This window comes from Nonomuraea sp. NPDC049714 (assembly GCF_044465295.1).
GTDB lineage: Bacteria > Actinomycetota > Actinomycetes > Streptosporangiales > Streptosporangiaceae > Nonomuraea.
In genome coordinates this window covers 1-55356 of the sequence record NZ_JBITLM010000020.1, presented here as the reverse complement: position 1 = coordinate 55356, position 55356 = coordinate 1, and the positions used below count along the sequence as shown (strand labels likewise).

Genomic DNA, 55356 nt, shown 5'->3' with positions numbered 1-55356 from the left:
CCCGAGCGGCTCCGACACCGGCGGCATGTCCGCCTACGACTCGATCTACGCCGACGCCCGCGCCTGGATCAAGTCCGGCACCGTCGACTACGTGATGCCCCAGCTCTACTGGTCGCGCAGCCACAAGACGGCCAACTACAAGGCGCTGGCGCCCTGGTGGGCCGGTGCCGTCAAGGGGACCGACGTCCACCTCTACATCGGCCAGGCCCTCTACCGGGTCGGCGCCAAGGACGAGGCCGCCTGGACCAAGCCGGGCGAGCTGTCGGCCCACCTGACGCTCAACCGCAAGCACGAGCAGATCGACGGAGACGTCTACTTCAGCGGCAAGCAACTGCTGACCAACCCGCTGGGCGCCATCGACCGGGTCGCCAAGGCGCACTACAGCCACCCGGCCCTGCTTCCCCTGATGAAGGAGCGCGGCGGCCAGGCCCCGGCCGCGCCGTCGGACGTCAAGGCCGCCGGCACGGCCGTGACGTGGACGGCCATGCCGGGAGCGCGCTCGTACGCCGTCTACCAGGTGCCGAAGTCGGGCGACGACTGCCACACCACCGACGCCCGCAACCTCGTCGCCGTGACGAACGGCCCGTCGTTCACCGCCCCGTCCGCCGGCACCTACCTGGTGACGTCGCTGGACCGCCTGCACAACGAGAGCAAGGCGGTCAAGATCAAGGTGAAGGCGTCCTGATCGGGCCGCCCGCTCACCGCCAGGTGTCGGCGAGCAGCTGACGGGTGTCGCGCAGGAGCTCCGGCAGGACCTTGGTCCGGGCGACCACCGGCATGAAGTTGGTGTCGCCGCCCCACCTCGGCACCACATGCTGGTGCAGGTGGGCGGCGATGCCCGCGCCGGCGACGTGGCCCAGGTTCATGCCGACGTTGAAGCCCTGCGCGCCACTGGCCGTCCGCAGCGCCCGCACCGCCCGCTGGGTGAACTCCCCCAGCTCGCAGAGCTCGGCGGCGTCGAGCTCGTCGTAGTCCGACACGTGGCGATAGGGCACGACCATCAGGTGGCCGGAGTTGTAGGGGTAGAGGTTGAGCACCGCGTAGACCACCTCACCCCTGGCGACGACCAGGCCGTCCTCGTCGCTCATCTTGGGGATCGCGTCGAACGGGCAGCCGTCGTCAGGCCCCGACCCCGTCGGTTTGTTCTCACCCTTGATGTAGGCCATGCGATGCGGAGTCCACAGACGCTGGAAGTTGTCCGGCTCCCCGGCTCCTGCCTGATCGTGCATATCTAGCAGCATAGGGCCACGGGTCAGCGGACAAACGGGGTGCGCATCCGGCACAATCCAGACACGCCCGAAGGAGGCTGCCATGAGCGACGCCCTAGCCGTGCACACCGCCCCGACCGAGCCCACCGCCGACGACGACCTCCCCTCCGACAGCGCGCTCACCACCGCGCCTGACGGCTCCGCCGACCCCTCAACCCCGCCCGGCGACCACGCGCCAGGCTCCCCGCCGTACGGCGACACGTCGCCGGCCCCCCACACCCCCGTCGTCAAGGGACGGATCACGGTGGCCGACGAGGTGGTGGAGAAGGTCGCCGCGCTGGCCGCCCTGGAGGTGGCGGGCGTCGCCGACCTCGGCGGCGACCTCGCGCGCGCCATCGAGTCCGTACGCGACCGCATCGGCATCGGATCCCGGCGCGGCACCCAGGGGGTGAGCGCCCAGATCCAGGACCGCCAGGTCGGCATCGACCTGACGGTCGTGGTCGAGTACGGCCATGTCGTGATGGAGGTCGCCGCCGAGGTCAAGGCCAACGTCGCCAGGAGCGTGAGCCGGATGCTGGGCATGCGGGTCGTGGAGGTGAACGTCACGGTCGACGACGTCCGCCTCCCGGGCGAGGCCAGACCGAGCCCGGACCCCCAGGAGGAGGACCCGTTCTAGAACACGCGGCCGCACCCGCCCGCCTCACCTGATCCGGGTCATCCGGGAGTCGTAGCCGCCACCGCCCGGGTACACCCAGGCGCCGGTGGCGGTGTCGCCGTCGGGGCTGAAGGTGCCCTGGTAGTAGGCGGGTGAGCCCTTCTCGCCGCCCCAGATGGTGAGCGTGTCGCCGTCGAGTTCGTACACGTAGTCGAAAGTGTTGCCCAGGCTGTCGTAGAAGCGGGACTTGATGTCCTCACCGGGGCGGTCGGCGCCGAAGGGCCGCTCCCGGCCGATCACCTCCACTCCCTTGATCCGCTGGCCGTACTGCTCGAGGTCGACCTCCTGGATGAGGAAGAAGCCGCCGTCGAGCCAGCGGAAGGTGACGGTGCCCTCGGCGCCGCCGGCCACCCGCCAGGTGCCCACCAGCCGGTCCAGGGCCTTGAGCTGGGCGTCGGGCCCAACGGTGTCGTTGTCGGTGTCGATGTCGATGTCGATGTCGGTGTGCTCGGTCATGTCGTGAGCCCTCTGGTTCGTCGTTTCAACCGGTGTTGCCCATATGACCGGAGAGCGCGGCGAAAGGAATCGGCCCAGAGGAATTAATCTGGAAATTTCCCTTTCGGCTGGTCAGAGGGTGTCAGGGAGGCCGAATGAGCCGAGCACGTCCGGGCCGAACGTGGTGATCTCCGCGATCAGGCCGTCCTCGACCCGCAGCACGTCGAGGTTGACGGCCGTGAACGAGGCCTCGCCGTCGCGCCGGACGTAGTTGGCCACCGCGGGCCGCCGGTTGGCGAAGGTGAGGATCGAGCGCCACTCACCCCACGCCTGCGGCCCCGCCATGACCGGACGCCACATGTCCAGGATCGCCTCGCGCCCGGCGTACAGCAGGACGGCGGGCGGCATCGCCTGGCGGGCGTCCTCGCGGAGCAGTGCGGCCAGGCTCACCAGGTCGCCCTCCTCCGAGGCGCGCATGTAACGCCGCAGCACCGCCCGCTCCTCCTCGCTGGGCTCGCTCGCGGGGCCCCACCGGGAGCGCCGCTCGGGCAGGTGAAGGCGGAGGGTCGCCCTGGCTCGCTGCAGGGCGCTCTTGACCGCCGGCACGCTGATCTCCAGCGCCCCCGCGGTCTCCTCGGCCGGCCAGCCCGCCACGTCACGCAGGATGAGCACCGCCCGCTGGCGCGGCGGCAGATGCTGGATCGCGGCCAGGTAGGCGAGCTCGATCGTCTCCCTGGCCACCACGAGCGCGTCCGGCTCCCCCTCACCCGGCCCCGCCAGGTCCAGCAGCCGATCGGGGTACGGCTGCAGCCACGGCACCTCCGCCGGCGCCGACCGCTCGCCCGCCTGCATGGTCACCACGACCTCCCGCGAGCGGGCCGGGCCGGACAGCGCGTCGAGGCACACGTTCGTGGCGATCCGGTAGAGCCACGCCCTGAACGTCGAACGCCCCTCGAACGTCTCCCGCCCGCGCCACGCCTTCAGCAACGCCTCCTGCACCATGTCCTCGGCATCGGTGTAGGACCCGAGCATGCGGTAGCAGTGCACCTGCAGCTCATGCCGATAGCGCTCGGCCGATTCGGCGAACGCCGCCTGATCTCCCGCCCGGATCGCCTCGACGACCTCGCTCGCCTGCGCCGCCCGCTGTGGCCCCGTCACCGCACTCGCCCCCCGGCTCGCCCGTTCACGCGGGTCATCGTAGACCTCGGGACCGACGGTTTCTGGCCTTGAACCGGTTTAGGGTGACGATTATGGCTGAGCAGCTGAACCCCATGCCCACCGACTGGCGACGCGCCCTGGCCGTGGTGGCGCACCCCGACGATCTGGAGTACGGCTGCGCGGCGGCCGTGGCGACCTGGACCGGCGAAGGGCGGGAGGTCGCCTACCTCCTCGCCACCCGGGGAGAGGCCGGCATCGACAGCCTCGAACCGGCCAAGGCCGGTCCGGTGCGCGAGCGGGAGCAGCGCGCCAGTGCCGCGGTGGTCGGCGTGCCGAGCGTCGAGTTCCTCGACCACGCCGACGGCGTGATCGAATACAGTACGACGCTGCGCCGGGACCTCACGGCCGCCATCCGCAGGCACCGCCCCGAGCTGGTGATCACGCTCAACTTCGACGACACCTGGGGCGGCACGGTGTGGAACACCCCCGACCACAAGGCGGTCGGCAGGGCCACGCTGGACGCCGCCGCCGACGCCGGAAACAGATGGATATTTCCGGACACCGACGCTGAGCCGTGGGACGGCGTGCGCTGGGTGGCCGTCGCGGGCACCGACTCCCCCACCCACGCCGTGGACGTCACCGACGGCCTGGAGGCAGGCGTACGTTCGCTGATCGAGCACCGCGCCTACATCGAGGCCCTCACCGACGAGGACCCGGAGACCTACGCCCGCACCTTCATCGAGGACAGCGTCCGCCAGGCGGCCGAACGCTTCGCCGGGCGTCCCGCCGTGACCTTCCGCCTCTATCCCCGCTGACCGACCACCCCGCCGCCCGAACAGGCCGGCGAGCGAACAGGCCGGTGAGCGGATATCCCGGTCGCCGGACGGTCACGGCCTGGCTCGCTCGGCTCCCGAGGGAAGCCGTGCGAGCCAGGCCGGGCGGGTGCTTCGTTCAGACCTGGACGCGACGCTCCACGGCGTTGACGATCTCGGCGATCGCCTCGTCCACCGGGACGCCGTTCTTCTGCTCGCCGTTGCGGTAGCGGAAGGACACCGCGCCGTTGGCGATGTCGTCGTCGCCCGCGAGCAGCATGAACGGCACCTTGGCCTTCTGCGCGTTGCGGATCTTCTTCTGCATGCGGTCGTCGGCCACGTCCACCTCGACCCGGATGCCGCGCTCGCGCAACCGCTTGGCGATGTCCTGGAGGTAGGGGGCGTGGGCGTCGGCGATCGGGATGCCGACCGCCTGGACCGGGGACAGCCAGGGCGGGAACGCGCCCGCGTAGTGCTCGGTGAGGACGCCGAGGAAGCGCTCGATCGAGCCGAACAGCGCCCGGTGGATCATTACGGGCGTCTGGCGGCTGCCGTCGGCGGCCTGGTATTCGAGCTCGAACCGCTTGGGCTGGTTGAGGTCGAGCTGGATGGTGGACAGCTGCCAGGTGCGGCCGATCGCGTCCTTGGCCTGGACGGAGATCTTGGGGCCGTAGAAGGCGGCGCCGCCCGGGTCGTCGACCAGCTCCAGCCCCGACTCCTCGGCCGTCTGGCGCAGCGCGGCGGTGGCCTCGTCCCAGTCGGCCGGGTCGCCGATGAACTTGTCGGAGTCGTCGCGGGTGGACAACTCCAGGTAGAACTCCGCCAGGCCGAAGTCGCGCAGCACGCTCAGCACGAAGGTGAGCAGGCTCTTGATCTCGCCGACCATCTGCTCGCGGGTGCAGTAGATGTGCGAGTCGTCCTGCGTCATGCCGCGCACCCGGGTCAGGCCGTGCACGACGCCCGACTTCTCGTAGCGGTAGACCGAGCCGAACTCGCACAGCCGCAGCGGCAGCTCACGGTAGGAGCGCCCGCGCGCCCGGAAGATCAGGTTGTGCATCGGGCAGTTCATCGGCTTGACGCGGTATTCGATGCCCTCCAGCTCGAAGGGCGGGAACATGTCCTCGGCATACCACGGCAGGTGGCCGGAGGTCTCGAACAGCGTCGACTTGGTGATGTGCGGGGTGTTGACGAACTCGTAGCCCGCCTCGCCCTGCCGCCTGCGCATGTAATCTTCCATCTCCTTGCGGATGATCCCGCCCTTGGGATGGAAGATCGGCAGTCCGCTGCCCAGCTCCGGCGGGAAGCTGAACAGGTCCAGCTCCGCACCGAGCTTGCGGTGGTCGCGCTTCTCGGCCTCCTCCAGCAGCTTGAGGTATTCGTCCTGCTTGTCGCGGGACTCCCAGGCGGTGCCGTAGATGCGCTGGAGCTGTGGGTTCTTCTCGCTGCCCCGCCAGTAGGCGCCGCCGGAGCGCATGAGCTTGAAGGCGGGGATGGACCGGGTCGACGGCACGTGCGGACCGCGGCACAGGTCCTTCCAGCGCAGGTCGCCGGTCTTGGCGTCGAGGTTGTCGTAGATGGTCAGCTGCCCCGCGCCGACCTCCACCGACTCCTCGTCCGCGGCGCCGCCCTTGAGCCCGATGAGCTCCAGTTTGTACGGCTCGCCGGCGAGCTCCTGGCGGGCCTCGTCGTCGCTGACGGCCCGGCGGGAGAACAGCTGTCCCTGCTTGACGATCTCACGCATGCGCTTCTCGATGCGCTTGATGTCGTCGGGGTGGAAGGCCTGGGCGACGTCGAAGTCGTAGTAGAAGCCGTTGTCGACCGGCGGGCCGATGCCCAGCTTGGCCTCGGGGAACAGCTCCTGCACCGCCTGCGCCATGACGTGGGCGGTGGAGTGGCGGACGATCGCCCTGCCCTGCTCGCTGGAGACGTCGATGGGCTCGACCACGTCGCCCTGCTCCAGCGGCCAGGCCAGGTCCCGGGCCTCGCCGTTGACCTGGGCGGCGATGACGGTGCGGCCGTCGGCCTCCAGCGCCTCGCCGGCCGTCGTGCCGGCCGCGACCACACGCTCGGCTCCGGCGAGGGTGATGCGTAGCTCGGCTGACACGATGACTCCCTTGGGTGGCGCGAGATGGTGATCCGATGCTATCGCGGGTCGTACCCCAGCCTGGTCAGGTCCCGGCGGCTGCCGTAGAACACGTTACGGTCGACGGGGCTGTTGGCGTGCTGGTGGATCGTCCAGTCCAGCCAGGGCCGGGGCACCGTGGGCCTGCCGCGCGGGCTGTGCGGGCTGGCGATCCAGAGCGGATACTCGTCCAGGCCGGCACAGTGACCCGCGGCCGCGAAGGAGTGGTAGGTGTAGATGAACGGGCGCACGCCCGAGCGCCGTTCGACGACGCGGCACCAGCGTCGGGCGTAGCGGGCGACCTCCTCCGGCCGCTGGCCGTCGGCGGTCTCCAGGTCGAGCGCGATCAGGTCGCCCCGGCGCAGCCCGCCCGCCGTCCCGACGGTGCGCAGGAAGTGGCGCGCCTGCTCGGCGGGGTCACCCTTGGGACGGGCGAAGTGGTAGGCGCCGCAGACGATCCAGCTCTCCCGCATGCCGTCCCAGTTGCGGGCGAACCACCGGTCGGTGAAGTCGCCCCCCTCGGTGGCCTTGGCGAAGGCGAACGCCACCCCCGACCTGGCGTGCGAGCCCCAGTCGACGGAGCCCTGCCAGTTGGACACGTCTATGCCGTGCAGCAAGCCCTTCATCGTGCCGGAGTTTATGGGGACGTCTCCCGATCAGGCCTTCGACGCGCCGATCAGCGCCTCGTGAGTGCGCCGGCGGTCGCCGAAGACGGAGGCCACGAAGTCGGTCACACCGGCCTCGGCGAGCTGCTCGATCTGGGCGCGGACGGAGGACTCGTCGCCGACGATCGCCACGTCCCCGGGCCCGGCCGCGCCCTCGCGGTCCAGCATGGCCCGGTAGGAGGGGAGCTGGCCGTACACCTCGAACATCTCGTCGGCGCGCGCCCGGGCGGCGGCGGGGTCGTCGGTGACGCTGACGGGCAGCGAGCAGACGATGCGCGGGCGCTCGCGGCCGGCCTCGGCGGCGGCCGCGTTGATCGTGGGCGCGATGTGGTCGGCGACGGTCTTGGGGCCGGTCATCCAGAGCGCGGTGCCGTCGGCCACGGCGCCCGCCAGCTTCAGCATGCGCGGGCCGAGCGCGGCGACGAGCACCGGGAAGCCCGCGCCGGGCGCGCCGAGGCGGATGTTGGCCTTCACGGTCTCGCCGGTGTAATCGACCTGGTCGCCGCGGGAGGCGGGCAGCAGGACCTCCAGATACTCCTTCATCTGCCTGGCCGGCTTGTCGAAGCTGTAGCCGTACATGTCCTCGATCACGACCCGGTGGGAGAGCCCGATGCCGAGCGTCAGCCGCCCGCCCAGGGCGGCGTTGACGGTCATGGCCTGCTGGGCGAGCGCGGCCGGGTGGCGCGGGTAGATCGGCACCACGGCGGTGCCGAGCTCGATCGCGTGCCCGCGGCCCGCGACGGCCAGCGCGGTGAGCGCGTCGAGGCCGAAGATGTGCGACATCCAGGCCGAGTCGAAGCCGTCGTCGGCCGCGCTCGCGATCTTCTCGCTCAGCTCGGCGAACGGATCTTGGCCGGTGGGCTCGCTGAGGAGCAGTCCGAATCGCATGGCTCCAGAACTCCATTCTGTTGGCTGTGGCGAGTGTAACTCCGATCTTGAACGCGGAGGGGTGTCGACCCGGCGGTTTCATCGGCCCTTTGTAAAGTGGCCACATGACCGACGAACGCGCGGGACAGCCCGCTCAGCCCGCCGACCTGGTCGACGTCTCCAGGCTGGTGACCGCCTACTATGCGCTCCACCCGGACCCCGGAGAGGTGGCCCAGCGGGTGGCGTTCGGCACGTCGGGGCATCGCGGTTCGTCGCTGAAGGCCGCGTTCAACGAGGACCACATCCTGGCCACCAGCCAGGCCATCTGCGAGTACCGGCGGGACCAGGGCACCGACGGGCCGCTGTACCTGGGCATCGACACGCACGCGCTGTCGGAGCCCGCGCGGGTGTCGGCGCTGGAGGTGCTCGCGGCCAACGGGGTGCGGGTGCTGATCGACTCCCGCGACGGCTACACTCCGACGCCCGCGGTCTCGCACGCGATCCTCACCTACAACCGGGGCCGCACGTCCGGCCTGGCCGACGGTGTGGTGATCACGCCGTCGCACAACCCGCCGGCCGACGGCGGCTTCAAGTACAACCCGCCGGACGGCGGCCCGGCGGGCACCGGCATCACCTCGTGGATCCAGGACCGCGCCAACGAGCTGCTGGCGCAGGGCCTCAAGGGGGTCCGCCGCGTCTCGTACGCCAAGGCCCTGGAGGAGGCGGGCCGGCACGACTTCATCGGCGCGTACGTGGACGACCTGCCGAACGTCGTGGACCTGGACGCGATCCGGGCCTCCGGCGTGCGGATCGGCGCCGACCCGCTGGGCGGCGCGAGCGTCGCCTACTGGGGGGAGATCGCCGAGCGTCACCGGCTCGACCTGACCATGGTCAACCCGCTGGTCGATCCGACGTGGCGATTCATGACGCTCGACTGGGACGGCAAGATCCGGATGGACTGCTCGTCACCGCACGCCATGGCCTCGCTCATCGCGAATCGGGATAAATACGATATTTCCACGGGGAACGATGCCGACTCGGACCGGCACGGCATCGTCACCCCCGACGGCGGCCTGCTGAACCCCAACCACTACCTGGCCGTGGTCATCTCCTATCTGTACGAGCACCGCGACGGCTGGCCGCGCGAGGCCGGGGTGGGCAAGACGATGGTCAGCAGCGGCATCATCGACCGGGTCGCCGACTCGCTGGGGCGGCGCCTGTACGAGGTGCCGGTGGGCTTCAAGTGGTTCGTGCCCGGCCTGCTGGACGGCTCGCTCGGCTTCGGCGGCGAGGAGAGCGCGGGGGCGTCGTTCCTGCGCCGTGACGGCTCGGTGTGGACGACGGACAAGGACGGGATCATCCTGGCGCTGCTGGCGTCGGAGATCCAGGCCGTCACCGGCCGCTCGCCCAGCGAGCACTACCGGTCGCTGACGTCGCGGTACGGCGAGCCCGCGTACGCACGGGTGGACGCCCCGGCGACGCGGGAGGAGAAGGCGGTGCTGGCCAAGCTGTCGGCCGACCAGGTGACCGCCTCCAGCCTGGCCGGCGAGCCGATCACCTCGGTGCGGACCTCGGCGCCCGGCAACGAGTCGGCCCTGGGCGGGGTCAAGGTCTCGACCGCGAGCGCCTGGTTCGCCGCCCGCCCGTCCGGCACCGAGGACGTCTACAAGATCTACGCCGAGTCGTTCCAGGGCCCGGACCACCTCGCGAAAGTCCAGCAGGAGGCCCGCACACTGGTCTCCTCGGCCCTGAGCTGAGCTGAGCGGGCCGGTCCCTGGCGCTGGCTCAGGGGAGGCCGGTCCCCCGGCGCGGGCCCGGGGAGGCTGGTGCGAGGCCGGTCCTGGGTCGGTCAGGTCAGTTCGCGGGTCGATTCGCCGGGGACGCGGGTGCGGCCCAGGTCGGCCCGGCGGCCGGCCGCCACGCCGTCGCCGTAGCCACTGCCGCTGGTGCGGGGGACGCTGAGGCGGATGCGCGGGTAGGCCGCCGCCACCGCGCGCTCGACCTCGGCGTGCCGGTCCGCGAGCACGAGCGCGGTGCCCACCGAAGCCGCCTCCGCCTCGGCCCGGTTCTCGGCCTCGCGCAGCAGCCGGTAGACCTCGTCGGTGAAGCCGAGCAGCCACGACCGCCGGTAGGCCCGCACGGCCGTCACCTCGCCCGGCGGCCGGACGCGGGCCAGGCCGGAGGCCATCTGCAGCAGCAGCGACGTGGCCAGCAGATCGGCGCGCTCCAGGTCGGCGGCGAAGCCGAACACGTGCACCCGGTGCCCGCCGTCGGCGCCCCCGATGAGCAGCGGGCGGCAGCGCAGCGCCTGGGCGACCAGGCTGACCAGCCGGGCCTTCTCCTTGGCCCAGGGGCCGGGCACGGTGACGATCCGGTCGCCGGGAGCCTGGCGGGGCCGCTCCGGATCGAGGGAGTCGATGCCGTACTTGGCCATGAGCGCGGACGCCGCCGCCATGAAGGCGGCCCGCTCGTGCTCGTTGTCCGTACGCTCGGCCTTGGCCAGCAGTTTCCTGACCCGCTCCAGCGTGCGTCCGCGCACCCCGCTCCCTCGTTCCTCTGACCTTTTACGACTTGGTCAGCACCCGCCCGTCGGCGGCGATGACCGGGAAGGCGCCGGTGTCGACGATGCCGTGCTGGTGGTAGAGCGCCTCGATGAGGGCGTGCGCCTGCGGCTCCAGCTTCCACAGGGAACGATACTCGCGCGCCGTGGTCAGCGAGATGCCGATCTCCTGGGCGATGTCGACCGTGCGGGGCACGATGCCCTTGGCGATCTGCCGGTCCCAGAACTCCCTGGCCGCCCTCATCAGCGCCGCCCGCTGGGCGGTGTCGACGATCTGCGGGGTGGAGTCGAGCATCGCGATGTCCTCGTCCTCCTCGTCGACGAGCTCGGCCAGCGCCGGTGGCAGCGCGGGGCGGGCGGGCACCGGGTGGTGGTCGGCGTGCGGCTCCCACGGCACGCGCGGGTCGGCGTCGATGAGGGCGGAGGTGTTGTACAGGGCGGCGATCTGGGCGAGCAGCGCCTCCTGGCGGGTGGCGTCGACGGCCAGGCCGGTGTGCTCGACGGCCTGGTCCATGGCCTTGTCCAGCTTGGCCAGCGCGGCGCGGACCTTGCGCTCGGAGGCGCCGCCCTCGCGCAGCGCCTTGGCCCGCTTGGCGGCCAGCGCGACGCGGGTCAGCCTGCGGTGCGCGTCGACCTCGCTGGCCGTGCGGTCGCTGACCTCGGCGATGCCCATCCTGACCAGCAGCCGCTCGGGGGTGAGGCGCCAGTTGATCCGCCCGGTGCCGCGGATGCGGTGGCGTTCGATGGCCATGCCACGCTCCCACAGCCAGGCGGCCACCAGCGGCGCGGCGAGCCTGAAGACCGCCTCGGGCAGGCTGCGCGCGTCCATGCTGGACAGCACCGCGGTCAGGCAGGTCAGCGCCCAGACGGCGATGCCGTCGATGCCGGCGGAGAAGTTCTCGCGCATGTTGCGGCGGGCCCGCACGGCGGAGGTGATGATGGCCACTTCGATGAAGGCGAACAGCAGCAGCCGGAGGGGGCCGTCCAGGCCCAGCACGTCACCGGAGAAGCGCCACATGCCCTGCGCGGAGACGCCGGTCGCGATGGACGCGGCGACGACGGTCAGCACGTCCTCGATGGGGCGGGGGGCGACGTAACGGGCGACCAGCCAGGTCAGGGCGCGCCAGGCGACTCTGAGCACCAGATAGGCCAGCACCAGGCCGACCAGGCTCAGTAGGGTGATGACAGCGGTCGCGAGCGGCTTGTCTGTGATGAAGGCAGTGATTTCCTCGAATGTGGGCATCAGTCACTATCCGTGAGGCTCAGTCTCGGGCTCTAAACGACGAGATCATCGCAGAATGTCGCCATCTTGTACGCCAAACGCCGCCTGCTGCCCCACTTTGCCCGTCTTTCCCCATACGTCCCACCTGCATGATCTGCGCGCGGGAACGTACCAAAATCACATCATGAGGACCGTCGCGCTCCCGGGGTTCGAGACTCACAATGGAGAGGCCGAATCGGCCTTAGGAGGGCTTGTGAGCAAGCGATCCCGTAAGCGCCGCGCATTCCCCAGTGGCGCGCTCGGCCCGCGGCCCGGCTTCGGGCCGGGCGAGGCGCACGATCCCGGCGCGGACGACCCGCCGCTCGACGACCCCTCCGACGGTGGCGGCGTACGCGAGCCGCGCAGGCCCAAGCCGGCGCCGCCGTCCATGACGGCGGAGGCGCCGCCGCCCGAGCCCCCGCTGCGGGCCCGCGACCGGACCCTGCCGCCGCCCGAGGAGATGACCAGCGTGCTCGCGCCAGGTTGAGATGAAATCTCGTCCTTATGGAGGGGGTACGCCCTGCCTACGGATGGGACCATTCATCGAGGGATTTATCCCAACATGGTGTGATGCATCCCGATAGGACGGATTGCGATGACTGACTCAGAGTTCCCCCTCGTCCAGTTCATGCGCGACGGGTTCGATCCCGACGCCGAGCTCGCGCGCATCCGCGCCGAGCACCCGGTCTACCCCATGGCCATTCCCGGCGGGCAGACGGTGTACCTGGTCACGCGGTGGGACGACGTGCGCGACGTGCTCGGCGACCATGAGCGCTTCAGCAACGACTTCGCCGGCGTGATCGGCCTGGGCTCCAACCAGGAGGACCCCGGCGGCCTCGGCTTCCGCGACCCGCCCGAGCACACGCGGCTGCGCAGGTTTCTGACGCCCGAGTTCACCATGCACCGCCTGCGGCGGCTGGAACCGCGCATCGAGGCCATGGTCGAGGAGCACCTGGACCGGATGGAGGCCAAGGGCTCCCCCGTGGACCTGATGGAGGAGTTCGCGCTGCCGCTCCCGTCACTGGTCGTCTCCGAGCTGCTCGGCGTTCCGCACGAGGACCGCGCCGACTTCGTGAAGATCAGCACGAACCGCTTCGACTTCACCGCCGGCCCGGAGGCGTCGCTGCAGGCGGTCAACGACGCGATGTCGTATCTGACGGAGCTGGTGGCCCGCGAGCGGCTGAACCCCGGCGAGGGGCTGCTCGGCCAGCTGCTCCGTGACCACGGCGACGAGCTCGACGACCGGACGCTGGCCAGCATGGCCGACGGCCTGCTGACCGGCGGCCACGACACCAGCACCAGCATGCTCGCGCTCGGCACCCTGTGGCTGCTGGAGAACCCCGAGCAGGCCGCCAAGGTGCGCGAGGTCGACGGCTACGTCAACGACGTGGTCGAGGAGCTGCTGCGCTACATGACCGTCGTGCAGGTGGCCTTCCCCCGCTTCGCCCGCGACGACATGGAGCTGCACGGGCAGCTGATCAAGAAGGGCGAGCTGGTGCTCTGCTCGCTGGCCGCCGCCAACCGCGACCCGAACCTGGGCGAGGACATGGACCAGGTCAGGCCCGGGCGCGCGACCGCGGGCTCGCACCTGTCGTTCGGGCACGGCATCCACCGATGCCTCGGCGCGCCGCTGGCCCAGATGGAGATGCGCATCGCCTATCGGGGACTGCTGCGCCGCTTCCCCGGCCTGCACGTCGCCGGCGAGGTCCCGTGGCGCAAACTGGCCATCGTCTACGGCGTGGATGAGCTACCCGTCGCCTGGTAGCCGGGTTACCTTCGCGGTGTGGACGAGAAAGTCATCGACCTGGCCGCGATCAGCGCCGTCGTGTTCGACACCGACGGCGTGGTGACCGACACCGGCCGGGGGCACGCGGCCGCCTGGAAGCACGTGTTCGACACCTTCCTGCGCGGCCGCTCGACGCCCTTCGACATCCAGGCGGACTACCTGCGCCATGTCGACGGCCGGCCGCGCCTGGACGGCGTCCGCACCTTCCTGGCCTCGCGCGGCATCACGCTGCCCGAAGGCGCGCCGGACGACGAGCCCGGCGCGCCCACGGTGCACGGGCTCGGCCTGGCCAAGGACGCGCACTTCCTGGCGCAGGTGGACAAGTACGGCGTGGCCGCCTTCCCGGCCACCGTGGCGCTGCTGCACGAGCTGCGCCACCGGGGCGCGCGGACGGCGGCGGTCTCGGCCAGCCTGCACGGCCGCAAGCTGGTGGGCTCGGCGGGCGTGACGCACCTGTTCGACGTCCTGGTCGACGGCAGCGACGCGGCGCTGATGAACCTCCCGGGCAAACCGGACCCGGCACTGTTCCTGGAGGCGGTACGCCGCCTGGCGCTGCCCGCGAGCCGGGCCGCGGTGGTGGAGGCGGCGCTGCCCGGCATCGAGGCGGGTCGTAAGGGCGGCTTCGGCCAGGTGATCGCGGTCGACAGGGACGGCCGCACCACGAACCTGGACGACCTCGGCGCGGGGCTGATCGACCTCGGCGCGAACCTGGGCGACCTCCGCGCGGGGCTGGGTGACCTCGGCGCGGACCTGGTGGTGAGCGATCTCGGCGAGCTGACCGTGCACGGCAGGGTCCTGCCGGTCGCCTCCCCCTGAGCCTCCTGCTCACGAGCGCCCTATCCTTGGCGTCGTGACCGTGCTCATCGACCCTCCCCACTGGCCCGGCCCGCGTGGCCTGATGTGGTCGCACCTGGTCAGCGACACCTCCCACGCCGAGCTGCACGACTTCGCCGTACGACTGGGCGTGCCGGCGCGGGCGTTCGACCGGGACCACTACGACGTGCCGGAAGGCGTGCACGCACGGGCGGTGTCGCTGGGCGCGCACGCGGTCAGCTCCCGCGAGCTGCTCCGCCGCCTGATCGACGCGGGCCTGCGCCGCCGCAAAGTCCACGGCCCACCAAGCTGACGCGCCCGTCCACCACCCCAGCCGTCACCGCCCCGCCCCGCCTCGCTCCCCGCCCCAGGCTTCGCCCCGCCGGGCTCACCGCACCGCCGGGATAACGCCGGTGATCTGCTCGGCGAGCGCGGTGAGGTGCGCGAGCACGGCGACCGAGGCTCCAACGTCTCGACATCCGCCGCGCGGCGCACTGAAACGCTTCCTCGTCACCACAAGGCGCAGCTCCACGACGCCAGCGCGCCTACCCAAGGGTGGCGAGCTCGGCGCTCATGTTGGCGCGCGCTCGTCGCTCCCACAGCTCTCGCGCCTGCGGGGTCCTGTAGAGCTGCGGTACGGCCAGCAGCCGGCGCAGGATCTGGGCCCGGCCCTGGCGGAAGAGGTCGTCGGGCACGTGGGCGTACTCCTGGCGGATGCGCGCCGCGTACTCCTCGTAGCCGTCGCCGCCGAGCACGGCCAGGTCGGCGTCGCACAGGACGGCGCCGTTGCGGTCGGTCCCGGTGAGCGTGTCGTGCGCGGCGGTCAGCCGTACCAGCCGGGCGACCTCGGCGATCCGCGCGGGCGGCACGCCGCAGCGCGGCAGCCTGGACTGGGCGAGCTGGGCGCTGCGCTCCTCGTCCCAGCCGGGCCTGCCGTCGTAGACGGCGTCGTGGAACCAGGCGGCCAGCCGTACGGCGCGCGGGTCGTCGGCCACGTCGGCGAGCCGGTCGACGGCGGCGAGCACGGCGGTGAGGTGAGTGAGCGTGTGATAGCGGCGATGCGCCTCCGACCAGCGGGCCACCAGCTCAGCGCCGACGGCCTCAGCCGCCGGCGACTCCCCTGCCTCAGCCAGCCACCCCGTCAGCATGGGCCCACAACCCGTCGGTCGGTCAGCATGGGTCCACGATAGGGGCGTGCGGCCGGGAGACGGGCGGCGGGCGGGTTGCTAACGTGTCGGGCATCGACGCTACATCGGGTGATCCCCGGCGCCTGCCCCGCTGGCGGGAGCTGCGGGCGTTCATGCCCGGCCGGCCGCGGCCGTTGGCGTCGCGGGCACGGCGGCTGGCGGCGGCGTCCGACGTGGCCGACCTGCGGCGGCTGGCGCTGCGCAGGGCCCCGCGCATGGTGTTCGACTACGTGGACGGGGCCGCCGAGGGCGAGGTGTCGCTGGCCAGGTCGGTGGAGGCGTTCGCGCGGGTGGAGTTCAGGCCACGGGTGCTGCGCGACGTCGCGGAGGCGCCTACCTCGGTGGAGGTGCTGGGCAGGCGGATCGGGATGCCGGTGGTGCTGGCGCCGACGGGTTTCACCCGGATGATGCACCGTGAGGGTGAGCGCGCGGTGGCTCGGGCGGCGGCCAGGGCCTCGGTGCCGTACACCCTGTCCACGATGGGCACCACGACGGCCGCCGACGTCGCGGCGGCGGCGCCCGGTGGCTGGAACTGGTTCCAGCTCTACGTGGTGCGTGATCGGGGCCGCACCCGTGAGTCGCTGCGCCTGGCCCGCGCGGCGGGCATGGACGTGCTGGTGGTGACCGTGGACGTGCCGGTGGCGGGGGCGCGGCTGCGCGACGTGCGGCACGGCATGACGATGCCGCCCTCCCTGCGCTGGGGCAGCGTCCTGCGGGCGGTGGGCCGGCCGGCCTGGTGGTTCGACTTCCTCACCAGTGAACCGCTGCGGTTCGCCACCGTCGAGGGGGCGCCCGACGACCTGGCGGGGATCACGAACCTGCTGTTCGACCCGACGGTGACGATGCGGGATCTGTCGTGGATCCGTTCGGAGTGGGAGGGCCCGCTGCTGGTGAAGGGCGTGCAGCGGGTCGACTACGCCAAGGAGCTGGCGGCTCTGGGGGTGGACGGCGTGGTGGTCTCCAACCACGGCGGCCGTCAGCTCGACCGTTCCCCCACGCCGCTGGAGCTGCTGCCGGAGGTGGTGGCGGCGGTGGGCGACCGCACCGAGGTGTTCCTGGACGGCGGCGTCCGCTGTGGCGCCGACGTGGCGGCCGCGGTCGCGCTGGGGGCCAGGGCCTGCTTCGTCGGCAGGGCCTACCTGTACGGTCTCATGGCGGGCGGTGAGCCGGGCGTGGACCGGGTTCTGCAGCTCCTCCACGGCGAGCTGGTGCGCACGCTGCAGCTGCTGGGCGTCGGTGGGGTGGGCGGGCTGGACGCGGACGTGGTACGCCTGCGCTGAGCGCGAACCGCCCTGCCCGCTACCGGCGGCGCGTCACCCGCACGCACCACTGGTCCGGCCCTTCGCGCAGGTAGGCGAAGCCGTGGTCGCCGCGCCCGGACGTCGACAGCCACCAGCACAGTGAGTTCAGGTCGTGGCTGGAGCGCAGCTCGATCTCCTCGTCGCGGCGCAGCCGGCGCAACCGGTCGGTGACGGCCTCGGTCGCCTTGGCGGCCGGCAGGGAGTCCAGGTCGACCACCGGTCCCTCGGTGAGGGCGTACCAGCGATGCGGGTGGGCCCCCAGGGCGGCGGTCGCCGCCGCCGGGGCGCCGAGCCCGGACAGGAGACGTTCCTCGGTGGCGAAGTGGTCGCTGAGCTGGGCGATCAGGTCGCGGGTCATCGTGGCCAGCCGCGTCACCGAGCAGCGGCGCTCGCCGCCGGCCGCGCTGACCATCGCGTCGACGGCGGCGCGGAGCCGGGCGTGGTCGCGAGCCAGCCAGGCGAGGACGGGCGCCGTGCCGTAGGTGGGGAGGAGCAGCCGTTCCTCGTCGGTGATCTGCCGGATGACCTCCGCGCGCAGGTAGGCGGCCAGCGCCTGGAGCTCGCGCTCGGGCCAGCGGCTCTGGGCGGCCACCGCGAGCAGGTCCCTGGCGCGGGCGGTGACCTGGGTGAGCAGCTGGGCGTGTTCGCCGGTCAGGGAGCCGCCGTCCTGGCGCGTCGCCATGTCGCCGCTCCGGCGGGTCGGCATGTCCCCGCTCACCGCAGGACGCTCGGCTCGTAGGCGGCACGCTGCTCGGGCGCGGCGGGGGTGGACCGTTCGAGGAAGCGGAGCAGCTCGGCGGGGAAGGGCAGCACGAGGGTGGAGTTCTTCTCGGCGGTGACGATCTGCATGCTGACCTTGTGCAGGCGGTCGGCGATCGGCAGGAGCAGCGCCAGGACTCCGATGAGCACAGTGACGATGGCGTTCATTTCATCCTCCGATGTCCGGCGCCGCCCGCGCGGAGCCGGAGCATTTATATCGTAACACGATAGATATGGGATGACCATGACCTGCGGAGCCCACCGCGATATGTCGCATCGCGATAGACTGAAGTCGTGTCGGACCCAGAGAGCGCGCAGCCCGAGCCGCTGACCAAGCAGGATTTCGAGGCGCTGGCCAGGTTCCGGTTCGGGATCCGCCGCTATCTGCGGTTCAGCGAGGAGACGGTGCGCGAGGACGGCCTCACCCCGCAGCAGTACCAACTGCTGCTGGCACTGAAGGGCTTTCCCGGCCGCGAGTGGGCGACCGTGCGAGAGCTCGCCGAGCGGCTCCAGCTCCGCCACCACAGCGTCGTCGAGCTGGTCAACCGGGCCCAGGCTCAGGACCTGGTCAGTCGGGGGGCGCACCCGGACGACGGCCGGGCGGTGCGCGTGCTGCTGACGCCGAAGGGCGAGCAGGTGCTGGCCCGCCTGAGCGCACTGCACCGCGACGAGCTTCGCCGCATGCACACCGTGCTCACTCTTCCGGTCTGGAACAGCACACCACCCGAATGATAGACAAGGCGGGTGAACCGCCGCCGCCGTAGCGACGTATCCCTCTCTGTGAGCGGTGATCGTGTGCACGCCGGCCGGCCGATCCCGCGCGCCCTGCGTGCCGCCGTGTTCGCCGTCGTCTGCGTGTACACCGCGCTGGGTATGCACATGCTGGCCGGCGGCGGTGGTGCCCGGCTGCACGTCGTCGCCGCCGCCACCGCGATCACCGGGGCGGGGGCGTTCGTCCTGGCCGCCCGCCGCCCCTCCATGGGGACGCTGCTGGCCGCCGCCTTCGCCGCCCAGTACGGCATGCACCACCTCTTCGGCGCGGGCGTCACGCCGGCGCCCGTCGCCGGCCACCATGACGCCACCGGGCTCTCCCCCGGGCTGGGGATGCTGGTGGCGCACGTGCTCGTCGCGACGCTGTCCGCTTGGTGGCTGGAGCGTGGCGACTCGGCGCTGGTCACGCTCCTGCGCCTGCTCGGCTGCGCGCTGCGCGACCTGTGGCGTCCACTGCCCCGCGGGTTCGCCCCGCTCGCCGCGCCACGCCCCGCGCCGCCCGTCGCGGCGCCGGCGCCCGCTCTTCGCACGGCCCAGACGCTGTCCTCGGCGCTCTCCCGCCGAGGACCGCCGCGCTAGCAGGAGGCATCCGCTCCGCACCGCCGCCGCGCCCCCGCGCGGCCGGCCGGTCATGCCTGCCCTGCCCCTCCTCGCGTGCCGTTCGGAGAACGCCCATGACCTCTGTCCACGTACAGCCGGAAACCACCCAGCCGATCACCGCCACCTCGTCCCAGCGCTACCGCGCCGTCTGGCGCTGGCATTTCTACGCCGGTCTGTTAGTCGCCCCCATCCTGCTGGTCCTCGCCGTGACCGGGGCCATCTACCTGTTCAAGGAGCCGTTCGAGGAGTGGCGCTACCAGGACGTGCGCACCCTCTCCTCCCCCGTCACCGCCGCCCGCCCGCTGTCGGAGCAGATCGCCGCCGCCCAGCAGATCCGTCCGGGCGCGGAGGTGATGTCCGTGATCCCGCCCACCGCCCCGGACCGCACCACCCGCGTCATCCTCCAGGGCGCCGACACCGGGCCGTTCGCGGAGGGAGTGTCGGTGTACGTGAACCCGGCGACCGCCACGGTGACCGGCCAGATCGACGACTCCGCCACGTTCATGCGCGTCGTACGCACCATCCACGGTGAGCTGATGGCGGGCGTCGCCGGGGACCGGGTGGTGGAGATCGCCGCGTGCTGGGCGCTCATCCTCGTCGCCACCGGCGCCTACCTGTGGTGGAGCGGCCCCCGCAAGCGCCGCGCCACCTCGGCCCGCGGCCGGCTGCGCCGCGTGCACGCGTACACGGGGGTCGTGGCGGGCGCGGCCGTGGTGTTCCTCGTCCTGTCCGGGCTGCCCTGGTCGGGCGTCTGGGGCGCGGGGGTCCAGCGTCTCCAGGAGACCACCGGCTCCACGACACCGAGCGCGGACGCCTACCCTGACACCTCCACCGTGCCCACCCTGTCGGGCGAGCTGTCCCACCACCCCGACGCCAAGGTGCCCTGGGCCGCCGAGCGGCTTCCGGTGCCTCCCTCGCAGGACGACGAGCACGCCGCCCACTCCGGCACCGGCGGCGTCCTGCAGCCCGGAGCGCTCCCGCTGGAGCGCGCCCTGGCCGCCGCCAGGCCGGCCATCCGGCGCTGCCCCGCCGCCGAGTGCGACCTCAAGATCCTGCTCCCCAGCGACCCGACGGGCGTCTACACGATCGTGACCGCCCCGCGCCGCGATCCGGCGGACGCGCAGACCCTGCACGTCGACCAGTACAGCGGGCGGGTGCTGGTCTCCTACGGCTGGGCCGAGTACGGACTGATGGCCAAGGCGGTCGAGCAGGGCATCGCGCTGCACGAGGGCCGCCGCTACGGCGTCGCCAACCTGATCGTGATGCTCGGCGCCTGCCTGGCCCTCATCACGCTGGTCGTCACGGGGGTGTGGATGTGGTGGAGGCGCCGCCCCCGAGGCCGCGTCGGCGCCCCGGCCCGCGTCACCAGCAGGCGGACGGCGTACGGGGTGATCGCCATCATGGCGGTGCTCGGCGTGCTGTTCCCGTTGGCGGGCGTCACCATGGTGGCGGTGCTGGCGCTGGACCGGCTGGTGCTGCGGCGCGTCCCCAGGCTGTCCCGCGTGTTCGGCTGACTCCTCTCCCGCGCACGCGTCCGAGTACCACGAGATTCTTCACAATGAGAAAGCGATCACATAACACATGAGCGGCGAATCCCTGAAGATCTGGACGTGTGCCATGAGTGTCTCCAGATTGATGAACGGGATTCGCCAAAATGTGGAGGTATATGTGAAACGCGTTGCCGTCATCTCAGCCGCACTTCTGCTCACCGCGGCACTGGTGACCCCCGCGCAGGCCGCGCTGAAAGTGTCTGACGGCCCTCCGACCGAATACGTCGTCCTCTACAAGGAAGGGGCCGACGCGCAAGCCTCCCGGCAGGCCGTCGAGGCCGCGGGCGGGAGCCTGCTCAAGGAGAACACCGCGGTGGGCGTCGCCACGATCTCCACGACGAACACCGGCTTCGCGGCGGCACTCGCCGGTAGCGACGTGATCGAGGGAGTCGCCCACAACCGGTCCATCGGCAGCGTGCCCACGACCGCCCGCTCCACCGCCGCCGTACGCAAGGCCATCGAGGCCAGAGCGGTGGAGCGGGCCGCGACCGGCGCTCCCGCCACCACCACCTTCGGCAAGCCGGGCCGGGGCTCCGAGCCGCTGGCGGAGCTGCAGTGGGACATGAAGCAGATCAACGCCACGGCGAGCGGCTCGCACCGCTACAACCAGGGCGACCACGGCGTGCTCGTCGGGGTCCTCGACACCGGCGTGGACGGCTCGCACCCCGACATCGCGCCCAACTTCAACCGCGAGCTCAGCCGTAACTTCACCGTCGACATCCCCGTCGACGCCAACGGCGCGGAGGTCGACGGCCCCTGCGAGGCGGAGCCCGACAAGTCCTGCGAGGACCCCGCGGACGTGGACGAGAGCGATCACGGCACCCACGTGGCCTCCGCCATCGCCTCCCCGATCAACCGGCTGGGCGTGGCGGGCGTGGCGCCGAAGGTGTCGATCGTGAACCTGCGGGTCGGCCAGGACTCGGGCTACTTCTTCCTCCAGCCGAGCATCGACGCGCTGACCTACGCCGGCGACCACGGCATCGACGTGGTCAACATGAGCTACTACATCGACCCGTGGCTGTTCAACTGCACCGACAACCCGGCGGACTCGCCGGCCGACCGGGCCGAGCAGGCCACCATCATCAAGGCCACCCAGCGGGCCCTCGACTACGCGCACCGCAGAGGCGTGACGTTGATCTCGGCCGCGGGCAACGGCGCCACCGACTACACCAAGGAGCTCGTCGACGCCTCCAGCCCCGACTTCGCCAGTGTGCCGGGCGAGGCGCCGTACAGCAGGACCATCCCGCCGAGCTGTGTGTCGATGCCGAGCGAGGGTGAGCACGTGATCTCGGTCTCCTCCACCGGCTTCAGCAAGCGCAAGTCGTACTTCTCCGACTACGGCAACGGCTACGTCGACGTGGCGGCTCCCGGCGGTGACGCCTACGACACGCCGGACAACAACCGTGACCTGGCCAGGGCGACCCTGGCCGCCTACCCGAAGGCGCTCGCCGAGGAGCGCGGCGAGCTCAACCCTGACGGCACGCCGAACGTCACCCATGTCGTGCGCGACTGCAAGGGCTCGACCTGCGCCTACTACACCTATCTCCAGGGCACCTCGATGGCCTCACCGCGCGCCGTCGGAGTCGCCGCGCTGATCGTGAGCAGGTTCGGCCACCGCGACCGCGTCCACGGCGGCAAGACGCTCAGCCCCCGCGTGGTGGAGAGCGTGCTGAAGAGCTCCGCGACCAGGACGGCCTGCCCGAACCCGCCCGCCTACACCTACACCCGCCACCTGCCCAACGGCACCACGGTGACGGACACGCACGTCTGCGAAGGGAACAAGGGGAACAACGGCTTCTACGGCCGCGGCATCGTCGACGCTCTCGGCGCGGTCCGCTGACGCGTGAGGCCGGCTCCGCTCAGGGGCCGGCCTCCTCCTCGATCGGGTACGGGGCTCAGCGGCGGGCCTTCAGCCTGAGCACCGCCTTCTTGCCGGACAACGAGCTGATCGTGAACTGGATGCCGTTGACCGTGGTCGCGCCTCCCTTGCTGAACCCTCCCCCGGCCGCGACGCCGGGACCGGTGCCCCGGACCTGGACCTGCTGGGAGTTGAAGGAGATGGTCAGCCGGGTGATGCCGAAGCGCGGGTGGATCCGGAACGACGTCTTCTTCGTCAGGGTGATCTTGCACGTGCCGTCATAGCAGGCCCGGTATTTCGGCGCCGCGACGGCGGAGGCGGGTAACTGGGCCGCCGGGGTCAGCGCACCGGCGGTCATCGAGGCGGCGATCAGGATTGCGGCGAACGCGTGGGGCATGACCCTCCGTACTGGCGCTTTCGCGGACGGTTCTGCTGATCTACTATGCGTGGCGAGCCGCGCACGAGTCCAGCGACTCTGGATGAATTGTCATATTTCTTGTCAGGGCTCACAGCCGCTCGATGACCGTGACGTTGGCCTGACCGCCTCCCTCGCACATGGTCTGCAAGCCGTAGCGGCCGCCGGTGCGCTCCAGCTCGTGCAGCAGGGTGATCATGAGCCGGGCGCCGGTCGCGCCGAGCGGGTGGCCGAGCGCGATGGCGCCGCCGTTCGGGTTGACCCGTGCCGGGTCGGCGCCGGTCTCCTTCAGCCAGGCCAGCACGACCGGGGCGAACGCCTCGTTGATCTCCACCACGGACATGTCGCCGATCGACATGCCGCTCCTCTTCAGCGCGTAGGCCGTCGCGGGGATCGGGGCGGACAGCATCCTGATGGGGTCCTCGCCACGGGCGGAGAGGTGGTGGACGCGGGCCCGGGGCCGCAGGCCGTGCGCCTTCACCGCCGCCTCGGACGCGAGGAGCAGGGCGGCGGCGCCGTCGGAGATCTGCGAGGCGAGCGCGGCGGTGAGCCGCCCGCCCTCCAGCAGCGGCTTCAGGGCGGCCATCCGCTCCCGGGTGGTGTCGCGGCGCGGGCCCTCGTCGGTCGTGACGCCCTCGATCGGGGCGATCTCGCGGGCGAAACGCCCCTCGTCGATCGCCCGGACGGCGCGCCGGTGCGACTCGAAGGCGAAGGCCTCCATGTCCTCGCGGGAGATGTCCCAGTCGCGGGCGATCATCTCCGCGCCGCGGAACTGGGAGACCTCCTGGTCGCCGTAGCGGGCCCGCCAGCCGCGCGAGCCGGCGAACGGGCCCTCGGTGAGGCCGAGCGCCTCGGTGGCGCCCTGGGAGGCGTACGCGATCGGGATCCGCGACATGTTCTGCACGCCGCCGGCCACCACGAGATCGCAGGTGCCCGACAGCACCGCCTGGGCGGCGAAGTGCACGGCCTGCTGGGAGGAGCCGCACTGGCGGTCGACGGTGACGCCCGGCACCGCCTCGGGCAGCCCGGCCGCCAGCCAGCAGGTGCGCGCGATGTCGCCCGCCTGCGGCCCGACCGTGTCCACGCAGCCGAAGATCACGTCCTCGACCGCCGCCGGGTCCACGCCGGAGCGGGCCATGAGCTCGCTCAGCGCGTGCGCGCCGAGGTCGGCCGGGTGCACGCCGGCCAGGCCGCCGCCGCGCCTGCCCACGGGCGTGCGGACCGCTTCGACGAGGTACGCCTCCGCCATCGCGAACTCCTCAGGTCGTCAGGATGCCTTCCAGGACCATGGCTATGTACTGCCGGGCGATCTCGTCGGCGGGCAGCGGGCCGTCGCTGCGGTACCAGCTCGCGGCCAGCCAGACGGTGTCGCGGATGAAGCGGTAGATCAGGCCGGTGTCGAGATCGGCGCGCAGGACGCCGTCGGTGACGCCCCGGTCCAGCACCGACAGCCACATCTCGCGGAACCGCCGCTGCGAATCCAGCAAGTACGAGAACCGCGGATTTGTCACGAGATGCTTGGATTCGTTCTGATAAATCACGACGGCCGGCCGGTAGCGCTCGATGCACCGGAACGACTCGACGATCAGCGCCTCGAACGTCTCCCGCGCGCCCAGCTCCCCCGCGAGCACCGCGTCGTAGGCCGACCACAGGTCGGTGAGGAAGACGGACAGGATCTCGTCGACCATCGACTCCTTGGAGTCGAAGTGGTAGTAGAGGCTGCCGCCGAGGATGTCCGCCGCGTCGGCCACCTCACGGACCGTCGTGGCCGCGTATCCCCGGGACGCGAACACCTCGGCGGCGGTCGCGAGCAGCTCCGCCCGCCGCCCGGCGCGGGCGGCGGCGGTGCTCTGGGAATCTCGGCGTCGTGCGCTCATGTGAAGGTGGACCTCTCAGGGATGCCGGCTGGAGACCGAGACGACCTCTCCGGTCATGTAGGAGGAGTAGTCGCTCGCCAGGAAGACGATAACGTTGGCGACCTCCCAGGGCTCCGCGGAGCGGCCGAAGGCCTCCTGGCCGGTCAGCTCGTCCAGCACCTCCCGCGTCGTCACCTTCGCCAGGTGCGGGTGCAGGGCCAATGAGGGAGCCACCGCGTTGACCCGCACACCGTGCGGGGCGGCCTCGATCGCCGCGCACCTGGTCAGCGCCATCACACCCGCCTTGGCCGCGGCGTAGTGCGCCTGGCCCTCCTGGGCCCGCCAGCCGACCACCGACGCGTTGTTGACGATCACGCCGCGCCCGCGCGGCAGCATGCGCGTCAGCGCGGCCCGGGTGCAGCGCATGGTGCCGTTGAGCGTCACGTCCAGCACCCGGCCCCACTGCTCGTCGGTCATCTCCACGAGCCTGGCCGTGCCGCCGAGCCCGGCGTTGTTGACCACCACGTCGACCGGGCCGAGCCGCTCCTCGGCGGCCGCGAACAGGCCCTGCACCTGCTCCTCCGAGGTGACGTCACACGGCACCCCGGTCACCGCGCCGCCGAACTCGCGCGCCAGCCCCGCCACGCTCTCGGCGAGCCGGCGCTCGTGGGCGTCGCTGACGACCACCCGCGCGCCCTCCTCCAGCATCCGGCGGGCGCACGCGCCCCCGATGCCGGTGCCGGCCGCGGCCGTGACCACCGCCACCCGGTCGCGCAGCAGGCCGTGCCCGGGAACGTAGAGCGGCCGAGCCTCCTCGCTGAGCTTCACATGAGTTACCCTACCAAATACTTGTTAGAAAGAATGCGAGGGCCCCATGACCGTGGTGAACTACGAACGGCGCGGCCCCGTGGCGCTGGTCACCATGAACCGCCCGGACTACCGCAACGCCCAGAACTCCGCCATGACGTACGCCTTGGACGAGGCCCTCTACCGGGCCACGGCCGACGACGAGGTCAAGGTGATCGTGCTGGCCGGCGCGGGCGAGCACTTCAGCGCCGGGCACGACATCGGCACCCCGGAGCGCGACGCGCACCTGTCCTTCGAGCGCAGGGCCGGCCTGTGGTGGGACCACGTGGGCAAGGACGGCGCGGACAGCCGCCTCGCCCGCGAGTCGGAGGTCTACCTCGGCATGTGCCGGCGCTGGCGGGAGCTGCCGAAGCCGACGATCGCGATGGTGCAGGGGGCGTGCATCGCGGGCGGGCTGATGCTGGCCTGGGTGTGCGACCTGATCGTCGCCGCCGACGACGCGTTCTTCGCCGACCCGGTGGTGCGGATGGGCATTCCGGGCGTCGAGTACTTCGCCCATCCGTGGGCGATGCCGCCGCGCATCGCCAAGGAGTTCCTCTTCACCGGTGACCGGATGCCCGCGCGGCGCGCGTACGAGGTGGGGATGGTCAACCAGGTGGTGCCGCGCGAGGAGCTGGCGGCGCGGACCCTCGCGCTCGCCGAGCGGATCGCGGCCATGCCGCGGCTGGGGCTGGCGCTGGCGAAGAAGGCGGTCAACCAGGCGGAGGACCTGCAGGGCCTGCACGCCGGCCTGGACTCGGTCTTCGGCCTGCACCACCTCGCCCACGCGCACAACGCCGAGACCGCGGCCGACCCCCTGGCCGGGATGGACGTCAGGAGCATGAAGGCGGCCGCCGATGGATCTTGACCTGTCGGCCGTGGAGCCGTTCCGGGCCGACGTGCGCGCGTGGCTGCGGGCCCACGTCCCCGCCACCGCTCTGCCGTCGCTGGAGACGGAGGCGGGGTTCGCCGCGCACCGCGCCTGGGAGCGCGAGCTGTACGCGGCCCGCCTGTCGGTGGTGTCCTGGCCACGTGAGTACGGCGGGCGGGCCGCGACGCCGCTGGAATGGCTGGTCTTCGAGGAGGAGTACCACGCGGCCGGCGCGCCGGCGCGGGTGAGCCAGAACGGCGTCAACCTGCTGGCCCCGACCCTGTTCCGGCACGGCACCCCCGAGCAGCTCGCCCGCGTCCTGCCGCCGATGGCCTCGGGCGAGGCGATCTGGGCGCAGGCCTGGTCGGAGCCGGAGGCGGGCAGCGACCTGGCGTCCCTGCGCGCCACCGCGACCCGTGCCGACGGCGGCTGGCTGCTGAACGGGCAGAAGACGTGGAGCTCGCGCGCGGCCTTCGCCGACCGGGGCTTCGGCCCGTTCCGCGCCGATCCCGGCTCGCGGCGGCACCACGGCCTGATCTACCTGATGTTCGCGCTGGACGCCGAAGGGATCACCCGCAGGCCGATCGGCCGCCTCGACGGCAAGCCGGCCTTCGCCGAGCTGTTCTTCGACGACGTGTTCGTGCCCGACCGCGACGTCATCGGGCGGCCCGGCGAGGGCTGGCGGGTGGCGATGAGCACCACGGGCAACGAGCGGGGGCTCACCCTGCGCAGCCCGGGGCGGTTCCTGGCCGCCGCCGACCGGCTGGTCGCGCTCTGGCGCGAGCACGGCGACCCCGCCGACACCGCGCTGCGGGACCACGTGGCCGACGCGTGGATTCGGGCGCGCGCGTACCGGCTCAAGGGCTTCGAGACGATCTCCCGGGGCGAGGACGTGGGCGCGGAGTCCAGCGTCAACAAGCTCTTCTGGTCGGAGCTGGACGTGGCCCTGCACGAAACCGCCCTGGACCTGCTCGGCCCGGCCGGGGAGCTGGCGGGCGAGTGGCTGGAGGGGTACGTCTTCTCCCTCGCGGGCCCGATCTACGCCGGCACCAACGAGATCCAGCGCGACATCGTCGCCGAGCGGGTGCTCGGCCTGCCGAGAGCGGGACGGCCGTGAAGGTCCTTGCCGAAGGGAAGCGGCCGTGAAGTTCGTCCTGGACGCCGAGCGGAGGCGATCGTGAAGTTCGTCCTGGACGCCGAGCAGAGGCTGTTCGGCGAGACGGTGGACAAGCTGCTGGCTCAGGCGGCGGTGCCCGGCGCCGTCCGGTCATGGGCGGCCGGGGATCCGGAGCCCGGCCTGGCGCTGTGGCGGTCGCTGGGTGAGGCGGGGGTGTTCGCGGTCGCGGTGCCGGAGAAGGCGGGGGGCGCCGGTGTGCTCCCGGTCGAGCTCGTGACCGCCTTCCACGAACTCGGCCGGCACGGAGTGCCCGGCCCCTGCGCCGAGACGGTCGCGGTGGCCGTGCTGCTGGACCGGCTGGCTCTGGACTCCTCGCGGCTGGCGGGCATCGCGGACGGGACGGTCGTCGCCACGCTGGCGCTCCCCTGCACGCCGGACGCCACCACTCTGGCGCTCCCCTGCACGCCGGGCGCCACCGCCACGCGGGAGCCGCCGGGCACGCTCGGCACCGCCACCACGCCGATGCCCCCGTACGCGCTGGATGCCGACATAGCGGCCCCGGTGCTGACGGTGGCGGGGGCGCAGCTGCGGGCCGGAGTTCCTGGGGGCGTCCTCACCTCTTTGGATCCGGCTCGCCGGCTGTTTCCCGTCACGCCGGGTGACGTGCTCGCCGCCGGCCCCGAGGTGGTGGCCGCCGCCGACGAGGCTCGCGACCTGGGCACGCTGGCGTGCGCCGCCCAGCTCACGGGACTGGGCCGCCGCCTGCTGGAGGTGTCGGTGGAGTACGCCAGGACGCGGCGGCAGTTCGGGCGGCCGATCGGCGAGTTCCAGGCGGTCCGGCACCATCTGGCGAACGCGCTGGTCGAGCTGGAGTACGCCCGTCCCCTGGTGCACGGCGCGGCCCTCGCCCACGGCACCCCGGACTTCGCCCGCGAGGTGTCGGCGGCCAAGGTCATGGCGTCGGAGGCCGCGTACCGGACTGCCAGGATCGCCCTTCAGGTGCACGGCGCGATCGGCTACACCGACGCGTACGACCTCAGTCTGCTGATCCGCAAGGCGCGCGCCCTACGCGCCGCGTGGGGCACCCCCGCCGAGCACCGCGCCCGCCTGATGTCCGCCCTGACCTGACCCTGACCCTGACCTGACCCAGAGCCACCCTCTCCCTGGCCGAGATTCTCGCCGCCCTGCTTCCGGACGACGTCACCGAAGGCACGATCTCCACACTCCCGTTGGCCTGGCGTACCGGCTGGACGGAGGCCAAGGCGGACACGACGGCGCGCATGCTGACGGAGCTGGCGCGCGGCCTGCGCGAACTGTCCGGGGTGGACGAGGTGCTCGACGGCGGCGGGAAGGCGAGATACGGCGACTCCTACGCCGCGACGGAGGTGAAGGAGCTGCTCGTCACCCTGGCGAAGCAGGCGACGGCGGAGCCCGGCGCGCGGCGGATGTCCTGAGCCTCGCACCCCTCGGCGGATTCGCTTCGGGTCATGACCGCCCCCTGGGTACTTCCGGGACTCGAAGTGTTTTACTTGGCTCGAGTCTCGAAGCATCCAACAGGAAGCGGATCGCTCATGCACGCCTACTCGAACACCACAGCCTTGGTCACCGGTGCCTCGAAGGGACTGGGCGAGGCCTACGCGCGTGAGCTCGCGCGCCGAGGTGCCGACCTGATCCTCGTCGCCCGCTCGGCCGATGTGCTCCGCGAGCTTGCCGAGCAGATCCAGGCCGCGCACCACGTCAGGGTCGACGTGATCACCGCAGACCTCTCCGACCGCAACTCCCCGCAGGCAGTGGCCGATGAGATCAAGCGTCTCGGCCTGAGGGTGGACCTTTTGGTCAACAACGCCGGGCTGGGATCGCTCGGCCCTTTCATGAGCCGCCCTCTCGAACCCAATCTGCAGTCGATCGACGTGAACATCACCGCCATGGTGAGCCTGACCTACCTTCTGTGCGCCGACATGCTCAAACGCGGTCATGGCGGGGTCATCAACATCTCTTCCGCGGCCGCCTTCCAGCCCATGCCGTATCAGGCGAGTTACGCTGCCACCAAAGCGTTCGTGCTCTCGTTCACCGAGGCGCTCGCCGAGGAACTCCGGGGCACCGGCCTACGCGTGATGGCAGCGCATCCGGGGACCACCGACACCGAATTCTTCAGCCGTACGACCGCCGCCATGGACCCGAAGGCGGACACCGCGGAGAGCGTCGCGGCCAACACGCTCGACGACTTCGCCCGCGGCCGGCCCGCCTCCTATCCCGGTCGCGCCTCCCAGCGTGCCTGGACCCTGATGTCGCGCGTGCTGCCCCGGACCACGGCCGCCCGGGTCGCCGGCGACGTCAACCGCAAGTTCGGTTTCGCCGACGTCAGCGATCTCGACCCCGCCCCGTCATAGGACCGCCGGGGCCACGACAACGACAACGTCTTCCCGCGCACCGGAGGAGTGGAGTCGTGGGAGTTCGGCCGGATGGTGCGCCGTTGGCGTGATCGTGTGACGCCCGAGACCGTCGGCGTTCCGGTCGGCCGGCGACGCCGGGCGAGCGGGCTCCGGCGCGAGGAGCTGGCCGGGCTCGCCGGGATCTCGGCCGACTATCTGACCCGGCTGGAGCAGGGGCGGGCGACCGCGCCCTCCGCGCAGGTGGTGGAGGCGCTCGCGCAGGCGCTGCGCCTGTCCGACATCGAGCGTGCCCTGCTCTACCGGCTGGCCGGGCACAGCGCGCCCGGTCCGGACGTCGTTCCGTCGCGCGTCACGCCGAGTGTGCAGCGGCTGCTCGACCGGCTGTCGCACACGCCGGTCGTCGTGTACGACGCGACCTGGACGCTCGTCCTGGCCAACGCACCGTACGACGCGCTCATGGGCGAGACGTCCACCTGGCACGGGATCGAACGCAACGCCATCTGGCGCAACCTCCTCGGCCCCGGCACCCGCACCGTGCAGACCGCGGCGGAACAGGCCGAGCACGAGGCGCGGCTCGTCGCCGACCTGCGACTGACCGCCTTCCGGTATCCCGCCGATCGAGCGCTCCGGCAGCTCATCGCGCAGCTCACGGACCAGTGGCCCCCTGACCGGATACGCGTCCTCGACGCCGTCAGCCCTCGGACCCGCCGCCGGTGACGATCACCTGGCCGCTGACATAGTCCGCCTCCGGGTAGGTGAACATGACGACAGAGCCGGCGGCCTCGTCCGGCGTGCCGGCGCGGCCCAGCGGGATCGCCCGGTTGAGCATCTCCAGCAGGTGCGGGTTGACGCCGACCTTGAGATCGAGTGCATAGGCGAGGTGCCTACGGACGCCGACGCTGAGCTGAAACCCGCGCCCGGCACGCCTCGCCGGGGCCGTGCGGCGCTCAGTGGGGCAGGTCGGCGCCAAGGCGGCCGAGCACGTGGGCGGCGCGGGTGACGACGGCGTCGATCAGGGCCTCGCAGGAGGGCAGGTCGTCGATGACCGCCACGGCCTGCCCGGAGGCCAGCACCCCCAGATCGGCGCGGCCGTCCACCATGGCGGCCTTGAGCAGCACGGGGGTGTTGGCCGCCATCAGCACCTGCGACCAGGTGAGCTCCTTGCCGTGCTTCATGGCCAGCCCGTCGCGGATCAGCTCCGGCCAGGACATCCGGGAGATCGACTTGAACCGCGCGGCGTTGCGCAGCGCCCGGATCGTCCGGGTCACCGGGCCTGACCGTTCCAGGCCGTCCACCAGCGGCGTGCGCAGGACGCGGTGCGGGATGCCGTCCACCTGGCGGGTGACCACGGTCTCGGTCCCGGCGAGGTAGGCCCGTTTGACCGCGTCGGGGACCGAGCTGTCGGAGGTCAGCAGGAACCGCGTGCCCATCGCGATGCCCGCCGCGCCGTAGGCGAGGGCGGCGGCGAGCCCGCGCCCGTCGAAGAAGCCGCCGGCCGCGATGACCGGGATGTCGACCGCGTCGACGACCTGGGGCAGCAGCAGCGTGGTGGCGATCGGGCCGGTGTGCCCGCCGCCCTCGCCGCCCTGGACCAGCACGGCGTCGGCTCCCCAGGCGGCGACCTTCTCGGCGTGCCGCCGCGCGCCCACCGACGGGATCACCACGACTCCGGCGTCCTTCAGCTTGGCGATCAGCTCCCGGCGCGGGGCCAGCGCGAACGAGGCGACCCGGACCTGCTCGCTGATCAGCAGGTCGATCCGGTCGCCCGCGTCGGAGGCGTCGGCGCGCAGGTTGACCCCGAAGGGCTCGCCGGTGCGCGCGCGAACCGCCCTGATCGCGGCGGCGAGCTCGTCCAGGCTCATGGTGGCCGAGCCGAGGACGCCGAGCCCACCGGCCCGCGCCACGGCGGTCACCAGCCGGGGCCCGGCCACCCAGCCCATCCCGGTCTGCACGACGGGGTGCCGGACCCCCGTGAGCCGGGTCAGCGACGTCTCCAGCACCTGACCCATCACCCGCGGACCACCGGCCACGTCACCACACCAGGACCCGCCTCCGCGCCAACCGGTCGCCTCGTCATGCGCGTACCTCCCGATCGCGTTGCGACCGTGGGTCGAGCACCTCGCGGATCAGGCGCAGCTCCGCACCGGTCGGCTGTCGTGTCTCCGGTACGTCGCCGTCGGTGACGAGCTCGAAGCCGGTGGCGGCCAGGACCTGCTCGACGGGCACGCCCGGATGGGTGGAGACCAGCCGCATCGCCCCGTCCGGCGTGCGGAAGTCGAGGACCGCGAGGTCGGTCACCACCCGCCGCAGGTCGTGGAAGCGCGCCGCCTCGGGGCCGAGCGCGGCGGCGCGGTCGGTGCCGACGCCGCTGACCAGGTCGACCTTCGGCACGAAGACGCGGGTGGAGTGGCGGGGGATCCAGTAGCTCGTCGGGTTGCCGATCGTGTTGCCGGGCGCGCCGCGCACGCCGAGGAGCTGCGAGGTGGGGCGCTCCCAGGAGCCGATGGCGGAGATGTTGGTGTTGCCGTGCCGGTCGATCTGTGAGGCGCCCATCATCACGTGCCGCCGGCCGTTCTGCACCAGCCACAGGTGCTCGCGGAACGGCAGCCACCCTTCGGCCGGGCCCGCGGGCGCGCCGATCGGCACCGGCTCGGCGGTGAGCAGCGCGCCGCCGTCCGTCGTCAGCAGGCCGGGCTCGAACGTCAGCCGGGCCAGCCTGGCCCCCAGGACCGAGCAGGTGCCCATCGCCGCGGCCAGCACCTCCCCGTCGCCGCGCCACGCCTCGGCGCAGGCCACCACGCAGACCTCCGCCCGGCTCGCGCTCATCGCGCCTCCTGTTCCTGGTGCCATCGGCGCACGGCCTCCTGGTAGGCCCGCTCGTCGCCGGACAGGAACCGGGCCGCGAAGGCGGCCCACCGCCCGGGGTCGGCCGCCGAGGTGGCGTAGTGCCGCTGGAACGCCTCGTCCCGTCCGGTGCCGGAGTCGGTGAAGTGGCCGCCGCCGGGCGTCTCGACCACCCCGGCGACGTGCATGCGGCTGATCAGCAGCGTCTGCGGCGGGCCGCCCAGCTCGCCCGGCCGCACCAGCCGCTCGCACGACAGGTAGCAGCTGGCGGCGGCCTTGGCGAACAGGTCGTCCAGGAAAGGGTCCGGGCCGAGATAGCGGCCGTTGCCGCGGGTGTCGGCCAGGTCCAGGTGCACGAGCGCGGCGTCCAGGGTGAGCGCGGGCACCGCGACCAGTTCCTCCTGGTCCGCGTACGGCGAGCGTACGGTGCGCAGGCCGGGGTTGACCCGCATGACATCGGAGCCCAGCCCGGCCCGCGTCGGCAGGAACGGCAGCCGGTGCGCCCCCGCGAGCAGGCCGAACATGAACATGCCCTCGTCGTACTCGGTGAACTCGACGGCCCCGCTCTGCCGGGCGGCGCGGAAGTGCGGTTCGAGGGCGATCGAGTCGAGCGTCACGAACGGCGCGACGACCCGGCGGACCTTGCCCGCCGCGCACAGCAGGCCCACGTCCGGCCCGCCGTACGACACGATGGTCAGGTCCTTCAGGTTCGACCGGCACACCGCCCGGACCAGCGCCATCGGCTTGCGCCGGGAGCCCCAGCCGCCGATCCCGATCGTCATGCCGCTCACCAGCGAGGCGACGACCTCCTCGGCCGACAGCACGCCGCCCATCACCGCTCTCCCTCGGCGAGGAAGGCGTCACGGTGGCGGTCACCGGCGCCCATCAGGTTGAGCTCGTAGGTGAAGCCCTGCTCGTAGCGGTAGCTGCGGTTGACGTCGATCGGGTCGATGCCGTTCAGCGACTCCTTCGCGCGGCGGATGACGTACGGATCCTTGGCGGCGATCGTGGCGGCCACCTCCAGCGCGGTCGGGCGGAGCCGGTCGCGGGAGGTCACGTGCAGGACGGAGCCGAAGGCGTGCAGCTCGGCCGCGGTGACGTCGCGGCAGGTGTAGACCATGGCGCGCATCAGGTGCTGGGGCACCAGCCGGGCCAGGTGGGTGGCGGCGCCGAGCGCGCCCCGTTCGACCTCGGGCAGCCCGAAGTAGGCGTCGTCGGAGGCGATCACGATGTCGGCGTTGCCGGCCAGCCCGACGCCGCCGCCCAGGCAGAACCCGTGCACGGCGGCGATCACCGGCACCTCGCACTCATAGACGGCGGCGAACGCGGCGTAGCAGCCCCGGTTGGCTCCCACCAGCGCTTCGAAGCCCCGGGCGGCCTGCATCTCCTTGAGGTCGACGCCGGCGTTGAAGCCGCGGCCCTCGGCGCGCAGCACCACGACGCGGGTCGCGGGGTCGCGCCCGGCGTCCCGCACGGCGCCGGCCAGGTCGAACCAGCCCCGCACGGTGAGCGCGTTGACCGGCGGCACGTCCATGACGACCTCGGCGATGCCCTGGCCGGGGTCGCCGGTGGAGATTCCCATGAGCCACCTTTCGACCTAACATTTGTTAGAAACAATAGCCCGTCGACGACGACAGCGCGAGGAGAGCCCGGCATGAGCATCGACTTCGCCGGCCGTGCGGTGCTGGTGACCGGCGGCACCAAGGGCATCGGCCACGTGATCGCACGGACGTTCCTCGCCGCCGGCGCCGACGTGCTGGTGTGCGGAAGGAACTCACCGGACACCCCAGCGACCACGGACGGAACCGCCTTACCGACCGCCGGCGGCAGGACGGCCCGTTTCGTCGCGGCCGACGTCCGGGACCCGGCGGCGGCCGTCCACCTGGTGGAGCAGGCCGTCGAGTTGGTCGGGCGGCTCGACGTGCTGGTCAACAATGCCGGCGGCTCGCCGGACGCGGACGCGGCGACCGTCTCGCCCAGGTTCGTCGAGCGGGTCGTGGCGCTCAACCTGCTCGCCCCCTTCTACGTGGCCCAGCCCGCCAACCGGGTCATGCGGTCCCAGGACACCGGCGGGTCGATCATCAACATCGGCAGCGTCTCCGGCGTGCACCCCCAACCGGGCACCGCCGCCTACTCGGCGGCCAAGGCCGGGTTGCTCACCCTGACCAGGGCGCTGGCTCTGGAGTGGTCGCCCAAGGTGCGGGTCAATCACATCACCGCGGGCCCGATGGCCTCCGCCTACGGCGAGGACGGCGGCGCGGCCGTGGCCGGGGTGATCCCGATGGGACGGACGGCGGTCCCGGCCGACGTCGCGAACGCCTGCCTCTTCCTGGCCGGCGACCTGGCCTCCTACCTCACCGGCGCGGACCTCGCGGTGCACGGCGGCGGCGAATACCCGGCCCGGTACCTGGTGACGCGACCATGAGCCCCGAGGTCAGGGACGCGCCTCACGGGGCAGCCCCAGCACCCGCTCGGCGATGATCCCGCGCTGGATCTCGTTCGACCCGGCGTAGATCGTGTCGGCGCGCGAGAACAGGTAGAGCCGCTGCGCGTCGCTCAGCTCGTACGGCGGGCCGTCGGCGATCATCCCGGCGGCCCCGAGCACGTCCACGGCGAGCTCCCCCAGCTCCCGATGCCACACACCCCAGACGAGCTTGGAGATGGACGACCCGGCCCCCGGCGCGCCCTCCATGGTGCGGATCGCGTTGAGCCGCATCACCCGCAGGCCGATCCAGGACCGCACGAGCCGGTCGCGCAGCAGCGGATCGTCGATCGCGCCCGTCCTGCGGGCGGTCTCGATCACGGCCTCCAGCTCGCGCCGGAAGCCCACCTGCTGGCCGAGGGTGGCCACGCCGCGTTCGAAGCCGAGGGTGGCCATGGCGATCCGCCAGCCGTCGCCGGGCCCGCCCACGATGTCGGCCGCCCCGGTCACGGCATCGTCGAAGAAGACCTCGTTGAACTCGCTCGTCCCGGTCAGCTGGACGATCGGCCTGACCTCCACGCCGTCCTGCCGCATCGGCACCAGCAGGTAGGACAGGCCGTGGTGGCGGGTGGAGCCGGGCTCGGTGCGGCAGAGCGCGAAGCACCAGTCGGCCTCCACGGCCAGGGAGGTCCACACCTTCTGCCCGGTGATGCGCCACCGGTCGCCGTCGAGCTCGGCGCGGGTCCGCACGGCGGCCAGGTCGGAGCCGGCGCCGGGCTCGGAGTAGCCCTGGCACCACAGCTCCCGCACGGCCACGATCGGCGGCAGGAACCGCTCGCGCTGTGCGCCGGTGCCGAACGCGATGATGGTCGGGCCGAGCAGGTTCTCGCCGATGTGGTTCACCCGGGCGGGGGCCCTGGCCAGCGCGTACTCCTCGTGGAAGGCGACCTGGTCGGCGATGCCGGCGCCGCGCCCGCCGTGCTCCTGCGGCCACCCCAGGCAGGTCCAGCCGGCGGCGGCCAGGCGCCGCTCCCAGGCCAGCCGGAGGTCGAACGCCTCGTGCTCGCGCCCCGGCCCGCCCAGCCCGCGCGCCTCGGCGAACTCGCCCGTCAGGTTGTCCCGCAGCCAGGCGCGAACCTCAGCCCTGAACGTCACGCTGGCACTCTACCAAACACTTGTTAGATAATTCGATGCGTGATCACTACCGAGGAGCAGGAGGAGCTGCGGAGCACCGTGCGCGCTCTCCTGGCCCGCACTCCCCCGTCCCGGCCCGCGCCCGACGCCGAGGCCGGCTACGACGAGGCCGTCTGGCGGCTGCTCGCGGGCCAGGTGGGCGCGTTCGGCCTCGCCGTGCCCGAGGAGCACGGCGGCGCGGGCTGCACCCTGGCCGAGACCCAGGTGGTGTGCGAAGAGCTGGGCCGGGCCGTGGCCACGCTGCCTTACCTGGGCTCCGCCGTGCTCGCCACGCAGGCCCTGCTCGCGTGCGGCGAGACAGCCGCGCTGCCCGGCCTCGCCGACGGCAGCCGGATCGGCGCGCTGGCCTGGGCCGAGCGCGGCACCTGGGACCCGGCGGCGATCCGCGCACAGGTGCTGAACGGACGCCTGACCGGCGTCAAGGAACACGTCCTCGACGGCGCCCACGCCGACCTCCTCATCGTGCCCGCCCGATCCCCCACCGGCGGCCCCGCGTCCGGCCCCCCGGCCGACGACCTCGCACCCGGCGCGGACGGCGACCTCGGAGCCGGTGTGGGCGGCGGCCTCAGGGCCAGTGCGGAGGATGACCTCGGGGCCAGGGCGGAGGGTGGTCTGGGGGTTTATGTCGTGGACCCCGGCGGGCCCGGTGTCCGGGTGGAGTCGCTGGTCACGATGGATCGCACCAGGCCGCAGGCGCGGGTGCGGTTCGACGCCGCGCCCGCGCGGCTGATCGCCGCCGACGGGCGGCGCGTGCTGGAACGGCTGCTCGCCGTGGCGGCGGCCGCGCTCAGCGCGGAACAGCTCGGCGGCAGCGCACGCTGCCTGGAGATGACGCTCGCGTACGTGCGGGTCAGGGAGCAGTTCGGCAGGCCGATCGGCTCGTTCCAGGCGATCAAGCACCGGCTGGCCGACCTGTACGTGCTGGTCGAATCCGCTCGATCGGTCAGTGACGACGCCGCCCGCGCCCTCGCCGACGACGCGCCCGACCTCCAGGTACGGGCGGCCACGGCGCAGGCGTACTGCGCGGAGGCGTACTCGGCGGTGGCGGCCGAGACCATCCAGTTGCACGGCGGCATCGGCTTCACCTGGGAGCACGAGGCCCACCTGCACTTCAAGCGGGCCCATTCGGCGGCCGCCCTGTTCGGCTCGCCCGCCTGGCACCGCGCCCGCCTGGCCGCCCACGTGCTCTGACCGTTGACACGATATTTCCGGATCTCGTCGATTTCCGGATCTCGTCGGCAAGGACGCCGACCGGTACGCCCCGGCCCGCGCGGCAGACTCTCGCCCGACGCCCGACGCCCGACGCCCGACGCCCGACGCCCGACGCCCGACGCCCGACTATCGGCCGTCGAGCCTGCGCACGGTGACGTCGAGCCGGGCGGCGAGCTCGTCGACGGTCGTGCCGTACGTCTCGACCACCGTGACCCCGCCGGGGCCCAGGTGGAAGAGCGCCTGGTCGGTGTAGAGGCGGCTCACGCAGGCTAGGCCGGTGAGCGGATAGGTGCACTTCTGGACGAGCTTGGGCGAGCCGTCCCTGGCGAAGAGCGTCATCATGACGAACACGTCCTTCGCGCCGATGGCCAGGTCCATGGCGCCGCCGACGGCGGGGATCGCGTCGGGGGCGCCGGTGTGCCAGTTCGCCAGGTCTCCCCTCTCGGACACCTGGTACGCGCCGAGCACGCAGACGTCGAGGTGGCCGCCTCGCATCATGGCGAAGGAGTCGGCGTGGTGGAAGTACGCCGCGCCGGGCGGCTCGGTGACCGGGATCTTGCCGGCGTTGATCAGGTCGTGGTCCACGTCCTCGGCCGACGCGGCGGGCCCCATGCCGAGCATGCCGTTCTCGGTGTGCAGGATGACGCCGGAGTCGGCCGCGAGATGGTCGGCCACCGTCGTCGGCTGGCCGATGCCGAGGTTGACGAAGGAGTCGCGCGGGATGTCGCGGGCGACCACGGCGGCGAGCTCGTCGCGGCCGAGCGGACCGCGGCCCAGGTGCTCGACGGTCCGGCCCGCCGGGGGGATGGCGAACGTCATGAGGTGGCCTCCGCTGCGCTCAGGTCCAGGATCCGGTCCACGTAGATGCAGGGGGTGACGATGCTCTCGGGGTCCAGCTCGCCGATCTCGACGACCCGGCGCGCCTCGGCGATCGTCAGCGTGGCCGCCGTCGCCATGACGGGCCCGAAGTTGCGGGCGGTCTTGCGGTAGACGAGGTTGCCCCTCCGGTCGCCGGTGTGGGCGCCGATGAGCGCGACGTCGCCCTTGATCGGATACTCCAGGACGTATTCCCGGCCGTCGATGGTGCGCCGCTCCTTGCCCTCGGCCAGCAGCGTGCCGACCCCGGTGGGGCTGAAGAACGCGCCGATGCCGGCGCCGGCCGCGCGCATCCGCTCGGCGAGGTTGCCCTGCGGGACGACCTCCAGCTCGATCCGCCCCTCCCGATACAGGGAGTCGAAGACCCAGGAGTCGGTCTGGCGCGGGAACGAGCAGATCATCTTGCGCACCCGGCCGGCGGCGAGCAGGGCGGCCAGGCCGGTGTCGCCGTTGCCCGCGTTGTTGCTGACCACGGTCAGATCCGTGGCGCCCTGCCGGATCAGCGCCTCGATCAGCGTGACCGGCATGCCCGCCATGCCGAACCCGCCGATGAGCACGGTGGCACCGTCGGCGATCCCGGCCACGGCCTCGTCGGGATCGCGGGTGACGGCCGTCATGAGGCGTTCACGTTCTCGAGGACGACGGCCAGCCCCTGGCCGACGCCGATGCAGATGGCGGCGACGCCCCACCGCTGGCGCCGTTCGGCGAGCACGTGGGCGAGGGTGCCGAGGACGCGTCCTCCGGAGGCGCCGAGGGGATGGCCGATGGCGATGGCGCCGCCCTTGGTGTTGACGATCTCCGGGTCGACCTTCCAGGCGTCCACGCACACGAGCGACTGCACGGCGAACGCCTCGTTCAGCTCCACGGCCCCCACGTCGTCCCAGCCGATGCCGGCCCGGCGCAGCGCCTGGTCGGCGGCGGCGACGGGCGCGTACCCGAACAGGTGGGGTTCGAGCGCCGAGGCGGCGCGGCCCGCCACGCGGGCGATCGGGTCGGCGCCGATCCGGCTCGCGGCAGCCTCCGAGCCGAGCACGACCGCCGAGGCGCCGTCGTTGAGCGGCGAGGCGTTGCCGGCCGTGATGGTGCCGTCGGGGCGGAAGGCCGGCTTGAGCCCGGCGAGCGTCTCCGGGGTGGAGCCGGGTCTGATCCCCTCGTCGCGCGCCAGGTCCACGCCCTCGACCGGCACCACCAGATCGTCGTAGAACCCCGCGTTCCAGGCGGCGTCGGCCAGCGCGTGCGAGCGGGCCGCGAAGGCGTCCTGCCGTTCGCGGGAGATGCCGTACCTCTCCTGCAGTTGCTCGTTCGCCTCGCCGAGTGAGACGGTCCACTCCTTGGGCATCCTCGGGTTCACCAGGCGCCAGCCGAGCGTGGTGGAGACGGCGGTCGTGTCGCCGGCCGGGAACGCCCGTGAGGGCTTGGGGAGCACCCACGGGGCCCGCGTCATCGACTCCACGCCTCCGGCCACCACCACGTCGGCGTCGCCGCTCTCGATCGTCCGCGACGCCATCATGGCGGCGTCCAGGCTGGAGCCGCACAGCCGGTTGACCGTGGTGGCCGGCACGCTCACCGGCAGCCCGGCGAGCAGCACGGCCATCCGGCCGACGTTGCGATTGTCCTCACCGGCGCCGTTGGCGTTGCCCCAGACGACGTCGCCGATCGCGGCCGGGTCCAGCGCCGGGACCTTGGCCAGCGCGCCCCGCAGGGCGGTGGCCGCCAGGTCGTCGGGGCGGACGCCGGCGAGCGCGCCGTTGAACCTGCCGAAGGGTGTACGCGCCGCGGCGTAGACGAAGGCGGAGCCCATACCGTCCTCCAACTGTTCGCTATGCGAACACTTGTCCTCTTTATGAACATCTGCAGCGTAGCTCACCCGCAGGAGGACGGACCCGGGCACCGAGCACCGGCCGGCTCGTCGACTCGGCCGGCTCGGCCGGCTCGTGGTCAGCCGATGATGTCGACCGCGCCGACGTCGGTGACCGGGATCGGGGCGAGGAAGGTGGTGGCGGGGTCCTGCGGCCAGAAGACACCGCTGTGGGGGAAGACCAGCAGCTCGCCGTCGCCGCCGACCGCGAGCAGGTCGAACAGCCCGTCGCCGCTGACGTCGGCCGCGGCGATCACGACGGTGCCGTCGAAGTCGGCGCCCAGGTCGTGAAAGAGCCCGGCGCCCGGGGCCGCGGGGAACTCCCACGCGCCGACCCCGCCGTCCGGGCGGCGCAGCAGCAGGTCCGATCGGCCCGTGCCGGTGACGTCCCCCATCCCGAGCAGCACCGTGCCCGGGTCGATCGTGGTCAGCGGCTTCGCCCGGTCCGGGGCGGACGCCTCGGCCAGCCGCACGGTCCCGTCCGGACCTGCCCGCAGCACCTTCTCCGGGCGGCCCCTGACACCCCGCACCACGACAAGTTGCGCGGCCGCCACCGACGCCGGCTCCACGGGCGGCAGGTCGGCGGCGGTGAAGGATCCCACGGACGGGAGATCGGCCGTGGCGACGGATCCCGCCGCACGCGGAAGGTCGGTCGCGGTAAAGGATCGCGCCGCGGGCAGCAGGATCTCGCGGCCGTCGGGCAGGCCGCACAGGAGTGTCAGGCCGCCGTCGCCGTGGAAGTCGCCGGCGGCCAGCACCGGGGACACCTCGGGCAGGAAGCCCGTGCCGATCCGGACCGGGGCGCCGTAGCTGGCGGGGCCGATGGCTCCCGGGCGGTGCGGATAGGCGAACAGCTCGCCGGTGGACCGGTCGCGCACGTACAACGCGTCGCCGGCGCCGGGCCGCTGGGTGGACGTCGCCGTCCCGGTAAGCGTGTGCATCAAGGTCTCCAACCCGTCGTCGTACGGGGCGTACCCGTACCGGTACTCGGCGCCGTGCCCGCCGATGCGCATCCCGGCGTCACCCCTGGGCGGGGACGGCGATCGCGGTGATCACCAGGCCGTCACGGTGGATCCAGCGACCGGTGAACCCGGTCAGCGGGCCGATGACGGTCATCGGCGGTGCCACCAGCAGCGTCGCGGTGAACCCGCCGGCCGGGTCCAGCTCGATCCGGGCCTGGTCGAACTCCAGGAACCGGCGGGTGAGCGGGAACCAGGCCTTGTAGACGGACTCCTTGGCGCTGAACAGCAGCCGGTCCCAGGGGATGTCCGATCCCAGGCGCCGGATGCCGGCCCGCTCCTCCGGCAGCGCGATCGCGTCCAGGACGCCGTCGGGCAGCGGCGCGGCCGGCTCGGCGTCAAGGCCGATCGTGCTCAGGTGGGTGGCGTGCGCGACCGCGCAGCCGCGGAAACCGGCGCAGTGGGTCATGCTGCCGACGACCCCCTCCGGCCAGCGCGGCGCGCCACGCTCTCCGGGCAGGATCGGGCCGGGCGGCACCCCGAGTCGTTCGAGCGCGGCGCGGGCGCAGTGCCGGACGGTGGCGAACTCGCGGCGGCGGATCTCCACCGCCCGCGCGATCACCGCCTCCTCGTCCGGGTAGAGCATGACACCGGGCGGATCGGCGTACGCCTCGGCGGTCAGCGCGTGCGCCGGCAGGACCTGCGTGAGCAGTCCGGTCGTCGACAGCAGGTCGTTCATCGCGCGGCGGTGGGTGTCGAAGCCATGACCGTCCTCAGAGTTTCAGGGAGAGCAGTTGGTCGCTGATCAGATCGACCACCGCACGCTGGTGCTGGGCGAGGTAGAAGTGGCCGCCGCTGAACGTGCGCAGCTCGAACCCGCCGGTGGTGTGGTCGGCCCAGGACTTGACCTCGTCCACGGTCACCTTCGGGTCGCTCTCCCCGGCCAGCCCGATGATCGGGCAGTCCAGCGCCGGGCCGGGCTCGTACCGGTAGGTCTCGGCGGCGGTGTAGTCGCCGCGGATCGCCGGCAGGACCATCCGGAGCAGCTCCAGGTCGCCGAGGATGCGGGCGTCGGTGCCGCTGACCTTCTTCAGCTCGGCGACGATGCCGTCGTCGTCGAGCAGGTGCACGGTCTCCGCCCGGTGCCGGGAGGGGGCTCGGCGGCCGGAGGCGAACAGCGTGACCGGGCCGTCGATCAGCTCGCGCTTCATCCGTACGGCGACCTCGAACGCCAAGGTGGCGCCCATGCTGTGCCCGAAGAAGGCCAGCGGCCGGTCCATGAGGGGGCGCAGCGCGGCGAAGGACTCGTCGGCCAGTTCGGCGATCGTGGTCAGCGGCCGTTCCAGACGCCGGTCCTGCCGTCCCGGGTACTGCAGCGCCACCACCTGCATCGTGGCCTGCAAGGCGTCGGAGACCGGGTAGAAGAAGCTGGCCGAGCCGCCGGCGTACGGGAAGCAGACCAGGGTGACCCGGCTGTTCGGCTCGTGGTGGAACCGGCGGATCCACGGGTTGTCGTCGGCGGGGATGCTCATCGGGTCGTCGCTTTCTGCTCGGGGGGAGAGGTACGCGGTAAGCGGAGAAGGGGCGGGCGGGAAGGACCATACCCGCAGCCGTTTCCGCCTGTCTCACCCACAGCCGGAGCCGATCACCGCGAGCAGGTCTCCCTCCTGCACCCTGTCGCCGGGCGCGACCGGAACCCGCAGGATCCGGCCGTGGTCCTCGGCGAGGACCGGGATCTCCATCTTCATCGATTCGAGGATGACCAGCGGGTCGCCCACGGCGACGACGTCTCCGGCCGCCGTGAGAACCTGGCTCACGACCGCGACGATCTCCGCCCGTACCTCTTGCGCCGCCGCCTGTGTCTCGGCGTTCATCACTCAGCCACGTACGTGCGGCGGGTCCACACAAAGACCCGCAGTTCGCGCTCGTCGACGAGGGTCGTGTCGGTGCTGGCCTCGAAGTGCTCGTAGCGATTGCCGCACAGGACCTTGACCTTGGTCACGTCGGGATCCGGCAGGTAGCGCAGCCGCTGCTCGTCGGCGAGTGCCGTGCGAGAGCCGCCGCCGCTGAGGAACACGTTGGGAGCGCCAGTGTCGTCCATGATCATCCTCACTCTCAGGACCTGCGAATCCAGCATGTGCCCGGCTCTCACAGCGGGATGTTCCCGTGCGTCCCGCGCCGGTAGGCCGCGGCGGCGAGGACCTCCGCCACCGCCGCCCGGGTCTGCGACGGGTCGATGACCTCATCGATCACCCCGAGCGCGACTCCCCGGTGGACGCCGCCGGCGAGTCGTTTCTGTTCGTCGATGAACCGTGCGCGCAGCGCTTCCCGCTCCGCTTCGGGCGCGGCGGCGAGCGCCTTCCTGTGCAGGATGCCCACGGCCGACTCGGCGCCCATCACGGCGACCTCGGCGTCGGGCCAGGTGAACACCTTGGTGGCACCCAAGGCACGCGAGTTCATCGCGATGTAGGCGCCCCCGTAGGACTTGCGGGTGACGACCGAGACGCGCGGGACCACCGCCTCGGCGAAGGCGTACAGCAACTTCGCGCCACGCCTGACGACGCCGCCCCATTCCTGGGCGACGCCGGGCAGATAGCCGGGCACGTCGATCAGGGTGACCAGTGGCACCCCCATGGAGTCGCACATCCGTACGAAGCGGGCGGCCTTCTCCGCGCTCAGCGAGTCCAGGCAGCCGCCCTTGCGCAGCGGGTTGTTCGCCACGACGCCCACGGTCTGGCCGGCCAGCCGGCCGAGGCCGGTGACGACGTTCGGCGCCCACTTCGCGTGGAACTCCTGGAAATGGCCGCCGTCGCCGCCGGGGTGCACGGCCTCGGCGTCGAGGAGTCCGGTCACCAGCGGCCGTACGTCGTAGGCCCGCCGGGGTGAGGCGGGCAGCAGCGCGCGCAGATCCCTGGGCGGGCCCACCGCGTCCGGGTCCACCTTTCCGGGCACGGCGAGCAGGGAGGTCACGTGGCGGGCGCGCGAGCAGGCGTCCTCCTCGGAGTCGGCCACGATGTGCGCCACGCCGGACTTGCGGCCGTGGGCTTCCGTCCCGCCCAGGCCCTCCATGTCGATCAGCTCGCCGGTGACGCTGCGCACCACTTCCGGGCCGGTGATGAAGACCCGGCCGGCCGGTGCCATGATCACCACGTCCGTCAGCGCGGGCCCGTACGCGGCGCCGCCGGCGGCCGGGCCGAGCACCACGGAGATCTGGGGGATCTTGCCGGACGCACGGACCGTCGCCGCGAAGATCCGGCCGATCCCATCCATCGCCTCGATCCCCTCGGCGAGCTTGGCGCCACCGGAGTGCCACAGGCCGATGACCGGGCGATTCTTCCGGAGCGCCAGGTCGATGGCGTCCGCGATGCGGCGGCACTCAGCGGCCCCCACGGCTCCGCCCATCACCCGCGCGTCCGTGCAGAAGGCGATGACCTCCACGCCGTGGACCTGGCCGAGCGCCACCGTCGTCCTGATCACGTCGCTCTCGTGCAGGACGGTGAGGGTTCCCTGGTCCAGCAGCCTCGCCAGCCGGCCCCGAGGGTCGCGCGGGTTCTCCTCGGCGACGGGTCGGTGACCGTCCGGCTCGCCCCCGGTGCCCGCCGGCCCCGGCGGGGCGGATGTGGGCAGCTCCGTCATGGCAATCCCCTTCTCCATGGGTTGACTGGCGGCTGATACCGATCACGGCGGGCCGTTTCCCGCGTGGCGCGAGAAACGGTCCACCGTCGGCGCGGACAGGGGCCGGGTGTCTCCCCAGCGGCCTCACACGGCCGCTGGGGCCTCCGATGCGGCGCTCTACCCCGCCTCGACGACCTCGCCGACCAGCACGCCCGAGTCCGCGTCGGCGCCGGCGTCGGACTCCGCGTCCGGCGCCTTCGGCACGGCGGGAACCGTGAGCCCGGGAACGGACAGATCCGGCACCTTCTTCACCGCCTCAAGGGCCGACTCGATCGCCTCGGCCAGCGACGGGGAAACGGTGTCATCGAAATCCATCTTCGTGACCGTGACGTCGGCGTTGGTCGGCAGTGAATCGGTCCCGAAAACAGCTTCGGCGCAGCCTGCTTCCCGCAGGATCGCCGATTCTTCGTCAGTAATCTCCCGGCTGAGAACTAGCGAGAACACATGCCCCACCGCTCGCCACCCCTTAAATTCGATGTCGGCTGAAATTCTGCCGCGGATTCACGCCGACGGCGGATTGGCAACGGTGACGGATCTCACCGGCCAGCAGCACGGTACCCAGACCGCTCGGCGCGATACAACCGCGATACAACCTCGGCCCGCACGGTCGACGTTCGACTGCTGAACCGCAGCAGTTGAACGGACGGAGGCGCACCGCTAATCGTCGCCAACGCCTTGAAATACGCCACGCGGAGCGATACTGCAATAGCCTGGAGTGCCGTCGGCGACTGCGCGACTTCCAGGAATTCCGGGCGATGAAGCCGTCCGTTCACGAAGGCGCCGGCGGACGCGGAATCCCAGACGTGGCAGGGCCTGCGGCCCGGAGACCGAATCCCGTCGGACGAGAACAACGCCATGGCGTGTCGTCCTGCTGCCGGACGGTGACAATCCCTCGAAGAGGGCCGCCAGAGCCCTTCGGTTAATGTTCAACTGCCGCGCGTCCGCAGTTGAACAACCGAACGGAATTCGATGAGGGCCCAGAGCAGGCAAGATCGCCCATGGAGCGATCCAGGCGCAGGTACGGCCAGATGAAGCCTGCGCTACGCCTGGTGGAATTATCAGAAAATCTCATTGTCAGATCATTGTGGCCAGAGTTATATGGAAATCGCCCAGGTGAGCGCCCTGGGCTGGCACACGGCCAAGCACCTTTCGCAGTCAGGCGCTCGCCACCTGCTATTCCATGAAACTTATCTCGGGTTCATTGCCAGCAATGCCGCACCAGTGTGTTGAGGATCACATCTTCGCCGCCCGTCATCTCAAGCTGAAATACTTAGCATTTGCATGACTGAACGCCTGCTGCTAATTCTTTAAAGAAAGCACACCGCGATGACCCTGAACACCGCATCGTCCTATCAAGCCCCAGATCCCGCTATATCCCGAAAGCGGATTTTCGACTCGGCCGACGCAATCGATCAGTTACCGGTCCAGTACATGCCGCTGAGCAGACTGGAGCCGGGGGTCTTCGTCCGCGGCATCGGCACGGACCCCACCCATGTGCAGATGCTGGCGGAAGCCGCGAGTTCGTGCGCTTTGCCGGCCATCCTGGTGCAGGAAAGCAGCTCACGCATCGTCGACGGGATGCACCGCTTCGAGGCGGCGAAACTCCGCGGCGAGGAGACCATTCCGGTACGGCTGATCAGTTGCTCGGACGAGGACGCGTTCATTCTCGCGGTGAAGGCGAACACCTGGCACGGATTGCCGTTGAGCCGGGCCGACCGGATGGCCGGGGCCAGACAGATCGTCGAGTGGCATCCGGACTGGTCCGACCGGGCGATCGGAGCGGCCACCGGGCTGAGCGCGAAGACGATCGCGGGGATCCGCCGCCATTGCGCCGATGACGGTCAGCAGCTGGGCAAGCGCCTGGGCCGGGACGGCAAACGCCGTCCGCTGACGGCCGCCGAAGGCCGGCGACGGGCCGCGGACTACATCGCCGTCCACCCGGACGCCTCGCTGCGGGAGATCGCTCGCGAGGCCGACGTGGCGCCGGCCACGGCACAGGACGTGCGGGCCCGGATCCGGCGCGGCGCGGATCCGGTCGCGCCCCGCAGGAACGCGACGCCCCTGAACGACGGCGCCGGCGGCACCGGGCGATCCGCCACCTTGTCGCCGATGCAACCGTGGCCGCCCACCGAGTCGAACCTCTCCTCCTCCACGATGCGGTCCCTTCCCCAGCCGACGTGGTCGTCGCTGTCGCCGAAGCTGGCCAACGACCCGTCGCTGAAGTACACCGAACGCGGCCGGGCCTTCATCGGCTGGATGGTGCTGCACGTCATCAATTCAGGGGAATGGAAAGAATTCATCGACGCAATTCCGGTGCACTGGTCACGCGACCTGAGTCTCGTCGCCGACCGGACCGGCCAGGATTGGATGGCGTTCGCCGAGGAGCTTCGCCGGCGACAAGAAGTATTCGACTGAGCCGCACCGCTCAAGACTTTGTACGTGCCGTGCCACGCGTTCCTCTGATAGAAGAGTTTCCGTTCTCCCAGATTGTTTCCAGATCTGCGGGACGAAACAATCCGACGGACCGGAAGCCGTAAAAGACGCGGCAGAACGAATGGAAATCTCATGAAAAGACTTGTGAAAGCCGTGGCCGTGATCGGCGGCCTCGCGATGAGTTGTGCGTATCTCTCCCCCTTATCGGCACAGGCTGCGACGGCGCCGGTGAGCGCGTCGGTCACCCCCGGCAAGCCCAGCCACGGCAAGCCCACCGAGCGGCCGTACAACCCCCCGCCGATCACGTGGTCGCCGTGCACCAACGGACTGCAGGCCCTCGGCGGTGAGTGCGGCCATCTGGAGGTGCCGCTCGACTACTCCCGCCCGACCGGCACGAAGATCAAGGTCGCGGTGTCCCGGATCAAGCACACCTCCGCCGAGAGCGAGTACCAGGGCGCCCTCGTGGTGAACCTGACCTGGCCCGGCGGCTCCGCCCTGGGCCAGGCCTCGGTGGGCAAGCTGCTGCCGGAGGCCGTCAGCGGTGACTACGACTGGATCGGCTTCGACCCGCGAGGCGTCGGCGCCAGCCAGCCCACCCTGAGCTGTGACCCGGGCATCCACGGTTACAACCGCCTGCCCTACGTGCCGGCCACGGGCAAGCAGCTCGCCGCACAGATGAAGATCGCACAGGACTACTCCGCCGCCTGCGCGCGGACCAACAGCGGCCTGCTCAAGCACGCCACCACCGTGGACTCGGCCAAGGACCTGGAGAGCCTGCGCAAGGCTCTCGGACAGGAGCAGATCAACTTCTACGGCTACGTCTGGGGCGCCTACCTCGGCGAGGTCTACAGCACGATGTACCCGCAGCGGGTGCGCCGGATGGTCCTCGACAGCAGCGTCGACCCCAAGGAAGCCTGGTTCGGTTACAACCGCAACCAGAACGGTCCGCTGAACCAGAACTTCTCGGCGTTCGCCGCGTGGGTGGCCAAGTACGACAGCCTCTACCACCTCGGCACCACCGAGGCCGCCGTCAAGAAGCAGTACTACGACACGCTGGCCAAGCTGACGAAGCAGCCGGCCGAAGGCACCTACGGACCGACCGTCTGGACCGACGTCTTCCTGCTCGCGTACAACACGAGCCACTGGAAGGAACTGGCCGAGGTCTTCTCGGCCTATGTCAACAGGGGCGAGACCGCGTCGATGAAGACGCTGTACGACGCCAACTACCCGACGACCACCGACAACCTCCAGGCCATGGCGCTCTCCACCATGTGCACCGACGCCCCGTGGCCGAAGAACTGGAACACCTGGATTCGCACCACCCAGAAGGATTACCGGAAGTGGCCGTTCGCGTCCTGGAACAACACCTGGTTCGTCGCCTCGTGCCAGTCCTGGAGCGTGCCGCCGCGCAAGCCGGCCCCCGTCGGCGGGTTGCAGACGCCGCCGATGCTGATGGTGCTCGACTCGACCATCGAAGCGAACTCGACCTACGAGGGCAGCCTGGCGGTGCGCAAGCGGTTCCCGAAGGCAGTGCTGGTGCAGAGCGGCGTCACCCCGGCCGACTCGGCCACCCCTGAGTCCTGCTCCCCCGGCAGGTCGATCACCGAGTACCTGCACGACGGCACCCTGCCGAGCCGGGTGCGTGGCAACACCTCGGATCTGAAGTGCCCGGCGAACGCGCTGCCGGACCCGACCACCTCGCCCGCGACCACGTCGGCATCCCCGCTCGCGGGAGTCATGGCGACGGCCGGCGCGGCTGACCAGTAGGTCCCGATGTGAGCACTGCAGGCAGCTGGGGTCACCGGAACACGGTGCCCCAGCTGTTCGCGTTCGGACAGGACCTCGCCGCCTCCCAGTGGGGCTACGGACGCCGGTTCTGTCCAGCCTTCGAGATTGGTGGGTAGACAAATGACTGCTTCGTGTCCGTTCGAAGCTACCCGTGACGACCGCAAGTCGGCGGCGCTGGCCGCCGAGCGGATCACCGTGGATCCCGGCACGCGCGTCGTCGGCAGCCTGGCCTTCGCCCGTGAGCTCCTGCGCGGCACCGCGACCCGGCAAGCCGGGGCCGGCGCCACGGGCGAGGTCACCGGCGATCCGGCCTTCACCTCCGTGTTCTTCCTGGACGGCGAGCCGCACAAGCGCAAGCGGCAGGCGATCGTCCGCTTCTTCACCCCCAAGGCGATCAGCACCCGGTACCGCGCGGTCATGGAGACGACCACCTACGACCTGCTGGCGCGGATGCGGGCCCGTGGGGAGGGGCAGCTGGACCGGATGAGCTTCGAACTCGCGGTGACCGTGGCCGGCGAGATCGTCGGGCTGACCGACAGCGTCCAGAGCGCGATGGCCCAGCGGATCCAGGCCACCCTGATCGGCCTGCGCCTGCCGCGGATGAGCCGCTGGCTGCGCCCTTTCGGGCAGTTGCTGGCGACCTTCCACGGTGTGCGCTTCCTGATGCTCGACGTACGGCCGGCCATCCGGGCCAGGCGCGCGCAGCGCCGCGAGGACGTGATCTCGCACCTGCTCGACGAGGGTTACCCGGACAAGGCGATCCTCGTCGAGTGCATGACGTACGCCGTCGCGGGGATGATCACCACCCGGGAGTTCATCGTCATGGCGGCCTGGCACCTGTTCGGGGACGACGCGCTGCGCGAGCGCTTCCTGACCGGCGAGGACGCCGACCAGATCGCCATCCTGGAGGAGATCATGCGGCTGGACCCGGTGGTCAACATGATCGCCCGCCGGGTCACCGCCGACACGGTGACCGCCTCCGGGTCGGTCACCAGCGGTGAGAACCTCGTCCTCGACATCCGCGCCGCCAACCTCGACGAGGCCGGCGTGGGCGAGTGCCCCCACTCCCTGGACCCGGACCGGGCGCGGCGGACGAAGACGGCCGGCTCCTATCTGAGCTTCGGCGACGGCAGCCACCGGTGCCCGGGCGCGCAGGTGGCCCTCACCGAGACCCGAATCTTCCTCGACCGCCTCCTGCGCGTGCCGGGCATCCGACTGCGGCGCGAGCCGGACCTGTGCTGGGCCGACGAACTGATGGGGTACGAACTCCGCAACGCCGTCGTCACCTGCGACCGCTCCTGACCTACCGCGCCAGGCGATTCCGCCCCAACGCAGGCCGGGCCACCCATCAGGGTGACCCGGCCTGCGTGCTCGGACTTCAGGGGACGGGCTGCGCTCCGCCGGCGCCGATCCCGCCCGGGACCACATCGACGCGGGATCGCCCGGATCTGGTCTTCCGCCCGCGGCGATGGAGGCCCACCGAACAGAGCCGAAGAGCGGCCGGGGTCACCGGCCGCTCCTTTTTCGTCCCTCAGATCCCCAGCTCCCGGTCGATCAGGTCGAACATCTCGTCGTCGCTCGCCACGGACAGGTCTCGGTAGGTTGTCGTGTTCTCCGCGGTCCCGGTCCGGAAGTCCGCGATCATGCCTTCCAGGCGGGTGATGATCTCCGATCGCCGGTCGCTGTCCTGGTCCACCGCGGAGAGCAGGGAGGCGAGCCGGTCGAGCCCGTCGAGGACGGGCAGCGCCGTCTCGGCGGGGACGATGCCGGCGCACAGGTGCCCGGCCAGTGCGGCCGGCGTCGGGTAGTCGAAGATCACGCTTGCCGGCAGGGGCAGGCCGACGCCGCTGCTCAACAGGTTGCGCAGCTCCAGCGCGGTCAGGGACGTCAGCCCGAGCTCAAGGAAGGACCGGCCGGGGTCGACCGCGTCGGGGCCGGGCAGACCGAGGACCTGGGCGCACTGGGCACGGACCAGATCGTGCACGGCGCGTCCGCGGGCGGCCGGAGGGAGCGTGGCCAGGCGGGCGGCCGGGGCGTTCTCCTCGGGCGCGCCGGCCGGGCCGACGACGCGCCGAACCGGGCCGGCGGTGGTACCGCCGACCAGGCCGGACAGCAACGGCGGCAGTCCCGCCCCGGTGTGCCGGCGAAGGACGCCGAGATCCAGGTGAACCGGGACGAGCAGCGCCGGGACCGTGCCCGGCTCGCGCGGGCCCCGCTCGATCATCGCTTCCAGCCGGGCCAGCCCGTCGGCGCCGCTGAGGGGCCGCAGGCCGTGCCTGGCCATACGCCGCCGGTCAGCGTCCTCCATCCGCCCGGCCATCCCCCCTGCCGCGCCGGCCTCGTCAATCTGCCCGGCCTTCCCCCCAGCCGTGTCGGTCTCGTCGATCTGCCACGGTCCCCACGCCAGGGAGGTGGCCGGGAGTCCGGCCCGGTGCCGGTGCGCGGCCAGAGCGTCCAGGAAGGTGTTGGCCGCGGCGTAACCGCCCTGACCGGCGTTGCCCCAGATCCCGGCCATCGACGAGAACAGGACGAAGTCGTCGAGTTCGAGGGTCTTGGTCAGCTCGTGCAGGTTCCAGGCGCCGTCCACCTTCGGCCGCATGACGGCCTCCACCCGCGCCGGGGTCAGCGATTCGATGATCCCGTCGTCCAGGACCCCGGCGGCGTGGATCACTCTACGCAGCGGCGTCCCGGCGGGGACGGCCGTGATCAGCGCGGCCACGCCGTCCCGGTCGGCCGCGTCGCAGGCGGTCACCCGCGCCGTGGCACCCATCCCGGCGAGCTCGGCCGCCAGGGCGCCCATTCCCCGAGCCTGGGGGCCGCGCCGGGAGAGCAACTCGACCCGCTCAGCCCTTCCGGCGCCGGCCAGGCCTCGGGCGACGAGCCGGCCGAGCGCTCCGGACGCTCCGGTGACCAGCAGCGTTCCCCGCCGGCCGACGTTCGCCCCGTCCGGGGTCATCGCCTTCACCGTCGCCGGAACCAGTCTCGGGACCATGAGCCGACCGGCTCGGACGGCGACCTGAGGCTGTCCCGTCGTCATGGCGGCCGGGAGTGCCTGGTCGATGGCCGCCGGGGTGTCCACGTCGAGCAGGACGATCCGGCCCGGGTACTCGGACTGGGCCACCCGGATCAGGCCCCAGACCGCCGCGTCGGCGACGTCGACCGGCCCCGGCCCAGCATCGACGGCCCGGCGGGTGAGCACGATCAGCCGCGTCCCGGCGAGGTCCCGAGCCGCCAGCCATTCCTGCAGCAGGGCCAGCGTGGCCTGAACCCCAGCCCGGGCCACGGCCGCGACATCACCGTCCGAGCCCGCGGCCGGGCCCGCGGCCAAGTCGTGGGCCAGGTCCTCGGCCTCGGCTGGGGCCTCAGCCGGCCAGCCGCTGATGACGATCGCGTCCGGGACGGGTATACCCGGTGCCGCCAAGTCGCTCATCGCGGCGTGACGCCGAACCTCCGGCCATCCGTGGCCGACGCTTTCGAGGCCGGGCCCGACCAGGGCCCATCGCTCCGGGGCGGGGTGCGCACCGGCGTCGGCCGGGATCCACTCGAGCTCGAACAGCGAATCACGGCTTGCGGCGGGCAGTTCCTCGGCCGTGAGCGGGCGCCGGGCCACGGATCCCACCGAGGCCACCGGCCGGCCGGTGTCGTCGTACAGGGTCACCGCCATCGCCTCGGCGCCGGGGACGGGCGCCAGCCGGGCGCGCACACTAGCGGCGCCGGTGGCGTGTACGACCACGTCGGTCCAGGCGGAGGCCAGCATCGGCGCGTCCCCGGCCGGCCCGATCAGCGGCAGGACTGCGTCCAAAAGGGCAGGGTGGAGGCCGAAACCGGTGACAGCCAGGTTCTCGTCAAGGACGATCTCGGCGAAAACCTCCGCGCCACGCCGCCACACGCCCTTGACGTGCCGCAAGGTCGACGCCGCCTCCGGCTGCGCGCCGACCGGCGGCCACTCCACCACGTCATCCCGGACCATCGATACCTGCTGCGGCTGCACACCAGTCGTTGGCCACCCCGACGGGACACCACGGACCGTCGACGCAACCTCCGGCTGGGCGCCGGCCGGTGGGCGCTTGGCCGTCGGCTCGTCGGGGGTGGCGGCGGGCGTGAGGATGGCGGTGACGTGGCGGGTCCAGGGGCCGTGCGGCGCCTCGTTCTCGGGGCGGGAGTAGATGACCAGTTCGCGGTGGCCGTCGTCGTCCGGCCGGTTGAGCATGACCTGGACCTGAAGGGCGCCGGGGCTGGGGAGGACCGGTGGAACGTGGATCTGGAGTTCGCTCAGGTGGGTGTGCCCGGTCTCGTCGCCGGCCCGTACCGCCATCTCGATCAGGGCCGTTTCCGGGACGAGGATCCGGCCCGCCGTCCGGTGGTCCGCGAGCCAGGGCTGCGCGGCCAGGGACAGCCGCCCGGTCAGGAGCAGGCCGCCGTTGTCCGGCAGGTCCACCGCCGCGCCCAGCAGCGGATGCCCGGCCACGGACTGCCCCAGCTCGGCCGCGTCCAGCCGGACCGAGCTGTTGCTCAGCCAGTAGCGCTGCCTGGTGAAGGCGTAGGTGGGCAGGTCCACCCGCCGCGCCCCGGTCCCGGCGTAGAAGCGGGGCCAATCGACGATCCCGCCCCGGGCGTACAACCGGCCGACAGCCGTCACCAGGGTCGAGGGCTCGTCCCGATCCCGGCGAAGGACCGGAATCCAGTCCTCGGCGTCCACCCGACTCGGGGTCGGGGTCGGGGTCGGACTCGGGATCGAAGTCGGATCCGGCGGACTCGAAGTCGTACCCGAGACGGCGACGGTCTGCGGGCCGAGGGCGGAGAGGACGGCGTCCGGGCCGAGCTCGACGAACGTGCGGACGCCCGCCTCCCGCAGGCTGGTGACGGCGTCCGCGAACCGGACCGGCTCGCGCACCTGACGCACCCAGTACGCCGGATCCGTCACCTCGTCCGTCACCGGCGACCCGGTCACCGTGGACACCAGCGGGATCTGCGGCGAGCTGTACGACACCGACGCGGTGACCTGCGCGAACTCCGCCAGCATCGGCTCCATCAGCGGCGAGTGGAACGCGTGTGACACCCGAAGGTCACGCACCCGTACGCCACGGCTCGTGAACTCCCCCGCAACCTCGGCCACGGCCCGGTCCGACCCCGACACCACCACCGCGGCCGGGCCGTTGACCGCCGCGACGCCGACCCCGGTCAGGCCCGCGAGCACCTCCCGGACCTCGGCTTCACCGGCCTGGACGGCGAGCATCGCCCCGCCGGCGGGCAGCGCCTGCATCAACCGCCCCCGCGCGCCGACCACGGCGCACGCGTCCGGCAGTGACCAGACCCCGGCCACGTGTGCGGCGGCCAGCTCGCCGATGGAGTGCCCGGCCACCATCGCCGGGGTCACGCCCCACGATTCCAGCAGCCGGAACAGCGCCACCTCGACCGCGAACAGCCCCGCCTGAGCCCAGACCGTCCGGTCCAGGAGGCCGTCCTCCGAACCGTCGCCTCGGATGATCTCCCGCAGGGACCGGCCGGGCTGATCGAGGTGCTCCTCCAGCCCCGCGCACACGGCGTCGAAGGCCTGGGCGAACACGGGATAGGCCGTGTAGAGGCTCTCCCCCATCGTCACCCGTTGCGCCCCCTGTCCGGTGAACACGAACCCGACCTTGCCCACCGAACCGGTCACCGCCGACGGCGACCGCCGGCCGGACGCCAGTTGGTCCAGTCCGGCCAGCAGTTCCTCCCGGTTCTCGCCGACCACCACCGCCCGCTGGGGCAGCGCCGTCCGCGTGGTCGCGAGTGACCAGCCGACATCACGGGGATCGTGCTGCGAGCCGATGAACTCCTTCAGCCGTTGGGCCTGTGCGGTCAGCCCGGTGGCGCTGCGGGCGGAGATCACCCAGGGAACGACCGGCAGCGTCTCGGTGTCGTCCTGGTTGAGGGGGATTTCTGCGGGTTGTTCGATGATGACGTGCGCGTTCGTGCCGGAGAAGCCGAACGACGAGATCGCGGCCCGGCGCGGGCGATCCGTCTCGGGCCAGGGGGTCGCCTCGGTCACCAGCTCGACCGCGCCCGACTCCCAGTCCACCTGTGACGACGGAGCGTCCACGTGCAGCGTCGCCGGGACCACGCCGTGGGCCATCGCCTGCACCATCTTGATGATCCCGGCCACCCCGGCCGCCGCCTGCGTGTGACC

At 71.8% G+C, this 55356-nt stretch carries 57 protein-coding genes (1 of these 57 only partly in view); 24 read left to right on the top strand and 33 right to left on the bottom strand.

All coding sequences use genetic code 11. The features are described from left to right. A protein-coding gene (locus ACIBQX_RS47205; RefSeq protein ID WP_397016745.1) for a glycoside hydrolase family 10 protein crosses the window boundary here: on the top strand, nt 1-685 show its 3' portion. It extends 881 nt beyond the left edge of the window; the window shows 685 of its 1566 coding nt (coding positions 882-1566); its start codon lies beyond the left edge, outside the window; its stop codon occupies nt 683-685. A 13-nt stretch (nt 686-698) separates the two neighbouring features. Here ACIBQX_RS47205 and ACIBQX_RS47200 read toward each other — a convergent pair whose 3' ends face one another. Beyond that, the gene (locus ACIBQX_RS47200; protein WP_397016743.1) at nt 699-1229 is read right to left on the bottom strand and encodes an HIT family protein; all 531 of its coding nucleotides are present in this window, start codon (nt 1227-1229) and stop codon (nt 699-701) included. Between the two features lie 82 nt (nt 1230-1311). Here ACIBQX_RS47200 and ACIBQX_RS47195 point away from each other — a divergent pair, with 82 nt between their 5' ends. After that, complete coding sequence (locus ACIBQX_RS47195; RefSeq protein WP_397016741.1) at nt 1312-1884, top strand: Asp23/Gls24 family envelope stress response protein; 573 nt, start codon at nt 1312-1314, stop codon at nt 1882-1884. A 24-nt stretch (nt 1885-1908) separates the two neighbouring features. On the opposite strand, the gene ACIBQX_RS47190 is transcribed toward ACIBQX_RS47195, so the two are convergent. Next, the gene (locus ACIBQX_RS47190; RefSeq protein ID WP_397016739.1) at nt 1909-2379 is read right to left on the bottom strand and encodes a hypothetical protein; all 471 of its coding nucleotides are present in this window, start codon (nt 2377-2379) and stop codon (nt 1909-1911) included. 111 nt (nt 2380-2490) lie between these two features. Beyond that, nucleotides 2491-3516 carry an RNA polymerase subunit sigma-70 gene (locus tag ACIBQX_RS47185; RefSeq protein ID WP_397016737.1) on the bottom strand — a complete coding sequence of 342 codons (1026 nt, stop codon included), beginning with the start codon at nt 3514-3516 and terminating at the stop codon, nt 2491-2493. Nucleotides 3517-3608: 92 nt separating this feature from the next. Between ACIBQX_RS47185 and ACIBQX_RS47180 the strand changes: the two genes are divergently transcribed. Beyond that, nucleotides 3609-4331 (top strand): PIG-L deacetylase family protein, encoded by a 723-nt coding sequence (locus ACIBQX_RS47180; protein ID WP_397016735.1) that lies wholly within the window; start codon nt 3609-3611, stop codon nt 4329-4331. A gap of 136 nt (nt 4332-4467) precedes the next feature. Here ACIBQX_RS47180 and thrS read toward each other — a convergent pair whose 3' ends face one another. The 3 genes from thrS to ACIBQX_RS47165 are packed head-to-tail and all read right to left on the bottom strand — an operon-like array spanning nt 4468 to nt 8003. Continuing rightward, the gene (gene thrS, locus ACIBQX_RS47175; protein WP_397016884.1) at nt 4468-6435 is read right to left on the bottom strand and encodes a threonine--tRNA ligase; all 1968 of its coding nucleotides are present in this window, start codon (nt 6433-6435) and stop codon (nt 4468-4470) included. 35 nt (nt 6436-6470) lie between these two features. Further along, nucleotides 6471-7076, bottom strand: coding sequence for a glycoside hydrolase family 25 protein (locus ACIBQX_RS47170; RefSeq protein ID WP_397016733.1), 606 nt, complete (start codon nt 7074-7076; stop codon nt 6471-6473). A 30-nt stretch (nt 7077-7106) separates the two neighbouring features. After that, the gene (locus ACIBQX_RS47165; protein WP_397016731.1) at nt 7107-8003 is read right to left on the bottom strand and encodes a TIGR03564 family F420-dependent LLM class oxidoreductase; all 897 of its coding nucleotides are present in this window, start codon (nt 8001-8003) and stop codon (nt 7107-7109) included. A gap of 104 nt (nt 8004-8107) precedes the next feature. Here ACIBQX_RS47165 and pgm point away from each other — a divergent pair, with 104 nt between their 5' ends. Beyond that, nucleotides 8108-9739, top strand: a complete 1632-nt coding sequence (gene pgm, locus ACIBQX_RS47160; RefSeq protein WP_397016729.1) for a phosphoglucomutase (alpha-D-glucose-1,6-bisphosphate-dependent) — start codon at nt 8108-8110, stop codon at nt 9737-9739. 92 nt (nt 9740-9831) lie between these two features. On the opposite strand, the gene ACIBQX_RS47155 is transcribed toward pgm, so the two are convergent. Continuing rightward, nucleotides 9832-10521 (bottom strand): DUF2786 domain-containing protein, encoded by a 690-nt coding sequence (locus tag ACIBQX_RS47155; protein WP_397016727.1) that lies wholly within the window; start codon nt 10519-10521, stop codon nt 9832-9834. 25 nt (nt 10522-10546) lie between these two features. Further along, nucleotides 10547-11785, bottom strand: a complete 1239-nt coding sequence (locus ACIBQX_RS47150; protein ID WP_397016725.1) for a hypothetical protein — start codon at nt 11783-11785, stop codon at nt 10547-10549. Between the two features lie 232 nt (nt 11786-12017). Between ACIBQX_RS47150 and ACIBQX_RS47145 the strand changes: the two genes are divergently transcribed. The 4 genes from ACIBQX_RS47145 (at nt 12018) to ACIBQX_RS47130 (ending at nt 14715) form a co-directional block, all read left to right on the top strand. Then, nucleotides 12018-12290 (top strand): hypothetical protein, encoded by a 273-nt coding sequence (locus tag ACIBQX_RS47145; protein WP_397016723.1) that lies wholly within the window; start codon nt 12018-12020, stop codon nt 12288-12290. Between the two features lie 108 nt (nt 12291-12398). After that, nucleotides 12399-13568, top strand: a complete 1170-nt coding sequence (locus tag ACIBQX_RS47140) for a cytochrome P450 (protein ID WP_397016721.1) — start codon at nt 12399-12401, stop codon at nt 13566-13568. A gap of 18 nt (nt 13569-13586) precedes the next feature. Continuing rightward, nucleotides 13587-14405 (top strand): HAD family hydrolase, encoded by an 819-nt coding sequence (locus ACIBQX_RS47135; RefSeq protein ID WP_397016719.1) that lies wholly within the window; start codon nt 13587-13589, stop codon nt 14403-14405. Nucleotides 14406-14439: 34 nt separating this feature from the next. Next, the gene (locus ACIBQX_RS47130; protein WP_397016717.1) at nt 14440-14715 is read left to right on the top strand and encodes a DUF4031 domain-containing protein; all 276 of its coding nucleotides are present in this window, start codon (nt 14440-14442) and stop codon (nt 14713-14715) included. Between the two features lie 75 nt (nt 14716-14790). On the opposite strand, the gene ACIBQX_RS47125 is transcribed toward ACIBQX_RS47130, so the two are convergent. Next, on the bottom strand, nt 14791-14934 hold the full coding sequence (locus ACIBQX_RS47125) for a hypothetical protein (RefSeq protein WP_397016715.1): 144 nt from the start codon (nt 14932-14934) through the stop codon (nt 14791-14793). Nucleotides 14935-14947: 13 nt separating this feature from the next. Continuing rightward, entirely contained in the window at nt 14948-15550 is a 603-nt protein-coding gene (locus ACIBQX_RS47120) for a metal-dependent phosphohydrolase (protein WP_397016713.1), read from the bottom strand. 83 nt (nt 15551-15633) lie between these two features. Here ACIBQX_RS47120 and ACIBQX_RS47115 point away from each other — a divergent pair, with 83 nt between their 5' ends. Continuing rightward, the gene (locus tag ACIBQX_RS47115; protein ID WP_397016711.1) at nt 15634-16869 is read left to right on the top strand and encodes an alpha-hydroxy acid oxidase; all 1236 of its coding nucleotides are present in this window, start codon (nt 15634-15636) and stop codon (nt 16867-16869) included. Nucleotides 16870-16888: 19 nt separating this feature from the next. Here the strand turns inward: ACIBQX_RS47115 and ACIBQX_RS47110 are convergent, their stop codons facing one another. Together ACIBQX_RS47110 and ACIBQX_RS47105 are read right to left on the bottom strand one after the other, a co-directional pair. Beyond that, nucleotides 16889-17572 (bottom strand): hemerythrin domain-containing protein, encoded by a 684-nt coding sequence (locus ACIBQX_RS47110; RefSeq protein WP_397016709.1) that lies wholly within the window; start codon nt 17570-17572, stop codon nt 16889-16891. Nucleotides 17573-17604: 32 nt separating this feature from the next. Then, a complete protein-coding gene (locus ACIBQX_RS47105; protein ID WP_397016707.1) occupies nt 17605-17817 on the bottom strand; it encodes a hypothetical protein in 213 nt (70 codons plus the stop codon). A 126-nt stretch (nt 17818-17943) separates the two neighbouring features. On the opposite strand from ACIBQX_RS47105, the gene ACIBQX_RS47100 reads away from it, so the two are divergent. The 4 genes from ACIBQX_RS47100 to ACIBQX_RS47085 all read left to right on the top strand — a co-directional run bounded on the left by ACIBQX_RS47100 (nt 17944) and on the right by ACIBQX_RS47085 (nt 22410). Then, nucleotides 17944-18381: a MarR family winged helix-turn-helix transcriptional regulator gene (locus ACIBQX_RS47100; RefSeq protein ID WP_397016705.1), complete on the top strand. Its 438-nt coding sequence runs from the start codon at nt 17944-17946 to the stop codon at nt 18379-18381. A gap of 48 nt (nt 18382-18429) precedes the next feature. Continuing rightward, nucleotides 18430-18999: an MFS transporter gene (locus ACIBQX_RS47095; protein WP_397016703.1), complete on the top strand. Its 570-nt coding sequence runs from the start codon at nt 18430-18432 to the stop codon at nt 18997-18999. Nucleotides 19000-19094: 95 nt separating this feature from the next. Next, nucleotides 19095-20534: a PepSY-associated TM helix domain-containing protein gene (locus ACIBQX_RS47090; protein ID WP_397016701.1), complete on the top strand. Its 1440-nt coding sequence runs from the start codon at nt 19095-19097 to the stop codon at nt 20532-20534. 154 nt (nt 20535-20688) lie between these two features. Beyond that, the gene (locus tag ACIBQX_RS47085; RefSeq protein WP_397016699.1) at nt 20689-22410 is read left to right on the top strand and encodes a S8 family serine peptidase; all 1722 of its coding nucleotides are present in this window, start codon (nt 20689-20691) and stop codon (nt 22408-22410) included. Nucleotides 22411-22465: 55 nt separating this feature from the next. Here the strand turns inward: ACIBQX_RS47085 and ACIBQX_RS47080 are convergent, their stop codons facing one another. The 4 genes from ACIBQX_RS47080 to ACIBQX_RS47065 form a co-directional block, all read right to left on the bottom strand. Then, a complete protein-coding gene (locus ACIBQX_RS47080; RefSeq protein WP_397016697.1) occupies nt 22466-22825 on the bottom strand; it encodes a hypothetical protein in 360 nt (119 codons plus the stop codon). 109 nt (nt 22826-22934) lie between these two features. Then, nucleotides 22935-24092, bottom strand: coding sequence for an acetyl-CoA C-acetyltransferase (locus tag ACIBQX_RS47075; RefSeq protein ID WP_397016695.1), 1158 nt, complete (start codon nt 24090-24092; stop codon nt 22935-22937). A 10-nt stretch (nt 24093-24102) separates the two neighbouring features. Then, nucleotides 24103-24720, bottom strand: coding sequence for a TetR/AcrR family transcriptional regulator (locus ACIBQX_RS47070; RefSeq protein ID WP_397016693.1), 618 nt, complete (start codon nt 24718-24720; stop codon nt 24103-24105). A gap of 15 nt (nt 24721-24735) precedes the next feature. Beyond that, nucleotides 24736-25527 carry an SDR family oxidoreductase gene (locus tag ACIBQX_RS47065; protein WP_397016691.1) on the bottom strand — a complete coding sequence of 264 codons (792 nt, stop codon included), beginning with the start codon at nt 25525-25527 and terminating at the stop codon, nt 24736-24738. Between the two features lie 46 nt (nt 25528-25573). Here ACIBQX_RS47065 and ACIBQX_RS47060 point away from each other — a divergent pair, with 46 nt between their 5' ends. From ACIBQX_RS47060 to ACIBQX_RS47035, 6 genes are all read left to right on the top strand, one after another. After that, nucleotides 25574-26413: an enoyl-CoA hydratase gene (locus ACIBQX_RS47060; protein ID WP_397016689.1), complete on the top strand. Its 840-nt coding sequence runs from the start codon at nt 25574-25576 to the stop codon at nt 26411-26413. After that, on the top strand, nt 26403-27533 hold the full coding sequence (locus ACIBQX_RS47055) for an acyl-CoA dehydrogenase family protein (RefSeq protein ID WP_397016687.1): 1131 nt from the start codon (nt 26403-26405) through the stop codon (nt 27531-27533). Before ACIBQX_RS47060 ends, ACIBQX_RS47055 begins: the two co-directional genes overlap by 11 nt. A gap of 60 nt (nt 27534-27593) precedes the next feature. Beyond that, nucleotides 27594-28661 carry an acyl-CoA dehydrogenase family protein gene (locus tag ACIBQX_RS47050; protein ID WP_397016685.1) on the top strand — a complete coding sequence of 356 codons (1068 nt, stop codon included), beginning with the start codon at nt 27594-27596 and terminating at the stop codon, nt 28659-28661. Between the two features lie 101 nt (nt 28662-28762). Continuing rightward, nucleotides 28763-28987: a hypothetical protein gene (locus ACIBQX_RS47045; RefSeq protein ID WP_397016683.1), complete on the top strand. Its 225-nt coding sequence runs from the start codon at nt 28763-28765 to the stop codon at nt 28985-28987. A gap of 117 nt (nt 28988-29104) precedes the next feature. Then, nucleotides 29105-29923, top strand: a complete 819-nt coding sequence (locus ACIBQX_RS47040; RefSeq protein ID WP_397016681.1) for an SDR family NAD(P)-dependent oxidoreductase — start codon at nt 29105-29107, stop codon at nt 29921-29923. A 72-nt stretch (nt 29924-29995) separates the two neighbouring features. Next, nucleotides 29996-30643, top strand: a complete 648-nt coding sequence (locus ACIBQX_RS47035; RefSeq protein ID WP_397016882.1) for a helix-turn-helix transcriptional regulator — start codon at nt 29996-29998, stop codon at nt 30641-30643. Here the strand turns inward: ACIBQX_RS47035 and ACIBQX_RS47030 are convergent. The 5 genes from ACIBQX_RS47030 to ACIBQX_RS47010 all read right to left on the bottom strand — a co-directional run bounded on the left by ACIBQX_RS47030 (nt 30618) and on the right by ACIBQX_RS47010 (nt 34352). Next, nucleotides 30618-30896, bottom strand: coding sequence for an SDR family oxidoreductase (locus ACIBQX_RS47030; RefSeq protein WP_397016679.1), 279 nt, complete (start codon nt 30894-30896; stop codon nt 30618-30620). The genes ACIBQX_RS47035 and ACIBQX_RS47030 overlap by 26 nt on opposite strands. Then, complete coding sequence (locus tag ACIBQX_RS47025; protein WP_397016880.1) at nt 30874-31935, bottom strand: NAD(P)H-dependent flavin oxidoreductase; 1062 nt, start codon at nt 31933-31935, stop codon at nt 30874-30876. Before ACIBQX_RS47025 ends, ACIBQX_RS47030 begins: the two co-directional genes overlap by 23 nt. 64 nt (nt 31936-31999) lie before the next feature. Next, a complete protein-coding gene (locus ACIBQX_RS47020; RefSeq protein WP_397016677.1) occupies nt 32000-32752 on the bottom strand; it encodes a CoA-transferase subunit beta in 753 nt (250 codons plus the stop codon). After that, entirely contained in the window at nt 32749-33603 is an 855-nt protein-coding gene (locus ACIBQX_RS47015; RefSeq protein ID WP_397016675.1) for a CoA transferase subunit A, read from the bottom strand. Before ACIBQX_RS47015 ends, ACIBQX_RS47020 begins: the two co-directional genes overlap by 4 nt. Further along, nucleotides 33603-34352 (bottom strand): enoyl-CoA hydratase family protein, encoded by a 750-nt coding sequence (locus tag ACIBQX_RS47010; RefSeq protein WP_397016673.1) that lies wholly within the window; start codon nt 34350-34352, stop codon nt 33603-33605. Before ACIBQX_RS47010 ends, ACIBQX_RS47015 begins: the two co-directional genes overlap by 1 nt. 72 nt (nt 34353-34424) lie before the next feature. Between ACIBQX_RS47010 and ACIBQX_RS47005 the strand changes: the two genes are divergently transcribed. Next, a complete protein-coding gene (locus ACIBQX_RS47005) occupies nt 34425-35195 on the top strand; it encodes an SDR family oxidoreductase (protein ID WP_397016671.1) in 771 nt (256 codons plus the stop codon). 9 nt (nt 35196-35204) lie between these two features. Here ACIBQX_RS47005 and ACIBQX_RS47000 read toward each other — a convergent pair whose 3' ends face one another. After that, on the bottom strand, nt 35205-36347 hold the full coding sequence (locus tag ACIBQX_RS47000) for an acyl-CoA dehydrogenase family protein (protein ID WP_397016669.1): 1143 nt from the start codon (nt 36345-36347) through the stop codon (nt 35205-35207). A 39-nt stretch (nt 36348-36386) separates the two neighbouring features. On the opposite strand from ACIBQX_RS47000, the gene ACIBQX_RS46995 reads away from it, so the two are divergent. Further along, entirely contained in the window at nt 36387-37577 is a 1191-nt protein-coding gene (locus ACIBQX_RS46995) for an acyl-CoA dehydrogenase family protein (RefSeq protein WP_397016667.1), read from the top strand. Between the two features lie 147 nt (nt 37578-37724). On the opposite strand, the gene ACIBQX_RS46990 is transcribed toward ACIBQX_RS46995, so the two are convergent. The 10 genes from ACIBQX_RS46990 to ACIBQX_RS46945 all read right to left on the bottom strand — a co-directional run bounded on the left by ACIBQX_RS46990 (nt 37725) and on the right by ACIBQX_RS46945 (nt 45419). Continuing rightward, complete coding sequence (locus tag ACIBQX_RS46990) at nt 37725-38417, bottom strand: 3-oxoacid CoA-transferase subunit B (protein ID WP_397016665.1); 693 nt, start codon at nt 38415-38417, stop codon at nt 37725-37727. Then, on the bottom strand, nt 38414-39091 hold the full coding sequence (locus tag ACIBQX_RS46985) for a 3-oxoacid CoA-transferase subunit A (protein ID WP_397016663.1): 678 nt from the start codon (nt 39089-39091) through the stop codon (nt 38414-38416). The genes ACIBQX_RS46990 and ACIBQX_RS46985 overlap by 4 nt, the downstream gene beginning before the upstream one ends. Continuing rightward, nucleotides 39088-40275 (bottom strand): thiolase family protein, encoded by a 1188-nt coding sequence (locus ACIBQX_RS46980; RefSeq protein ID WP_397016661.1) that lies wholly within the window; start codon nt 40273-40275, stop codon nt 39088-39090. Before ACIBQX_RS46980 ends, ACIBQX_RS46985 begins: the two co-directional genes overlap by 4 nt. A 137-nt stretch (nt 40276-40412) precedes the next feature. Then, nucleotides 40413-41345 carry a hypothetical protein gene (locus tag ACIBQX_RS46975; protein WP_397016659.1) on the bottom strand — a complete coding sequence of 311 codons (933 nt, stop codon included), beginning with the start codon at nt 41343-41345 and terminating at the stop codon, nt 40413-40415. Nucleotides 41346-41352: 7 nt separating this feature from the next. Next, nucleotides 41353-42030 carry a 4'-phosphopantetheinyl transferase gene (locus tag ACIBQX_RS46970; protein WP_397016657.1) on the bottom strand — a complete coding sequence of 226 codons (678 nt, stop codon included), beginning with the start codon at nt 42028-42030 and terminating at the stop codon, nt 41353-41355. Nucleotides 42031-42064: 34 nt separating this feature from the next. After that, nucleotides 42065-42823, bottom strand: a complete 759-nt coding sequence (locus tag ACIBQX_RS46965) for a thioesterase II family protein (protein ID WP_397016655.1) — start codon at nt 42821-42823, stop codon at nt 42065-42067. Between the two features lie 93 nt (nt 42824-42916). Further along, nucleotides 42917-43165, bottom strand: a complete 249-nt coding sequence (locus ACIBQX_RS46960; protein ID WP_397016653.1) for a biotin/lipoyl-binding carrier protein — start codon at nt 43163-43165, stop codon at nt 42917-42919. After that, a complete protein-coding gene (locus ACIBQX_RS46955) occupies nt 43165-43392 on the bottom strand; it encodes a DUF5988 family protein (RefSeq protein WP_397016651.1) in 228 nt (75 codons plus the stop codon). The genes ACIBQX_RS46960 and ACIBQX_RS46955 overlap by 1 nt, the downstream gene beginning before the upstream one ends. Nucleotides 43393-43439: 47 nt before the next feature. Continuing rightward, complete coding sequence (locus ACIBQX_RS46950; protein ID WP_397016649.1) at nt 43440-44927, bottom strand: acyl-CoA carboxylase subunit beta; 1488 nt, start codon at nt 44925-44927, stop codon at nt 43440-43442. Nucleotides 44928-45083: 156 nt separating this feature from the next. After that, nucleotides 45084-45419 (bottom strand): hypothetical protein, encoded by a 336-nt coding sequence (locus tag ACIBQX_RS46945; RefSeq protein ID WP_397016647.1) that lies wholly within the window; start codon nt 45417-45419, stop codon nt 45084-45086. Between the two features lie 873 nt (nt 45420-46292). Here ACIBQX_RS46945 and ACIBQX_RS46940 point away from each other — a divergent pair. The 3 genes from ACIBQX_RS46940 to ACIBQX_RS46930 all read left to right on the top strand — a co-directional run bounded on the left by ACIBQX_RS46940 (nt 46293) and on the right by ACIBQX_RS46930 (nt 50489). Continuing rightward, nucleotides 46293-47381 carry a ParB/RepB/Spo0J family partition protein gene (locus ACIBQX_RS46940; protein WP_397016645.1) on the top strand — a complete coding sequence of 363 codons (1089 nt, stop codon included), beginning with the start codon at nt 46293-46295 and terminating at the stop codon, nt 47379-47381. A gap of 246 nt (nt 47382-47627) precedes the next feature. Beyond that, entirely contained in the window at nt 47628-49166 is a 1539-nt protein-coding gene (locus ACIBQX_RS46935; protein ID WP_397016643.1) for an alpha/beta fold hydrolase, read from the top strand. A gap of 141 nt (nt 49167-49307) precedes the next feature. After that, nucleotides 49308-50489 carry a cytochrome P450 gene (locus ACIBQX_RS46930; protein WP_397016641.1) on the top strand — a complete coding sequence of 394 codons (1182 nt, stop codon included), beginning with the start codon at nt 49308-49310 and terminating at the stop codon, nt 50487-50489. Nucleotides 50490-50718: 229 nt separating this feature from the next. Here ACIBQX_RS46930 and ACIBQX_RS46925 read toward each other — a convergent pair. Next, nucleotides 50719-55356, bottom strand: a 4638-nt coding sequence (locus ACIBQX_RS46925) for an SDR family NAD(P)-dependent oxidoreductase (RefSeq protein ID WP_397016639.1), incomplete at its 5' end; no start/stop codon positions are given.

Excerpts from the sequence above, each read along its gene's own strand:
- ACIBQX_RS47090 (WP_397016701.1), top strand. The coding sequence starts at position 19,095 with ATGACCTCTGTCCACGTACAGCCGGAAACCACCCAGCCGATCACCGCC.
- ACIBQX_RS47150 (WP_397016725.1), bottom strand. The coding sequence starts at position 11,785 with ATGCCCACATTCGAGGAAATCACTGCCTTCATCACAGACAAGCCGCTC.
- ACIBQX_RS47110 (WP_397016709.1), bottom strand. The coding sequence starts at position 17,572 with ATGGCGACGCGCCAGGACGGCGGCTCCCTGACCGGCGAACACGCCCAG.
- ACIBQX_RS46955 (WP_397016651.1), bottom strand. The coding sequence starts at position 43,392 with ATGGACGACACTGGCGCTCCCAACGTGTTCCTCAGCGGCGGCGGCTCT.
- ACIBQX_RS47140 (WP_397016721.1), top strand. The coding sequence starts at position 12,399 with ATGACTGACTCAGAGTTCCCCCTCGTCCAGTTCATGCGCGACGGGTTC.
- ACIBQX_RS46930 (WP_397016641.1), top strand. The coding sequence starts at position 49,308 with ATGACTGCTTCGTGTCCGTTCGAAGCTACCCGTGACGACCGCAAGTCG.
- ACIBQX_RS47025 (WP_397016880.1), bottom strand. The coding sequence starts at position 31,935 with ATGGGTCAGGTGCTGGAGACGTCGCTGACCCGGCTCACGGGGGTCCGG.
- ACIBQX_RS46975 (WP_397016659.1), bottom strand. The coding sequence starts at position 41,345 with ATGCGCATCGGCGGGCACGGCGCCGAGTACCGGTACGGGTACGCCCCG.
- ACIBQX_RS47010 (WP_397016673.1), bottom strand. The coding sequence starts at position 34,352 with ATGGGAATCTCCACCGGCGACCCCGGCCAGGGCATCGCCGAGGTCGTC.
- ACIBQX_RS47200 (WP_397016743.1), bottom strand. The coding sequence starts at position 1,229 with ATGCACGATCAGGCAGGAGCCGGGGAGCCGGACAACTTCCAGCGTCTG.
- ACIBQX_RS47035 (WP_397016882.1), top strand. The coding sequence starts at position 29,996 with ATGGTGCGCCGTTGGCGTGATCGTGTGACGCCCGAGACCGTCGGCGTT.
- ACIBQX_RS47190 (WP_397016739.1), bottom strand. The coding sequence starts at position 2,379 with ATGACCGAGCACACCGACATCGACATCGACATCGACACCGACAACGAC.
- ACIBQX_RS46985 (WP_397016663.1), bottom strand. The coding sequence starts at position 39,091 with ATGACGGCCGTCACCCGCGATCCCGACGAGGCCGTGGCCGGGATCGCC.
- ACIBQX_RS47060 (WP_397016689.1), top strand. The coding sequence starts at position 25,574 with ATGACCGTGGTGAACTACGAACGGCGCGGCCCCGTGGCGCTGGTCACC.
- ACIBQX_RS47055 (WP_397016687.1), top strand. The coding sequence starts at position 26,403 with ATGGATCTTGACCTGTCGGCCGTGGAGCCGTTCCGGGCCGACGTGCGC.
- pgm (WP_397016729.1), top strand. The coding sequence starts at position 8,108 with ATGACCGACGAACGCGCGGGACAGCCCGCTCAGCCCGCCGACCTGGTC.
- ACIBQX_RS47180 (WP_397016735.1), top strand. The coding sequence starts at position 3,609 with ATGGCTGAGCAGCTGAACCCCATGCCCACCGACTGGCGACGCGCCCTG.
- ACIBQX_RS46960 (WP_397016653.1), bottom strand. The coding sequence starts at position 43,165 with ATGAACGCCGAGACACAGGCGGCGGCGCAAGAGGTACGGGCGGAGATC.
- ACIBQX_RS47080 (WP_397016697.1), bottom strand. The coding sequence starts at position 22,825 with ATGCCCCACGCGTTCGCCGCAATCCTGATCGCCGCCTCGATGACCGCC.
- ACIBQX_RS46965 (WP_397016655.1), bottom strand. The coding sequence starts at position 42,823 with ATGAGCATCCCCGCCGACGACAACCCGTGGATCCGCCGGTTCCACCAC.
- ACIBQX_RS47070 (WP_397016693.1), bottom strand. The coding sequence starts at position 24,720 with ATGAGCGCACGACGCCGAGATTCCCAGAGCACCGCCGCCGCCCGCGCC.
- ACIBQX_RS47075 (WP_397016695.1), bottom strand. The coding sequence starts at position 24,092 with ATGGCGGAGGCGTACCTCGTCGAAGCGGTCCGCACGCCCGTGGGCAGG.
- ACIBQX_RS46980 (WP_397016661.1), bottom strand. The coding sequence starts at position 40,275 with ATGGGCTCCGCCTTCGTCTACGCCGCGGCGCGTACACCCTTCGGCAGG.
- ACIBQX_RS47120 (WP_397016713.1), bottom strand. The coding sequence starts at position 15,550 with ATGCTGACGGGGTGGCTGGCTGAGGCAGGGGAGTCGCCGGCGGCTGAG.
- ACIBQX_RS47195 (WP_397016741.1), top strand. The coding sequence starts at position 1,312 with ATGAGCGACGCCCTAGCCGTGCACACCGCCCCGACCGAGCCCACCGCC.
- ACIBQX_RS46940 (WP_397016645.1), top strand. The coding sequence starts at position 46,293 with ATGACCCTGAACACCGCATCGTCCTATCAAGCCCCAGATCCCGCTATA.
- ACIBQX_RS47170 (WP_397016733.1), bottom strand. The coding sequence starts at position 7,076 with ATGAAGGGCTTGCTGCACGGCATAGACGTGTCCAACTGGCAGGGCTCC.
- ACIBQX_RS47040 (WP_397016681.1), top strand. The coding sequence starts at position 29,105 with ATGCACGCCTACTCGAACACCACAGCCTTGGTCACCGGTGCCTCGAAG.
- ACIBQX_RS47015 (WP_397016675.1), bottom strand. The coding sequence starts at position 33,603 with ATGGGCGGCGTGCTGTCGGCCGAGGAGGTCGTCGCCTCGCTGGTGAGC.
- ACIBQX_RS46970 (WP_397016657.1), bottom strand. The coding sequence starts at position 42,030 with ATGAACGACCTGCTGTCGACGACCGGACTGCTCACGCAGGTCCTGCCG.
- ACIBQX_RS47005 (WP_397016671.1), top strand. The coding sequence starts at position 34,425 with ATGAGCATCGACTTCGCCGGCCGTGCGGTGCTGGTGACCGGCGGCACC.
- ACIBQX_RS46990 (WP_397016665.1), bottom strand. The coding sequence starts at position 38,417 with ATGACGTTCGCCATCCCCCCGGCGGGCCGGACCGTCGAGCACCTGGGC.
- ACIBQX_RS47165 (WP_397016731.1), bottom strand. The coding sequence starts at position 8,003 with ATGCGATTCGGACTGCTCCTCAGCGAGCCCACCGGCCAAGATCCGTTC.
- ACIBQX_RS47105 (WP_397016707.1), bottom strand. The coding sequence starts at position 17,817 with ATGAACGCCATCGTCACTGTGCTCATCGGAGTCCTGGCGCTGCTCCTG.
- ACIBQX_RS46950 (WP_397016649.1), bottom strand. The coding sequence starts at position 44,927 with ATGACGGAGCTGCCCACATCCGCCCCGCCGGGGCCGGCGGGCACCGGG.
- ACIBQX_RS47020 (WP_397016677.1), bottom strand. The coding sequence starts at position 32,752 with ATGAGCGCGAGCCGGGCGGAGGTCTGCGTGGTGGCCTGCGCCGAGGCG.